The organism is Gimesia chilikensis (assembly GCF_007744075.1).
GTDB classification, from domain to species: domain Bacteria; phylum Planctomycetota; class Planctomycetia; order Planctomycetales; family Planctomycetaceae; genus Gimesia; species Gimesia chilikensis_A.
Genome location: NZ_CP036266.1, coordinates 2,297,844 through 2,355,514 on the forward strand (window position 1 = coordinate 2,297,844; position 57,671 = coordinate 2,355,514).

Genomic DNA, 57,671 nt, shown 5'->3' on the forward strand with positions numbered 1-57,671 from the left:
CAGGGGAGATGAATTTCTGGGACTGAACCCAGGTGGCTCCCTGTTTTACAAACGTATAAACTTTACCGTTGTTGGTGGCGGTATCGGCATCTCGCAGTGAGCTGATTACGAGCAGGTTATTTTTGATTTCTACCCGGTATCCAAAGTAAGCATTCGCATTGCCATCGTCTGGAGTCAAGGTCTGTGTTTCGCTCCAGATTCCGGTGTCTGTATCCAGGGTAAACAGGTATGCCTTACCACTGTAAGGTGCCGTCACGAATGTGGCGGGGTTACCGACCACGAGGTTCTCACCTTCGAGCGATAACGAACTGCCAAAAAATCCATTGGGGACGATTTGAGAGCTTTTCAGCTTCTGGGTCTCGACCCAGTTTCCGCCAAACTTCTGGAAGATGTAGACCGCACCACTCTGAGAGAGGTATTCCGAGTCCCGGTAGGCGCCAATGACAAGCGTGGATCCTTCAATTTCGATGGCATTACCAAACTGCTGGCCCGTGACGGCATCGGAGGCCGTCAGTTTGGTGACTTCCGACCAGACTCCGTTGTCACGCTGGAAGACATAGGCGGCTCCAGTGTAGGAATTGTTGCGTACGGTTCCCACAACAATGGTGTCTCCGTCAATTGCCAGTTTTTCACTAAATGAATCATTGGAAACGGCATCGGAGGCCGTCAATTCCTGCTGCAGGGTCCAGTTCGTACCCGAACGAGTGAAGACATAGACGGAACCGCTGCCAATGACGCCGTCATCTCCTGAAATTGCTCCTACTACGGCCGTGTCGCCGCTGATCGCCACTGTAAAACCAAAACGGGCGAGAAAGGCGGGGTCGGGAGCGAGCAGCGTGGCCTGGTACTCCCAGGTGTCGTCAGACAGGTCGTCATGGGTTCCCTGCCGATTGCGGACATAAATAAAGGCGGCGCCCTGGTTAGTGACATCTTCCCAGAAAGGCGCACCGACAATCATCGTGTCACCGTCGATGGCCATATCATTTCCCAGGTGATCTCCATCGGAGATGGTACCTTGTGCCTGGAATTTCGACTTGAACTCGAAGTTGTAGAGCCGATCGTTATCCTGAATCGTGACCGTACCGGTGTTGTCCAGCAGGCTCGCATTAAAACCGGTGCTTTGTAGATTGCTGAGAATGATATCGAATGAATCCTCCAGCTCAGCCAGAGCGTCCTCAATAATATCAACCGTGATGGTCTGAGACTGCTGGCCTGCAGAAAAACTCAGGGTGCCACTGGTGGCGGAATAGTCGGTACCGGCGATGGCCGTTCCCTGACTGGTGGCATAGTCGATGCTCAGATTTCCTGGAACTGGTTGATCGAGAGTGACTGTGACCGTGGCAGTGCCATCGGCTTCATTGACAACGACATCAGAAATCGAAAGGTTGACGGTGTCGTTATCGTTGATTGTGACAGTTGCAGTTCCCTGGGAGAGATCTGAAGCGACCGAAGGATTTGACAGTGTCACAGCGAATGTTTCCGCCAGTTCGACTTTGGTATCTCCGTTGATCAGAATTGAGATCGTCTGCGACTGGGTGGCCAGGGGGGAGTCTTCATCGAAATACAGCGTGCCTGTCAAAGGCTGATAATCGTTGTCTGCTGTAGTCGCGGAACCGTCTACCGTGCTGAAATCAACCGAGATCGGCTGGTTGTACAGTCCGTCCGGAATGTCGGTGACGGAAACCGTGAGATTCAAAGTCTGAGTGCCGTTATCATTTTCAGTAATGCTGGCATCATCGATGCTGAACGTGGGGGTCTGCTGATTGTAGCTGTAGACTGAGCTGATCGTAGTACTCTCATTATACAGGTTAGCGACTGCCAGACTGTAACTATTCAGAGCGACGACTTCACCCAGTCCGAGATTGTATAATTCTGAAGAAGAATCGTAGTACAACTTTGATACGTTCAGAGGGTCCCAGCCCGAGAGATTTTCATAGAGGTAAGCGCTGTATCTGTCGGTGCCGACGATGAGAGTATTGTTGTCCAGGTCGATACTGGTTCCAAAGTAATTGTAACTGTTTCCATCGGTAGACGATAAAAACGTTTCCGTGAGGTTATCCCACCCATTGCGACTGTCGTATAGATATACAGCTCCTTCGTTAGAAGTGGATCCATCGTATTCGGGCGCTGTGATGGCAACAGTACCTTGATCGATGAGGACGATCGTTCCAAATTTGTCACCCGTCTGTAGTCTCGAACCGGTCAGTCTAGTCTCAATCGCAGAACTCCAGCCGGTGGTTCCCCGCTGGAAAAGATAGGCGGCTCCTCGGTTGTCGGCTTCAGGTGCCCCGACAATGATCCTGTCTCCCTGGATATCAACTGCGCTGCCGAACGCGTCTCCCGTTGTACCATCGGAAGCAGTCAGAATGGTCTCTGTTGGAGCAACGGTCGACCAGTCTGAGCCATTTTGTTCATACACGTAAACGGCACCAGACTGAGTTGCATTCCCCGTGGCATCCTGGTTGCCGATCACGATGGTTTGCTCTTCGATCGCGACGGCAGTCTGGCCATTGAGCGTTCTGCTGACATGAGTCAGCAGGGGAGTTACTGTGGGTGCAACGGTTGTCCAGTCGCTTCCATTTCTTTCGTAAATGTAAACTTCAGCAATTCCCCCTGTGAGGGTAGCGCTGACCAGAAACGTTGATCCATCAATCGCGACAGAGTCTGCAAAACTGACTGTATTGACTGCATCGGGAGCCGTGAAAGACGTTTCGTAGTCCCAGGTGTCATCCACTACAGACGTGGTACCCTGGTCGTTTTTCGCATAAACATATAATACGCCTGCCGGTGCTAGAGTCGAATCCGTACCAGGGGCGACGATCAGCATGTACTGATCGTCCATGGAGATGATCTTTCCAAATTCATCGCCTACATTGTGTGCGGTGTCTGTATCGATCTGGTTAAGTTCACTGGTAATATTCCATGTCCCGGGACTGTCTTCCTGAAACACAAAGACTTCGCCACTGTTGTTTCCATCCAGGCTGAGCGTTGGCGCACCTGCGGCAACGGTAGTGCCAGAGCTGGCAACCGATTTACCAAAATTTGAATATTCCGATGTCGATTTTGTCAGTACCGATTCATCCACGGTGCCCGGATCCCAGGTGGCGCCACTTTTGTTGTATACGTAAGCGGCACCAGATTCACCCACTACCAGTTGATCGTCTCGCAGCAGGAGGGATGTCCCAAAGAAATTCCCTTCCTCCTGATTCGTGAATTTGTATTCATCGGGAGCAATGGTTGACCAGTCTGTGCCGTTTTTCTGATAGAGATAGACGGTACCGGTACCATCTGTATGCCGGGCACTGCGAGCTGCAATTGCGATTTCAGTTCCGTTGGTTGATACGGAACTACCATAATAGGCGTAAGCAGAGCCATCGGAGGCTGTAATCTTGGTTTCAGTCGGAGCGATGGTATGCCAGTCGCTACCGTTTCTGGTGTAGATATACGCCGAACCGCTGTATGTGCCTGAGGAGTGGGTATCATTTAAAGCTCCAACCACCAGGAGCTCACCCTCAACGGAAACTGACGCACCATAATATTTATTCGATGTGGGATCTGCCGGCAGCAATTGAGTGATTACTGGAGCGGACCAGTCGACGCCGCTCTTTTCAAAAATGTAGGCGGCCCCTCCCGAAGAAATGCCTGAGTTGTCGGACCGGGCTCCCACGACAATCGTGTCCTGAGACACTGAGACGGAGACACCAAACAGGTAGGTGCTGTAAGTGCCAGACACATCGAATTTCTCGACCAGGGGGGGCTGGGTCTTCCAGTCGGAACCCACACGTGTGAAGACATAAGCGGCCCCTTTGCCTCCTTCTCTTTGTGAGCCGACTACAATTGTGTCGTCTTCGATATCGACTGAATATCCAAATTCCGTCCCCTGGTAGGAATCGGTCACTATAGAGTCTGAGAACAGAGTGGTTTCCAGTTCCCAGGTATCATCAGTTTCGTCTGCGGGTGTTCCCTGTTGATTCCGTCGGTAGACATAGACGGCCCCTGAGCGATCTGCGTGGGCGGAGTTCTTAGGAACTCCCACGACCATGACATCGCCATCCATGGCAATGGCACTGCCAAACTCGTCATAAGTGAAATTAGCATATTCCTCATCTGCAAACAGTTCGTTCTGGAAGGAGAGTGCAGTATCATCATTCTGGATCGAGACCGTCGCTTCGAGTGTCGCTAAATTTCCTTTCAGGACACTGCCACCAGTCGGATTACTCAGACGAACCTTGAAGGTTTCGGTGGCTTCCTTAAACAGATCGCCATGAATCGGAATAAATACGCTTTTATACTGTAAGGTCGAGGTCGCACTGGCGGAGAAACTCACTGTCGAGTTTACAGATGAATAATCTTCTCCTGCAGTAGCGGTACCATTAATTGTAGAAATATCCACTGTGGTCGCAAAATTTAAATCTCCCGCACTCCCGCCTGTCCGGCCGACTCGAAGTACCAGATTCCTGGAACCGTTATCTCCTTCACTTATATAGTGATCATCGAGAATAAAGACCGATCCAGCCAGATGGTCGTCATTTACAATCGTTCCCGTTGCATAATAGTCAGAAATCAACACCGAGCCGGAAGGAGTGCCTCCTCCAATCCGGGGATCGCTGATCAGTACAGAAAATGCTTCATCTGATTCCTGGTTGGCATCATCATGCACGTAGACCGTGACGTCTGTCGATAAATCGCCGGCTTTGATCGTTACCAGCTGATCGCTCAGAAACGTATAGTCACTGTGGTCTGCGGTACCAGTCTGGGTATTGACGCGAAAGGTGATGTCCGAACCGGCGACTTCGCTCAGGGAGACATTGAAGGTCAATGTCTCATTTTCGGGTGCGGATGCGTCGCTGATGCTGAGAGATGTGGAATCATTGTTGGAGATTGTGATCAGTCCTCTGTTATCTGCAATGGTCGTTAAAGCAGAACTGCTGCCCGTCAATAAGAGCTGGAAGGTTTCATCTGTTTCCGTCAGTGTATCGCCGTTGATCTGAACGGTAATGACCTGTGTCTGTGTCAGTTCTGTTGGATCCGCCGTGAATGCCAGCGTTCCGCTGCTGGCGATATAGTCTCCCTCTGCGGCAGTGGCAGTCCCGTCTTGCGTTGTGAAACTGACCAGGGCCAGGTGATTGAGATCGCCTGCGCTGCTTCCAGTACGAGTAACGGTGATGGAGGCCGTCGAAGTGCCACTGTCTCCTTCGACAATCGAAACATCGTCGATCGTGAGCAACGATGTCAGCAGCGTTCGATCCTCGAGTTGCTCAATGGATTTAACTGACCTTGATTTGAGATGCCTGATTCGCTGTGATTCAGGGCGATGGCGAAGACGTTTCGATCGTTGAGATGTGCGATTGGGGGTATAACGGTGAACGAAAGACTGTAACCAGTTTGTGAGTAACATCAGCTGGTGGCCCTTTGCAGTCTGGTTATTGTTTGTATGGTCAGTATCTGATTTTCAAAAATGTCGTATGAAAGAACAGGGAATGGCGGGTGAAATGAGGAAGAGGAAACAATTGTTATCTGAGAAAATGTGTACGCAGTTCAGGTGTGTAAACGACGATACCAGTAGATCAGATCTTTATCCAGTTAAATTTTAGATAATTTAGAAATTGCGAAAACTGGACCATTCAAGAGGTTTAGAGCTTGTGCTGCAGCCGGGCAGGGAGTAGGACGCACAGCAGAGACCTGTTCATCAGGATTTCTCCTGTTGTGGTCAGGGATTCAGAGGAGATGAGTGGACAATCTCACAATTGTCCCGGGAATCTGGGAGAGGCGTCGCGGATATGCTACGGAGTGATTAAGTCGCTTTAGAGCAGCTCAGGAATCGGTTTGCCGTCAGTCAGGATCGGGATTGGGCGGCCGGTATTGTCGTAGTAGGCCTGGTGCGTATCGATGCCGAACTTTTGATAAATCGTTGCCAGTAGATCATTACTGTTCATGACGCGATCGACGGGATGTTCCCCTTTGGCATTGGTCGCACCGATTGCCTGGCCCATTTTGAGTCCTCCCCCGGCCAGGAAGATACTCATAGCCCGGCACCAGTGGTCGCGACCGGGGCGTTTGCTTTTGTCCTGATTTCGGACCAGCGGGGTGCGGCCGAATTCACCGCAGAAGATGAACAGGACATTCTGATCCAGTCCCCGGCGCTGCAGGTCATTGATCAGGGCGGGAACCGCCTGGTCGAAGACGGGCATGCGTTCCCGGTATGCCTGGAAGATGTCGGCGTTGACAGAATGATCGTCCCAATTACTGGTGCGGCCCGCTTTTTTGGAGAGTCGGAAGCTGGCCTGCAACTGGACCAGCCTGACGCCCGATTCCACCAGCCGACGGGCCAGCAGTAAGCCCTGTCCCCAGGTGGTCCGCCCGTATTCGTCGCGAAGCGCCTCCGGTTCAGCCGAGAGGTCAAAGGCTTTGCTCGTCCGGTCACTGGTCAGCATGGCCAGCGCCCGATTGTTGAACTTGTCCAGCGCGGACATCGAACCGCTCTTATCCAGTTCACGGCGGAACGTATCGAACTGGCTCAGCAACTGATTACGTTTTTTAAGAGCTGCTGCAGCGGAATCGTTGACGGAAAGATTGTCAACTGAGAATTTCGAACTGTTGGGATCACCGCTGAACATGAACGGACTGTAAGCCGGTCCCAGGTAAGCCGGACCTCCGCCGTAAAATTTGGTGTTGGCGATAAACAGGGGAATGTCGCGGACCTGGTGTTCGAGCTGGCTGGCGACGACCGATCCCATTTCGGGATACTCCGCATCACCGGGATTGGCCGCGGTCGGTGTATAGCCTGAGAGAAATCGACAGGTGCCGCCCGAGTGTTCATTCCGGTTGTGGTGCAGACTGCGGACGATCGAAAACTTGTCCGCCATTTGGGCCAGGTTCGGCAGCAGCTGACAGATCTCCATGCCGGGGACGTTGGTTTTGATCGGACTGAATTCCCCCCGGTATTCTGAGGGGGCCAGCGGTTTCATGTCGAAGGTATCGATATGGCTGGGGCCGCCGTTGGCCCAGAGCAGGATGACGGAAAAATCCTTGTTGAGCCCGGCTGGACTCTGTTCTCCCGCCAGCAGACGCGTCAGGTTGGGATCAAAGCCGCCAGAGAGCGCGCCCAGACCGAGTCCGCCAATTTTCAGAAATTCCCGCCGACCCACAGGGCCGGGACAAGGCTGCATCGGTTTGCTGTTCATGGTTCTATCCACAGTTCAAATTGAAGCGTGTCGTGTTGTCTCGTGAGTTAATGGACAAACAGAAATTCTTTGGTGTTGACCAGCGTCCAGATCAGATTGCCGAAGGCGGTCTTCTGATCTTTTTCGCTGGCGATATATTTCAGCGCGTTTTTAGTCTCCTGCGGTGTCGGTTCGCGGGAGAGGGTCTTCAGGAACAGTGCCCGAACTTTGCGTTCTGCCTCGCGTTTGTCTTTCGCCAGGTCGACCGCGTAGGGCCCCGTCGCTTTGGAGAGCACGAAACCATTATTCATCACAAACAAGGATTGCGAGAGGCTCGGTTCCGAAACCCGTTCGCATTCGCAGGCACTTTCGCGTTTGGGGCGACCGAAGAGCGTCAGGAACTGATTGGAGTAATCTTCGTCGGGCAGTTGCAGGGCCCGCGTGGTTTTGGGGAGGCCGCTGAATCGTGTAGGCGAATCGGTAACATCGTCGATCGCGTCCAGCAGGACCTCAGCCGAGATTCGCTGCGGGTAAAAGCGGGCGTAGTTCTGCGTTTCTTCCAGGTTGATCTCGTTGGCGTGTGAGCTCAACTGGTAGGTGCTGCTCGTGCAGATCAGCTCCACGATATGCCGCATGTCATAGCCGGAGCGAGTGAATTCCTCCGCCAGTTCTGCCAGAAGCGGCTCGTTGGCGGCGGGATTGGTGACTCGCAGGTCATCGAGGGGATGCACCAGGCCGCGACCGAAGAAATGGGCCCACATCCGGTTCACGAAAGCCCGGGCAAAGTAGGGGTTATCTGGTTGGGTCATCCAGTCAACCAGGTAGTGCCGGGGATCTTCGAAAGGCGGGATCTCCAGGTCCGGTCCTCCCAGTCCATGGGGTGGTACGACTTCTCCGGTGACAGGATGTTTGACCTGCCCGGTCTGTTTGACGGAGATCATTTCGTTGGCTCGTCGCTCGGCGACGCCTGTGCCACCGGTCCGATTGACCCGGCTGAAGAAAGCCGCCAGCCCGTAGTAATCCTGCTGACTATATTTCTCGAACGGATGATGATGGCAGCGGGCACAGCCGATCCGCAGACCGAGAAAGACCTGGGCCATGTCATCCACGTACCGATCCAGGTAACGGACTTCCGCATACCACTGGGCCGGGGGATTGACTGAAACATCCCCGGTCGCCGTCAATACGCCGCGCACCATTTCATCGTAGGGGACATTAGCGGCGATCTTGTTTCGCAGCCAGCGGTGAAAGGCGATTGTCCCGGGTTGACGCGGTTTCTGGCCCCGGCGTTTGTTCCGTAAAAGGTCGGACCATTTCTGGGCGAAGTGATCGGCGTAGTCCCCGGATCGGACCAGCCGTGCGATCAGCTTATTGCGTTTATCGGGATCAGTGCTGTTCGCATAGGACTCGACCTCATCGGGAGTCGGGATGCGTCCAGCAATCTGCAGCGACGCCCTGCGGATAAATGTCGCGTCATCGGCCAGAGGGGAAGGGGGCACCTGCAGCACTTTGAGCTTGCGCTGGATATGTTCGTCAATGAAGTTCGCTATCGGAAAGTCGGGCCAGGACTCTGGTTGCTCAGTCGAGGGGACCAGGATTTTCGCGACGGAGACTTCACCCTGGTAGAGTGCCAGTACCGAGGTTTCGCCGGTCCGTTCCAGTGAGGTGACCAGGCCTCGTTCATCGACGGTGCCGACGGACGTATCATTGGAGCGGAATTCCACCAGCGGCGTGACATCGCGTCTGGAGCCATCCGAATAATGCGCGGTGCCGGTCAGTTGTTGTTGTTCATTGTGTCCCAGCGATTCGAATTCAGGTTCTACGGTCAGCTTGACCAGCTCGGGGGCATCTGCCGGACCGTGTGGGGTATTGGCTTCAATCCAACGGACCAGGCGGGCATATTCCGGGCTGCTTTCTTCGAGTCGCTTCCCGCCCCCGTGCGGGATTTTCATAGTGGCTTTGCGAAGCAGCAGCGAATCTTCAGGGGAAGCGGGAAAAATCCGCCGACCGCGGATATCACGGGTGACCCATTCGTAATCCTGTTCAGGCTGGAAGCCGAACAGCGAGAGCTGGAATCCACCGCGTCCACCAGATTTACCGTGACAGCCGCCGCCGTTACAACCCTGGCGAGTCAGGATGGGAGCGATATCGTTGGTGAAATCGAGCGGGAGATAGGTTTCCCCCTCTTCAACCTCGATGGGAATGGATTTCGTGTGAGAACCCCATTTGATCTGGAGCTCCGTTTTCCCAGTAGCCCGGGGAGTGAGTACCCCGGCGGCATCGATGGTCGCCAGCTGAGGATCTTTGAAATGGAAGCGGACCGCACGGGTCAGGTCGTGTGTGGTCTCTGCTGCGGTGATGCCTGTGACCAGCAGTTGCTGGCGACTGTCGCGTCCCCGCAGGTGGATGCGTTCCGGCCAGACTTTCATCCGGACAGTGGCTTCGGGAGTGATTTTGACCGGTTTGAATTCCGTTTCCGCAGACAGCAGCATAGGACTGCAACAACAGATCGTGAGCAGGAACGCACCCAGGCTACTGATAACTCTGGTTCCGGTTATATTTGCTTTGAATAATTTCATCGTATCTCAGATTCTAATTCATCGAGTATCACAGGCAAATGCCGATCGGCAGGACTGTGTATACGAGTCTGATGACTATTTCTGCTTTGGTTTTTTCGGGTTCTGTTCTGGTTCCACTTTGAGTGTGATGACGTTGGTCACAATCGAGACGGGAACCGGTTTTGCTTTTTTCTGTTTCTGATCTGCTGCAGGTGAGAACTCCACTTTGGTGGTGGCGGACAGCCAGAGAAGATACTCTCCCGGCTGCAGTTTATCTGACAGGATGGCTGTCAGTTCACTCTTGGTTTGAGTGGGGGGGATCGATTTCGTGGGCTTGAATAAGGGGACGCTCTTCTGTTTGGCATCGACCATTACCGTATGCCACTTCAATTCGATGGGCGATGAAATCGATGAATCACCGGTTTCCAACTTCGCTACCAGTTCCAGTTTACCACCCACGGTCAGCGGTTGTTGTGGTGGTGAGATCGTCAACACAACAGGGGCTGGTTCAGCGATACCTGCTGCGAGTGTGTTTACTTGTGTGAAGTTGCCGGCATCAGTGACAGTCATAGGCTGGACTTTGCGGATCAGCTGCTGATCCTCGGACGTTGCCTGGAGTTTCAGGTTGAGAATATCTGGTTTCAGACTGCGGTCCGTCTGAATCGAAAGCACTGCTGCTGACTGGTGTTTGGGGATGATGACATCGTCGGCAGTCAGCCCCTCGGGGAGATCGACGGCGTGAATGTGGACGGGTTTGTCAAACCCATGCTGTCGGTCAACGTAGAGCGCGACGTGCGTGTGTCCCCCCGGATGTAACGTGGTTCCGTGTTTCCGCTCCAACTCACCCGGGTAAGCGAAGACGCGAAAGTCCGGCACTCTGTTTGTGATACGCACCCGGTACTGTCGCTCAAAGCCGCCCAAGCTCACGCCATACAGGTCACGTACCAGCAGATAGAACGTGCCCGACTGGGGAGCCTTCCAGGTTCCTTCCGGATCCAGAGAAGCAGCCGAGACAGGAGTGGCGTCACCTTTGGCCTGTTTCTGATCTGAGAGATTCAGGAGCAGCTTGCCTTTGTCGTCGAAGAGGGAAAGTTCGAGATCCATGCGTTGTCCCAGCCGTTCACCAAAAGCGGCGAGACTTAACTGTTGTCCCTTCTCAGCGGTGAACCGGTACCAGTCCAGATCGCGCGGTTGGGGAAACTGGCCGGCGATGTCACAGGGAATCTTGATCTCTTGTGCCGTTGTCTGCGAGTGATTCTCCGGATCCTGATCGACGACGATCGGTGTGTCGGTAGTCATCAGCCTCACGGATCCTGCTGTGTGGGGAAGTTGCAACCACAGACCTTGCGAGAGGGGACTTGTGGCAGCGAATGAAACTGACTGTGTTGCATCCGTGTCTGTAGCTGGATCAACAGAGATGGTTTTCTGCTGCAGGAGTTGTGTGGAATCCTCTGCCACGCCGGGCAGGTCGAGTCCTTGAATGCGGAGCTGGCTCGGTTTACTGGCGGGGATCAGTGCGGGAAACGCGGCCAGCAGGCGTGGTCCGGTGTTGACCGAAAGATGGTAGGCACTGTTCGCATCACTGCGGTAAGCGCGTTCGAAGACCTTGATGCGGTAGGTGCCTGTCTCGGGCAGTTTCAGATGTAGAGCTGGTTCCAGTTCTGCTGCGGAAGCGAACGCGATCTCTTCTCCGCTGGGGGCACTGAGTGTGAACAGCGGTTCGGCTGAGCCTCCCAGCGATCGGGAACGGCAGCGAATCGTGATGGTTTGACCTGCAGTGTCGGGGAAGGCGTACCAGTCGATGTCTCCAGTGTGATCGAAACGAGCGTCGACTCCCCCTGGTATTTTCAACGTCTCAGCGGAATCCGGGGTGTCGGCCTGTTCGTCTGCGGTGATCGTGGGCCAGGCGGTGATCTGCACGACGTGAGGCTGGCTCAGTCCCTGGCTGGTCAAGACGCGGAGGTCGTAATCGCCGGGCGGTGTTTCTGCGGGAACGGTGATCTGCAGACTCTGGTCGTTGATGACTTTGATCGAGACGCCGGGGGCAGTCAGTTGGGCGAGACGGATGTCTGTGAGCTGCTTGCCCTTCAGCTTGATGTTCGTGGAGGCACCGGCGGGGCAGCTGAGAGGAAAGACGCCCACCAGGTTCGGAGGCGCGGCACTGACAGTCAGCGGGACGCACGCCAGCCAGAACAGGGCGGTTCCGCTGAGCAGGATTCTGCTGACCGATTGTCGCAGGTTGGTTTGTAACATGGTAAACGCGGAGCTATCTATAAAAATCAGGCAGGAAAAATATGTATTCAGGTTTCGCTTAAGCGATGATCTCTTTGATCGGTTCGCCGAAGTCGATTTCGAGGCGTTTGTGGCCGGGGACTTCCAGGCTGTGGTGATTGAGTCCCAGCTGATGCAGGATGGTGGCGTGCAGGTCGGTCACGTAATGTCGGTGTTCGACCGCGTGGAAGCCGATTTCGTCGGTGGCGCCGTGTGTGACACCTTGTTTGATGCCACCGCCGGCCATCCAGATCGAGAAGCCGTAGGGATGATGATCGCGTCCGTCTGACCGTTCGGAGCCGGGGGTGCGACCGAACTCGGTGGCCCAGACGACCAGGGTTTCATCGAGCAGACCCCGCTGCTTGAGGTCTTTGAGCAGGCCGGCGATCGGTTTGTCGACCTGGCCGATCCGCTGGCTGTGGTTCTGCTTGAGTTTGGAATGTGCGTCCCAGCCACCATCATAGATCTGCACAAAGCGGACCCCCCGTTCCACCAGTCGGCGGGCAATCAAGGACTGCTGGCCGACGCGTTGGGTTTCTTTATTATCGAGGCCATACAGGTTCTGGGTGGCGGGGGTTTCCTCGCTGATGTTGACGACTTCGGGGACGGCCATCTGCATGCGGAAGGCGAGTTCATAGGATTTGATCCGGGCCCGCATTTCGGCATCGTCGGGATAAGCGGCGCCGGCGAGCGTATTCAGTTCGCTTAAGAGTTCCAGCTGACCGCGGCGTTCTTCGCGGGAAACTTTGCTGCCCGGAGTGCCGAAGGGGAGTGGATTGCTCGGATTGACGGACATCTTCACCCCGGAATGTTCCGGGCCCAGGTAGCTGCCATCATGGGCGCCGGTTCCGCCGCAACAGTCGCCGGGGGGCGTGCCCATCACCACGAACTGAGGCAGATTGTCATTCAGTGATCCCAGCCCGTAGTGCACCCACGAGCCGATTGAAGGGAAGAAGCCGTCAAAGATGTGGCGGCCCGTGTGAAACTGGAGCTGAGCCGCGTGATCATTGTCGGTGGTCCACATTGAACGGACGACGGCCAGATCATCGGCGCAGCTTCCGACATGCTCCCACCAGTCGCTGATTTCAATGCCACTCTCACCCCGTTTGCGATAGCCGACCTGGAGGGGATAGAGCTGAGCCATCAGCTTGCGGGGCTTGCCGCCGAAGTCGCGCACGTTTTTGCGATAGTAGGGGGAGTTGGTGACCAGGTCGTTGTATTCAGTATCGCCGATCGTCTTGCCTGCATGCTTGTTGAGGGCGGGCTTGGGGTCGAAACTTTCCATGTGGCTTGTGCCGCCCAGCATGAAATACCAGATCACCGATTTGGCTTTGGGGGCGAAGTGCGGCTGTCCGTTGATGATGGCCGATTCTGCTGCCTGCACCGCGTTACCAGACGAACTTTCACGTTGCAACAGGTCCGCCAGGGCGATGCCCGTCAGTCCCAGGCTGGCGTTGTTCAGAAACGAACGTCGCGAGACACGGCCGCAGGAGTTGAACCAGTTAGAGGGTGTTTGGTCAGACATGGCTGAGTTCCTGAATGTGATTCGTTTCGCTGTGAGTTTCGGGATTAACGGACGGTGACAAAATCGTTATGGCTGTAGAGGACATGGACCAGGTTCTCGCGGGCCCGTTGTCTGGGATCGGCGGCAGGTGGACGTTTCGAAGTCCCTCCGCCGGGAAACTGCTGCTGCTCCTGCTGCTGGAGCAGACTGGTATGTCGCTCTAAAAAATTCGTGCAGGCGGTGATCTCTGCTGCCGTCGCGGGACGGGAGAGAATCTGTTTGAAGGCCGCCTGGATAAACGCGGCATCGGTTTTCGTTGTTTTATCGAGTTGTTCTGCCAGCAGGCGGGCCTGATCGAGTGACAGGGAGCTGTTGGTCAGGGCGAGTGCCTGCTGTGGCACGACGCTTACGAGCCGTTCGTAGCAGGCGTTCGGGTTGGCCAGATCGAAGAGCTCCAGGAATTCCATTTTTTCGTTGGGAGTGTTGCGGAAGTAGAGACTGCGGCGGTGAATGGTCTCTCCCTGCTTTTCATCGAGTTCCGGTCCGCCCCGGGTTTCATCGAGGGTCCCCGCGGTGGCGAGCAGGCTGTCGCGGACCATTTCTGCCTCCATGCGGCGGGAGTTCATCCGCCAGAGATAACGATTGTTGGGATCAGTGGCCCGGTTCGATTCAGATTCTCCGGGAGCCGAACTCATGCGGTAAGCAGTGGAGAGTACGATCTGGCGATGCAGGGGTTTCATCTGCCAGCCCTGTTCCATAAATGTGACCGCCAGCCAGTCGAGCAGTTCCGGATGCGTAGGCAGCCGTCCGTTCAAACCGAAGTTGGCGACGGAGGGAACCAGGGCCTGGTTGAAATGACGCAGCCAGATGTGATTCACGGCGACCCGTGCGGTACGCGGGTTCTGTTCATCGGCAATCCAGCGGGCCAGGGCCAGGCGGCGGCCGGTACTGGTGCGGGGGAACGTTTCTCCCAGTGGCGTGTATTTCGTGTCTTCTTTTTTAACGGCTGCCTGGGCTGTCTGCAGATTTTTCTCAGCAGCCGCGACTTTCTGTTCGGCCGCGGTCCGTTTTTTGTCGGGCTGGTCTCCTGTGGATGCGGGCAGAGTTGCCAGATCCCGCTGTGCCTGTTTGACCGCGAGAGACGCCTGAACGGCTGCGGCTTCCCGTTCACGGAGGCTGGCCGTTTTTGCGAGCGTTTCATAATCAGCGGCCTCTTTGATTTTCGCCTGTTCGGCGGCGATCCGTGCCCGAAGTGATTTCAGCTCGGCCTGTTGCAGTTGCACATTCAGTTCGGCGATCTCGCGTGCTGCCTGAGCGAGCGTGAGATCCTGCTGCAAATTGTCTTTCGAAGGGGCCGCGAAGGGGGAACGCCGGTCTTCTTTCACGGACTGGGCGAGTTGAAAGCCAGGGGCCAGCGGTTCGATCCGCAGCTCGTAAAATTCTGAGTGGGCCGAGTGATTCCAGAGGGCGAACTTACCGGCCTGGCGGGGGATGGGCATCGTGTAAGCCAGTTTCAGTTTGCCGTCGAGCCAGACGTTGAGCTGCTGGCCTTCCACGACAAAATCGAGAACGACCTCTTTGTTGAGTTCAATTTCACAGGGGAAGATGCCGGCCCGGGGATACGACTCGCGGCCTGCTGTGCGGTGGAAGGCCTGCACGGTCGGTTTGTTGTTGCTGATCGCGGTGTAGATCGCCTGGGCATCGCGGAGGTCGACGGCATCAAAGAAGAGACCGACCGAATGGATCTGACCCGGCTCCAGGGTTTTGTAACGCAGCCGCCCCTGGAAATTCAGTGGCAGATCAATCTGGGAAACCATGGTCCGAAAGGCGCCGGTATTGGTCTGTCGCAGACAGCCGTCGATGTACTCCCATTTGCCCGAGACGGTTTGCCAGAGATCGGGGTTCGGCTGCTGGAAACGTTCGTTGATGATCGCGGGACGCGCGTCGGTCTCTATCGCAGATCCCTGTTGCAGGTCGGCCAGTTGTTGCTCGACCTGCTGGATGGTGGTGTCGGACTTGTGCAGTGCTGCTTCTGCGGATTTGATTTCCTGCTCGGCCTGCTGCACTTTTTCTTTGAGGATATCAGGACGCAGCGCCGGGTAATAGCTGGCCAGGGGGAGTTCGACGGGCTTGATGGTTACCGGTTCTTTGGTGAGGTTTACCGGGACCGCGGGGGTGAGGGGATGTTCTTTGTCGGGCTGACGATCATCGCCGCGCTGGAAGAGATAGGTGGGCTGTTCCAGTTCCTTGTCATACACACGTGCGAGGCCGTCTTTAAGAACCATGCCCAGCGTGGCATCTTTTTCCTTGTCGACCGTGCCTGAGAGGGCATCGGTACGAACATTGTGTGGCTCGAAGAAAGCGCGGAAGCGATAGTATTCAACCTGATCCAGGGGATCGTATTTGTGATCGTGGCAGCGGGCGCATTTCATCGTCAGTCCCAGGAAGGCGACGGACGTGTGCTCGACGGTATCGAACATCCAGACGTTGCGGTCGAACTTGTACCAGTTGCGACCCAGGAAGCCGGTGGCCCGGACGACATCGGGATTGTCCGGTTCGAGTTCATCGCCGGCCAGCATCTCGACGATCATCCGGTCATAGGGCTTGTCAGCATTGACGGATTCGACGATCCAGTCGCGCCAGCGCCAGATGTGCCGCTGGCTGTAGCGGATCTCGTTGATTCCGCGGGAGCCGTACCAGTCGCTGTACCGCCAGACGTCCATCCAGTGCCGTCCCCAGCGTTCCCCGTAGCGGGGGCTGGCGAGCAGCTTGTCGACCGTTGCGATGTAGGCTTCTTCGGAAGGATCGGCGAGGAAAGCTTCCAGCTCTGCCGTCGTAGGGGGGAGGCCAGTGAGGTCGAGGTACAGACGTCGGAGCAGGACGGCCGGTTCTGCGGGAGGGCGGGGGACCAGATTGTGTTGTTCGTGATCCGCAGCGAGGAAGGCGTCGATTTCGTTACGCACCCAGGCTTTGTTTTTGACCTTGGGGACCGCTGGTTTGACCGGCGTCTGGTAAGACCAGAACTGTCGCGGATCCTGTTCGGGGACTTCATTTTCCGGAGCGGGGGCACCGGCGTTGATCCACTGGCGGAACAGGGCCAGTTCATCCAGGGTGAGCGGTTTGCCGGCTCCTTCAGGTGGCATCTTGAAGCCGGCGTCACCGGTCAGTACGCCCAGCAGCAGACTGTCATCCGCCTTGCCTGGTTCGAAGCCGGGACCGGAGTCGCCCCCTTTACGGAGGAACTCAGCGGTGTCGACGCGAAAGCTGGAATTCTGTTTTAAGGCACCGTGGCAAGACTGACATTTCGTGCGGAGCAATGGCTTGATCTGCTTGAGATAATCGACCGAATCCGCTGCAGAGAGGGGAGCGGTTCCACAGAGGCTCAGCGCCAGCAGTACAATGCAATCCGTGAGTCGGTTGGCAGTCATGTGGCGGGCTCCGAATGTGTCGGGGAAAATCGCAGGGGAAACTGATTTTCACGTAAGGCAGGCACAATATATTAAGAATCTTAATATAACAGAACCGTAGTGATGATTCAATATATTTAAATCTATCGATGCGTGTGCGCGGCGATTTCAGAGTTTTTTCGGAGGCGGTCCCTGCAGATAGGCGAACAGATCCTGCAGTTCCTGCTCGCTGAGCTGTTTGAGGATTTTTTCCGGCATCAGTGAGACGGGGGAATCGTGGATTTCTTCGATGTCGTCCCGTCGAATGGTGGTCAGTTCGTTTTTGTTGTTGGCGATGCGGATCTGTGCGGGTTCGTCTGATTTAATGATTCCGGTGATGACGCGTCCGTCGCGGGTAATGACGATCGAGGCCACATACTCTTTGCGGACGAATTGATTGGGATCAATGATGCTCTCCAGCAGATAATTTAAATCGCCCCGGTTGGCGGTGGTGAGGTCGGGGCCGAGCTTATTGCCGGTGCCGTGCAGCTGATGACAGGTGCCACATTGTTTCTGGAACAGCTGACTGCCGCGCTGCGCATTTCCTGGATGCTTCAACAGAAAACGGACGCGGCGGATCTCGGTGATCTTGTGCTGCGAATCCCTCTGGTTGATCTGTCCCCAGTGCTTCGCGGTGAGTTCGGTGATGGTTTTGTTCCCCAGGCTGTTGAGTGTTGTCAGTTCCTGCAGATCGAGATCGCCTGCCGGCAGCTTTCCCTCATCGACCTGTCTAAGAAACGCAAGGGCCCAGGGCTGACGGGTGAAGAGGACGCGACGGGCCTGAGTTCGTGAAGAAACATCGTAGTCGGGATACGATTTGAGCAGTGCCTGGCTGATGCGGTCATCGGCATAGCGGGACAGAACGAGCATGGCCTGCTGTCGGAGCGAAGCGGGTTGATCGGGTTGCAGCAGCGGGAGCAGGGGGGCGATGACTGTTTCGTTGCCGAACTGCTGCAGGAATTTGAGCATTGTGGTGCGCTGGGCTAGTGGCAGATCCTCATTGACGACAATTTCGAGTGCCTGCTGCAGGACGGCGGGATTGCCGAGTCGGGCGTTGAGTTGCATGAGCACGAGGTCTTCGGGATGGGCCTGCCATTGCGTGGAGAGTTGCTCCGCGAGTTTGCCTGGCACCTGGTCTGGTTTGAGCTGTCCCTGTCCTGAGAGTGCCAGACCGGCGTCGAGGGCCTGCAGCAGATCAGCCTGTTGTGACTCTGGAGCGGTCGCCAGCAGCCGTTGACAGACCTGGAGTGTGCGCGGTGTGGCAGCGGCAGCGTAGCGTTTCATCAGGCGTGGCTGAATGACCTGACTGACAAAGGGCTGCTGCCAGGCTGCGGATGTCACAAAACGTTGTTCGATTTCATCGATGGCGGAGAGGGCCTGTTTTTCAATGGCCCACCAGAGGAGTAACGGAATAAAGGGATCGGCCTGATCGAGGTTCCGGTTCAGAATGTGCGCTGCGATGGCCAGCGCGGGATCAGCGGGGAGCCGGGCGGCGGTGGAGGCGAGCTGGCTGCGGACCTGGGGACTGGCGTCGGTCCGAGCGAACTGGATCAAATGTTGGGCGATCTCGGGAGAAACGGTGCGTCGATCGCCCAGCAGCCGAATGGTCCAGCTGCGGACGGAGGTATCCTTATGTTGAAGCATGTGCACCGCGGTTGTTTCATCCAGTGCGTCGAGCGACGCGAGCGTCCAGAGCAGTTGCAGTGCCTGGTGGTCGCTGCGTTTTTCTGTCAGCAGACTTTTGAGCTTGTCTGGAACCTGAGGGTCTTTACGGGTGATCAGTTCGCGGCGGGCAGCGCGGACGTACCATTCATTGGGCTGCTGTAAAAGTTCGATCAGGCGTTCGCTGCTTAATTCATGGACCTGCAGTGTCGGTTCCAGTTTGCTGCCTTGGGGTTTGAGACGGTAGATGCGACCGTTACTGCGATCCCAGTCGGCGTCGGGATTGGGATGGGCAGTGCGTTTGTCGTGCCAGTCTGTGAAGTAGACTGCACCCGCGGGGCCGACGGTCAGATCGGTGGGAGCGAACCAGCTGTCGTTCGCCTGGACGAACGTGGCTCCGTGCTCAGTACGAAACGTGGTGCCGTCGGGGATCAGACTGTGATACTGGATTTCATGGCCCAGCAGATTGCCGCTGATGTACTTGCCGTGCAGTGCTTCGGGAAACAGGATCCCCTGATAGATGGTGCCTCCCACGGTAACGTGTCCGCCCTTGAAATTCTTATGAGGGGCATGATCGAAATAACCGAACGTATACGGATTCCGTAACGGGCCGTGCTTGGAGAACTGTTTCCAGTAGTAGCCTTCCTGGACGATGTGCAGCAGGACGAAGCCGCCCAGGTTGGTACTGGCCAGTAGATTGCCCTGACGATCGAAGTCGAGCCCCCACATGTTGCCGCCCCCTTCGGCGAAGAGCTCGAATACTTTCGTGCGGGGGTGATAGCGCCAGATGGCCTGCACGAATTTGACGCCGCGAATCCGGGCGGTGACGGTGCTCCCCTGGCAGCCGTAGAGCCAGCCGTCCGGTCCCCAGGTCAGTGAATTCGCGACGGCGCTCGCGTCATCCATACCGAAGCCTTTGAGCAGCACTTCGGGATTTCCATCAGGCTTGTCATCGCGGTTGCGGTCCGGGTAGAAGAGCAGGTAGGGCGCCTGCAATACGTAGACGCCGCCATTCCCGAGAGCAAACCCGGAGGCGAGATTCAGACCGTCTACAAAGTCGTGTGCCTGGTCGAAGCGTCCGTCGTGATCGGTGTCTTCCAGGATCGTCAGTCGGTCGGCGCCCCGAGGGCCATGTGGCGGAGGCTCGGGAACCCGGTCGTATTGAGAGCGGGTGTGTTGATCGACCTTGACCCGTTTCAGACCTGCGGGGTTGGGGTACTGCAGATACTGAATGACCCAGAGACGGCCCCGGTCGTCAAAGTCAATGGAGACCGGTTGTCTGACCAGTGGTTCAGAGGCGACCAGTTCCACTTCATATCCTGCCGCGACTGTCATCTGTTTCACCGCTTCTGAGGGCGCAAAGCCCTGGGCGAAGAGGCCGGCGGTGCTCAAACTGGCCAGCAAAACAGCGAACAAGCGGGGGCAAAGTCGGGTCGCGCAACGGGATCTCTCTGGAAGCAGCTGATGCATCTCTGAGTCTCCAGAAATGATAAGGACTGGTCACAAGATCGCTTTGTGGTGTTACTTATCCTGCACAATGCAGCACGGCATTACAAGAGCGGAGCTCAAACGAAGAACAGAAGATCATGGATGTGCCTGCTGCGGAGGCTGTTTTTTGCGTGGAAATTCTGATTTCGGGGGTCGGCAATTCACTAGCTGGGACTAAAGTAGAACATCTACAATTGTTCCGGGGAGAAAAACCGTGTTGAAGATTCTGTTTCTGCTGCAACTGGTATCGACGTTTTACATGGTGGGCCTGATCTGGTTCGTGCAGGTGGCCCATTACCCTGTGTTTGCGCTCGTGGGGCAGAATGAATTCATCACTTTCCAGACAGCGCATCAGCTGCGGACCACGCTGGTGGTGGGACCGATGATGCTGATTGAAGCCTTCAGCACGATTGCCCTGGTTTACTGGGCACCCGCCGGTTTCACTCCGCTGGAGGCCTGGAGCGGAGTCGGGCTACTTTTCGTGGTCTGGTTCTCGACCGCCCTGCTGCAGGTCCCCCGGCATCATAAGCTCATTCAGGGTTACGACAGTCACCAGATCCGACTGCTGGTTGCGACGAACTGGGTACGCACGCTGGCCTGGACGGGACGCGGCATCTTGCTGGCCGGCTATCTGCTACGGGTGCTTCCGGGACAGATGGCCGGGTAGGTTCTTCAATCCGGCAGCATGGGTGAGAATGAACTCACCGTAGCAGAGCCCCCAGAGACAGTGAGCAGCGCCGACTCGGGGACCTCTTCCCAGTGACTGGTCAATTCGTCCAAAGGTTCGGAAACGACGATCGTGGCGTCGTCGGGCAGAGGCGCATAAGTTCCGTCGATCTCGTGCAGGGCATGTAGATGCGAACTGTGATAGAGCGTCCGCGACTGATGATTGCTGGAATAGCGGATCGCCCAGAGCTGTTCGCCATTCGTCGCGCAGGCACTGACGAACAGTGGAACTTCGATCCCCGCGGCTTTGCGGACCTGTTCCACATGACCGATCGCACGGGCCAGGGCGGCGGGGGGATCGTCTTTCAGGCCGAACGTCAGCGCGAGAAAGAACAGCGTTTCGGAATCGGTGGAACCTTCAATGAACGGGAACAGTTCAGGGTCGACATCGAACAGCAGTTGTCGCTTGAGCGAGCGGAACGCGGGGATTGAACCGTTGTGCTGAAAGAGCCAGTTATCGAAACTGAAGGGATGCGAGTTCGTATTCTGGACTGCGGTGCCGGTCGAGGCACGGACGTGTGCCATAAAGAGCCGCGAGCGGATGTGATCGGCCAGGTGGCGGAAGTTGGCGTCGTTCCAGGCGGGATGCGTATCGCGGTAGAGACCCGGTGTGGGATCGTCACCATACCAGCCGACCCCGAAGCCGTCGCCGTTGAGGGCTTCGACGTTTTGTGTCGCGTGCCGACTCTGGTCGATGAGTGAATGATTGGGGCGGGTGAGCAGGACACTCAGTTGCAGAGGCGATCCGGTGTAAGCCAGCCAGCGACACATGGGCGACGACTCCTATTCAGAGATCAGGAACGGTTAATGTGCTTTTTCTGATGCTTCTGTTGAAATTCTTCGTCGTTACGACAGCGGTACCAGCAGAAGAAAACTTCCAGGATCGCAATTGTAGCAAAAAAGCCGAGCAGCCAATAGAAGCGGGCCCCATCTTTACTCCAGAGATGGATCACCAGCAGTATGACCGTCGAGAGCATCAGTCCGATTCCGAGCAGAATCAGCCAGAGATTACTGTGGGTGGTGTCACGCAATTTGAAGTTGGCTGCTGAGACCGCGATGGAAACCAGCAGGAAGGTCAGACTGGAAAAGAGCGTGATGGTTTCCAGACTGCCCAGCAGCGTAAATCCGCCGGCGAGCAGCGACATGAAGACAATGGCGACCCAGGGGATGCGGGCGTGGGTGCGTTGGGCAAAGATCTCGGGCATGCGTCGTTCCTGTGCCATATCCGCCATCATACGTGAGGCTCCAAAGATCGTGGCATTCACTGCAGAAGAGGTCGCCAGCAGTGCGGCCAGATCAACCAGTACCGTGCCTGCGTGACCCAGTGCCGGGCGGGCGGCGACCGACATCGTGTATTCTTTCGCGGCTTCGATCTGGTCGGGTGTCAAATTTCCGACGGCGACAATCGCAACGCCAAAGTAAATGAATGAGGTGATTAGAATCGAACCGTAGATGCCACGGGGAATATTGGTGTCGGGTTTCTGGGATTCCAGAACCGCGTTGGTGATCAGCTGAAAGCCCTCAAAGGCAACAAAGATCATCGCACCGGCAATAAAGACTGAGGAGACTCCCTGTTCGAAGACTGGGAAAAGGTGATCCTGCTGAATGGAGAATGTGCCTGCGAGGGCGAACAGGCCCAGCAGCAGAACCTTGGTGAATACAATGATGACTTCCGTTTTTCCGCTGGACTGTACTCCCTTGATGTTGATCAGCAGGAAGAACAGCAGCACCCCAATCGAGAGCAGCATCCGTATGATCGTGGAGCCGGCGAAGCCGACCAGGTGGGAACCGTAGATGCCAAACGTGTAAGCATATAACGCGAGCGTCCCGATGTAACCCACAATCACCGTCCAGCCTGCGATGCCTGCGACATTGGGGTACGCGGAAAAGGCGCGGTCCAGATAGGTGAAGCTGGCACCATCACTTTGAAAACCGAGTGCCAGTTTGACGTATGAGTAGCCCGCGGCCAGGGCGACAAAGCTTCCGATCAGAAAGGCCAACGGAGCGGCGTGACCGGATATTTTGACCGCCATTCCCAGCACGGAGAAAATGCCTCCGCCAATCATGCCGCCGACCCCCATGGCCAGCAGCTCTGCCAGGTTCAGTTTTTGTTCGTCGACGTCAGTGGACTCTGTCTGCTGATTAATCGTGTTGCCTCCGGAATATCAGTGCGAATCGGCGACAGATGTCAAACACTCTGACGGAATCGATTCAGTGAATCAGGCGGGCAGCAGATCGGGTGAACTTCGAGGTTACCTGGCATTGAAAGCACGCGGCGTTGAAGTCGGCTTACTCAACTGAAATCTTAGTGAACCCTCAGCTGAAAACAAGTCGGTCGATGAAAAGCGAAGTCGTCCGGTGGAAAACTGCGGCGACTGTGGCTCCAGATGGATCGTTGAGGAAAGGATTACTGAAACACGCTGGTCAGTGGGGGATCAAGATGTTAATCTTTAAACAGGATCTGATTTAAGATCCTCGACTCCCCCATTCTGAGATTCAATCTATTCTAATCGGTGCAGGACATCGGGACGCACTGTCGACGATGGTCTTAGCTCACGTCTGGCAGACGCCTTTTCTGCGCCGGTTGTTTTTCGAACCAGAAAGGAAGTCCGATGTCTCGCAATGTTTCAGAACAGTTGCTGGAGATTCTCATTGAAGCCGGTGTGACCCAGGTGTTTGGTGTGATTGGTGATGCCTTGAATGCGTTTGCCCAGGCGATTCACAAGCACGATGAAGTTGAATGGATCGGTGTCCGGCACGAGGGGAATGCCAGCTATGCCGCGTTTGCCCAGGCCGAGTTGAGTGGAAACCTGGCAGTCTGCGCGGGGACCGTGGGCCCCGGGGCCCTGCACTTGATCAATGGCCTGTATAATGCGAAGCGGGAACGCAGTCCCGTGCTGGCGGTGACGGGGCAGGTGCCTGTTTCACAGATCGGCACCGGGTTTCACCAGGAAGTCGATCTGACGAAAATTTACGATGATGTCTGTGATTTTCAGGCCGTGATCCGTTCTCCCGAGGAAGCACCCCGCTTGATTCAGCGGGCGATCCGGGAAGCGCTCAGTAATGGTTCGGTGAGCCGCATCGAGTTGCCGGCCGATATCGCCGAGATGGCATGTGAGGGGGATGACTATCTCCAGCCGCTGTTCCGTTCCCGGGCATCGCTTGTTCCCGATGACGCACAGGTGCAGCAACTGGCGGAACTGATTCGCACGCACCAGGGGAAGCGGATCTCTATCCTGGCGGGGGCGGGTTGCCGATTGGCGCGGGACGAAGTGATTGCACTGGCTGACAAGTTGCAGGCACCGATTACCCATTCGTTACGCGCCTGTGATATCTTTGATCATGACTGCCCGCACGTGGCGGGACTGACAGGATTAATTGGAAATCCGTCAGGATATCATGCGGTGATGAATACGGACCTGCTGCTGATGCTGGGAACCGACTTCCCCTATACCGAGTATCTGCCGCACGACTGCACCGTGGTGCAGATCGACAGCAGCCTGCCTCGGATCGGTAATCGAGTGGGGGTGGACCTGGGGATTCATGCAGATGTCAAAGCGTCATTGCAGCAACTGTTGCCCCAGGTCGAATCGCAGGGGGCTTCTGAATTTCATGATAAACTTACAGGCAGCTTCAATGACTGGCGGCGTGAGATGCGACAGGCTGCGGATCCGTCCCGCGATCATGAGCCGCTACATCCGCAGATCTTTACCCGTTTCATCAATGAGCACGCCAGTGACGATGCGATCTTCGTCGTGGATACGGGGACGATTACTGTCTGGGCGTCGCGGTACATCTCGTTTCATTCGGATCGGCGGATGATCGGTTCGTTCAACCATGGTTCAATGGCCGTCGGACTGCCCGCGGCACTGGGAGCCCAGTTACTTTTTCCGCAGCGGGAAGTCTGGGCGCTGGTGGGGGACGGTGCATTCACGATGGCGATGCAGGACTGGCTGACGATTGCGAATCTCGGTTTGCCGATCAAAATGCTGGTGCTGCACAATTCGAGCCTGGATCTGGTCAAACTGGAGATGGAAGTGGCCGGCATCGTCCCCGAGAAAGATGTACTCGCGATCGATGTGCCTGATCTGGCCGATTATTCCCGCTGGTGCGGGGCCGAGGGCGTGCGTGTCGAACACGCCGGGGATATTGAAGCGGCGATTCAGAGGGCGAAACAGTCGTCGGGGCCGTTTCTGATCGATGCGGTGGTTACCAATGGCGAACTGTCGATGCCGCCTAAGATCACGATGGAACAGGCGGTGGGCATGGCCGAGAGCAAAGCCAAGCAGGCCTGGATGGCGCTGAGTGGCGATCAGGAACAGTGGAATAACATCAAGGAAGAACTGGCGGCCTACTTTGACAGCAGCGACGATTGAAAGCGGGAAGTGATTGATAACAGGTCGCTCTGTTTTCGGGGAACGTGTTTGCTTTCAAATGAGGGGACAGTATACTGACCAGTGGCACGCGGGTTGAAAAGCCGGTCTCTTGGGATCGGATGTTAACCTGATTGGGAAGACCGACGGTCTTCAATCAAATTTGTTAACCGCTGATCTGACTCGAGGAGCCTCTCATGCGAGTGCGTGCGTCCCTGCTGTGCCTGTGTTTTCTTATGCTTCTGTCCGGTATTCTCTCTGCGGAGGAACCGGCTCATATTGGTTCGAGGCGTGAACTGTTCATTGACGACTGGATGATCGGTAGTCTCGATGGCGCCCGCCAGGAACTGCATCACCCGGTACCCCAGGAAATTGCGATCACCTATGATGCCCCGGCTGAAGGGAACATCAGTTATTATGTCCGCATTTTGAAAGATGGCGACCTGTACCGCATGTATTATCGCGGCGCGCATCACGACTGGAGCAAAGGCAAGGTCACGCATGAGGTCGTCTGCTATGCCGAGAGTGACGATGCAATCCACTGGCGGAAGCCTGACCTGGGGCTGTTTGAATTCAACGGTTCGAAGAAGAACAACATCGTCTGGACGGGAACTGGTGCGCATAATTTCTCGCCGTTTCTGGATACGAATCCCCAGTGTAAAACCGATGAGAAATTTAAAGCCCTGGGACGGGGTAAGGGGGGCCTGTATGCGTTCGCCTCCGCTGACGGGATTCACTGGCGTCTACTGACAGACAAGCCGGTGATCACGAAGGGGGCCTTTGATTCACAGAACCTGGCGTTCTGGGATGAGCACCGTCAGGAGTATGTCGATTTTCATCGCGGCTTTACCAACAAGGTGCGGGCGATTATGACTTGCACTTCGGATGATTTTGTGAACTGGACGCCGCCGAAGTTCATCGATATTAAAAATTCGCCGCAGCAGCATCTCTATACGAATGCGACGATCGCCTATCCCCGGGCACCGCATCTATTCCTGGCGTTTCCCAAACGGTTCGTACCCAGTCGCAAGGCGGCCTGGCACCCGGATCCGAAAAACAATCACCCCGGCGTGAGTGATGGCGTGTTGATGACGAGCCGGGACGGCATGCACTGGAACCGCTGGGACGAAGCGTTCCTCCGTCCCGGGCAGAACCGCGAACGCTGGTGGCAACGGAATAACCACATCGCCTGGGGGATCACGACGACGCCGAGCCCGCTGCCGGGGCACGTGCCGGAACTGTCGCTGTATGCGATTGAGAATTACTACGTCGGCCCCTGCCGCCTGCGACGGTTCACGCTGCGTCAGGATGGCTTTGTGTCGATCAACGCCCCGTTTACCGGCGGTGAGATGACGACGCGGCTGATTACGTTCGATGGTCCCCAAGGAAAAGAAAAAACACCAGTCGAACTGGAGTTGAACCTGTCTACCTCAGCAGCCGGTAGCGTGAAATGTGAACTGCTGGATGCAGAAGGGCAGCCACTTCCCGGGTTCAGTATAAAGGAGAGCGAAGAATTCTACGGCGACGAACTGGACCACGTGATGACCTGGAAAGGGAAAAGCGATTTGAGCCAGTTTGCCGGAAAGCCGATTCGGGTGCGGTTTGTGTTGAAGGATGCGGATTTGTATTCGCTGCGGTTTCGGAACGGGGAGTGAGTTGGGAGGAGAGGAGTAAGGAACGCTTCTCCCCAAGAATATTTAAAATCAAATTATTTATTAGTTCGAAGGGTAAACATGGAACCAATTTATGGCAGAAATGGTAGAACAATTGCATGGCTCAATGGGGAAGATATCCATCACATCAATGGCCAACATGCTGGAGTTTTGAACGGCTCTAATGTATATGGTCATCATGGGCAGCATCTTGGTGTATTTGAAAACGGTTTATTCCGGGATCATAGGGGAGGAGTAGTAGCATTCATAAGTGGTGGAACGGGAGGTCCAATCCTTCCTGTACCAGATGTCGCACCTGTACCGCCTGTTCCCTCAATCCCTCCAGTTCCATCAGTTCCCACTATACCTCCAATTCCTGCAATTCCGAGTTTAGGGTGGGGGATTGAGTGGGATCTTTTTATAAACGCATAGTAAAACGGATTGTAAATATAATTTTTTATCGTAAAGAGACTACGACTGGGCATACTTCATTTTGAAGTCTAGATGGAACACACTTCTTTCAATAATTCTTACTAATAACTATTTTTGATTAATTTATTGGCCATGCTTTAACTGCTAGTTTGGCCAAATCTTTTTGCCTTTTTGAAATCTGTGCAGGTCCCCATTTTGAGCGAGTCACATAAGAGGATATGGCTTTTGTAAGTTGAAACGAGTTACATCTGTCGTATAACAGTAGTGCTTCTTTAATAGATCCGTTACCTCTTTTTGAGTTTAGATCTGGACTAAGTAAGGCGAGGTTTCCTATCCGTCTGACATTTGCGTTGAGCTCGTTTGTGCTGATATCCCATGAATCGTCGGGATTTTGTGGCAATATGTGTTCAAGGCTTCCATAAGACTCGTCATCTTTTCCAAGATGTGGATCGTTTTGACCAGTTTCTGCACGATCAAGGCATTGTAAATAATACCGAGCTAGATGAGTGGTTCGTACTGATGCTACTTCAAATGCAGCCTGAAAGCTCTTGTCTGTCGGAATGATTCTTTTTAGCGATTTGGCTAAATCATCAGCTGTAGTAATATCACCATTAGTGATTTTGATAGCATTTTGAGAGTATGCAGTCTCAAGATTGCCGGTGGGGCCTCCTGCAATTAGAAATCTGACTGACCAGCAGACCGTTTTGGGTAGTAATTTTTTAACCTCCTTCGTGGAGAATTTACTCAACGCAGCTAACAACAATATGCGGATTTGAGATACTCTGAGATTCGATGTAAGAATCCTCACATGCTGTCGGGATTTAGTACCGTGGTTGGACCAATATGGGCTGTTGGGATTTAGTAGTGCTGCGTACAACTCAGCGTGCTCTGAAAGGTGACGAGTAAACGAAATCGCGTCTGCTCTAGTTGAAGTTTTTTGTCTTATCTGTCCAAATACATCACGACTTTTTGCTACTCCATACTGGGAACAGTAAAGATGGTGTATATAGTCACGTGTAATCTCTTTACGTCCTATGGTCTCAAGTGCACCAACCATGTGATGCCACATTCTTTGAGCTTCATCGATCTTTGCACCTGATGAACGAAATAAATGATTTTTTGTTAAATCAGCTATCGATAGGTCAAGCCCTCGATCGTTCATTGTTTCGAAGATCATATGTGCTTCCTCATGATCTTTTACAATCACTACGATAACACGTGCTTTATATTCTATAAAAGACATCCATTTTTGAAGTGTCTCAGTAGTATCTTTGTTGTTCATTCCTTTTGTAATAGACTCTACGAGTTTCTTTGCGACACTACTCGCTTCCTGTAACCTTTTATGTGACTCACGAAGTTCTGTTGTCTTCTTACGATTTTTCGAGTTCCCTTCCGGTCGAACTATATTTTCCTCAAAAAAAGAACGATCCATTTCACTCAATGTGAGATTAAATTGGTCATCTCCTTCTGTGATAGATCTAGGACGAAAAAGAAATTTCTCTGTGATCAAGGTTACTGCGCGGTCCTCTCCAATTGATTCTGCTAGATCTCTCATTGCGGCAAATAATATAGCCGTTGTAGCTAGCCGTTGCTGGCCATCTACAATTTCTAATTCGCCATAATCGACTTTGCATGCGATGATGGATCCCAAAAAGTATGAATCCGCATGATCGTTTATCGCGCGCCTTAGGTCATCAAATAATTCCTGTACGTGATTTTTTTTCCAAGAATATTCTCGTTGATATGAGGGAACACGCAAAACATGAGTATTTAGTAAGCTACCGAGGGCGGCATCAGGGAGAACATCAGGCATTCTATTCCTCTTTAAGAAATTAGTAAGGATGAGGTATTGTTGTTGCTAGGGGAAAGCAAAAGGTGTCGGATATCTTTCCAGTTCATGGATCTCTCTTTTAATTTCTCACCGCACGCTTATAGACTGCCATTGTTCCCGAGTAGGAGACGAGTTCCCAACCGTCGGCTCCCTGTTGATTTAAAAACTGTTCGAGGGCGGCTTTGATGCCTGCATTCGAGATCTCGCCGGCTGTTTCCAACTCCCCTAATTTCACGCTGGCATCCGCGATTTTGTATTCCCAGGCTGGTGCGGATTTCACAGCCGCTGCCTGTGCGACGGGGGGAGGAGTTTGTGAAAAGAGAATCGCAGCGCAAACGATGAGTGCAAGTGCTGTGAAGAGGATGCGGTGAGACGTCATTGGATTATCTCCTGAAAACAAAGTGAATGCTGATCGTGACTGAAGGACAAAATACGGAATTTCTTTCTGTCTTACACTAGCATTGTTTTGTATAGTGTCAACCAGGCGCTGAATCCGGTTGGCCTGGCAGGCTGACTCAGGGGAGAGATATCGAAGACATTCTGTGTCGGTAGGACACATACTTAATGGCCGGGCCAGGGGGAAACGCGATGGGACTGTTTGATTTTCTGAAACGCGAACCGGAACCGACGCCTGACGATGAAGGGCCCTCGCCGCACTATGTGTTTGCGCATTATGCCTTGCGACAGATTGCGCTGGCGGAACCGCTGCAGTTGCTGGCGATCGCAGCTTCGCCCGATGCCGGTTCCTTTATGGAGGCTTTGCTGAAAGATGTGGTCGAGCAGTGTGGACGTGAGGCGGGGTTTGACGCTGCGGAAATCAAATTACATCCACTGCGGTTGAACGACTATCCCTGCGTGGTGATTGAGATGCCGGAACCTCAGGAAGCCGCGGAAACGTACATGATGGCCGTGCTGGTGACCATCGATCTGGCTGCGGACCCGCCCCCCGATCCGGATCAGGTGACGGCCCATTATTATACGCTGGAAAAAAGCGTCTCCCTGCCTGACGGTCCCCGGACCGTGCTTGCGGGATGGGACAAACAGCGTCATATGAACTTTGGCGAAGGCCCCGAACCCACGGTGGAAGCCTTTGTAGAAGCACTCAGCGAGCGGGACTGAGGTGAGCTGGATTTCTCCTGCAGATGACATACGGGGTATTAAATATGGCACAAGTCGCATTGATCCTGGAAGATTTTGGGACGCTGAAAGTCGAGGTGATTCGCGCGCTTCGTACATTTTGCACCTCAAGTATTTCGGATGTGACCGCTGCTGTAGCAGCTTCAAGCCCGTTGTTTGTAAGTCCTCTTTTCAACCGAGATCATCCGGAATTCCCTGTGCAGCTTCTGTCATTTATAGATTGGCTTGAAACGAACTCGCTGCCTTACAGAGCCTATCAGGTATTGGATGATCAACATTTTGACGCTGATCAGTGCGACAGGTATTACGTCCTGACTGCATCACGGTTGAAGAATATTATTTCGACCCGGGTTGATTCTCTGGAACAGCAACGGAAGCTGGGACGCTTGCAGGAAGGAATTGAGGACTAGATGCGATTCGAAACTGACGGCAAGATATCATTGTGGCTATTCCAAGAGACTGCAGATGAAGATCTCGATGACGATATTTTAAAGACGCAATTCGGTATCACGACCTATGATGAGGACATGCTGGAAGTGGGAGGATCAGATGAATGGAAAATGACTCCGCTCAGAAAAGTTTTTGAGCCAATGTCATATTCCGCATCCTGGGTAGAAGATGCTCTCGCCAGCGCAAAGGAACTGGGAATCAAGAAATGTCGGAGGGCATTCTTGATTCTAAATTTTGCTTACGATCCGCAGAAAGTACAGAATCCCCTTCCTGCTGACCCGGTTTTTCTCGGAGTATTTGATTACGCAGATGACGACTAATTTTAGCAGAGGACTTTAAGCTTAAAGAAGTGCCTGCTGTTTTTCCTGTAATCAATCGAGAGTCCTCAGAATTCAAAATGATCAAGTCTTCCTGAGAGGGTATACTGCTCCATTACTCATTTTCCTGTTTGCTGGGTTCACCTGGTTGATAAGGAAAATGACCTTGTGCGTAACTTTCTGCGAGCTGCTTCACGAAGGGATGATCACTCTGATTTTGCTGTGCGTTGAAAATCAGTTCCAGATCGTCTGCGACGTAGGATGCGATCTCATGCTGATCAGTGGCTTGTGAGACAGCGATGAAAATCTCTTTGAGCTGCGTGGGAGGTGGACCCTCCGGTATTTCCGCTCTGGCAGAGAGCCAGGCAGTGCTGAACGGACTGGCGTCGCGGAGGTCAAGCAAGTCATTCAGGCGTTCGCAGGAGAGTTGATTAAACTCGTTTACCAGCGTCTGGAGATCAACATTCAAGCTATTCTCAATCATGTGTTTTACCTGTTCAGAGAAGGATCCCGGGAATCAGAATGACAGAGCTTACTCCCGTTTCAGAGGTGCAACAAAAGCGTTATCGGGGGTCTGGTTTTCCGGCGGTGCGCTGCCAATAAAGCCTGGTCGTGAGGGGGCAGGAGAGACATTGGGTGGTTTTGCGAATGATTCGACGTTGCCGATTTCCAGCAGCCAACTGTCATTACCTCGGCTCACGTTTAATGAGTATTCATGAAGTTTACCGTCTACTGCTGTGCCATACCAGCTGATTGAGTCAAAGCCCGTCGGTACATTTTCGTAGGGCGTTCCCTTCCAGGTTTCCCCGACGTCGGTGACCAGGTTCTGATACATCGGGTTGTGGCGGCGTTCTGGAATACAAAATGTCTTGATGTCATCCAGCGACCAGCGGGCTTCCAGTGCAGAGGTGACTTCCGCGGGGGAGGTCAACTTCGGCGGCGTCTCCGTTGTCACAGCGGAGGTCTCATTGGTCGGTGGTTCAGGGGGCGCCGGTCTGCAGCCCCAGATCGTGAGCAGTATTGCCAGGTTCAGCATAAGCTGGCACATGTTTCGATCACGGAACATCGGATTGCTTTCTGAATTCGCTTCTTAAAAAATGCTTCCAGCTGAAACTGGCTGATAAATCCCCGTTGAAAACTGATGGAAACCTTGGAAAGTCTGCCTGCTTCATTTAGGATGGGGACTGTATTTCTGTTTATTTTTACACAGGCGTTCTATTATCACAAGCGATCGGATTCAGAAATGTTCTCGTCTATCAATCGTTAAATTCTCAGTCACCTGCTCGCGGTGCGCCCCAAACTGCACTCGGGGTTATCCGTTATTCTGCAGGTCGTCTTCAGACTCATAGAAGAGATCTGCGTGCTCTCTTAAAAAATCTGGATCGATCCAGACTTCTCCCACATCGCCTGGCTCAAGTTTAACATCATCCAGGCTGAATGGTTGAAGGTCGGAAAGGAACTTTTCAAAGCTGTCTGACAATTGAATCAACTCAGCTGTTTCATGATCCCAGAATAATACCGTCTCCCGACCATTCAAATCTAAAATGACGTAGTTGCCGCCTTCAGCAAATGCAAAGGGAAATGCCTGCGGTGAAAGATTCTCGATCAACGCTCTTTCTTTGAGAATCAATTGGGCCAGAATGAATTCATTCACTCCAGAGTTGTTGGTTTCATCAATCTCAAAAAGATTAGATTCCGGTTCAGCACCATCATATTCTTTTAGAAAATCTCTGAAGCTGTCTGGTAATTTAACACCAAGCGTCTTTTCTAATACAAACAGGTCGTTTGCAGAAGCAGCACGAGTTTTCGCTATTTTGATAACCACGAATTGGGTTCTCCATTTCGTAAGGAATTCATGCGGATAGAAACCTGGATTCTCAGATGTTAAACGATGACGAAATACGCGTCGACTGATACAAGCTGTCAGACCAGGGACCAGAATCAGGGGACAGCCACGATTCTCAGTCTCAGCCCCGCGATGATAAAAGGGATGAGTGCAACGACAGTCTGATAGCGATCATTGTGCAGCGAAGGTGAATCAGATTGTGAGTCCGATGGATCTTGCATAGCCGGCGTGGTTTCGATTCTGTGAATCACAGGTGATTTTCCTGACTGGTCTCAGGTGGTACCTCGAACAGAATTTCCTTCAGTTTAACAAGCTTAGTCTGACTGGGTGAGTTTCAATATTCTTAAAGTGCGAGTTTGGTTTCTGGATCTGAGGTGCCGTAGACCGTGATTACGATGCTGGGTAAATATTTGTTTACAGGTTATTGCGGAGCCGGGGTCTGGGGGATATGATGGGAACAGGCAGGATAAGGTTGGGGGATTGCACAGTGTAGCTATGCTTTCCAGATGGCTGGAAGCTGGTGAAGGCGGCCCCATTTACTGATGGCAAAACTGTTACCGACTTTGAGTTCCCTTTTTAAGACCCATCAGGAGGTCCTCACATGTACCGTTGTCTGATTATTGTATTTACATTGGCCGTCTTGTCGGTCGCCTGTATCGCAGAGGCCCAACAGGGAAATCGACCTGTCGCGCGTGAGCAATGGCGGGCGATTTATCTCCGGGGCAAAAACGTAGGCTACGTTCACGATGCGGTTGAAACCGTGGACCGGGACGGAAAACAGGTCGTCGTGAATTCGCATACATCTGTGGTGAGCGCTTCCGGGAATCCTGACGACAGTCGTGCCAGAGTGATGATTCAGACTGATGAAACCGTCGATGGCAAAGTGCTGTCTTATCGTTACCAGGCACAGAATCCGCCGCTGGTCAACGTTCTCAAACAGGGACGTGTGACCGATGGGCAAGTGCGAATTCAGACAGAAACGAATGGCCAGACGTTGACCAAAGTCAGACAGATTCCAGCTGACGTGAAAGGTCCGGCTTATGCAGACCGTTTGATGTTGGATCAGCCTTTAAAAGCGAATGAATCGAGGGTCATCACCACGTTCGATCCGAGGTCTGCCCAGGTCGACACAATCCGTTTTGAAGCACGTCAATTTGAAAACGTGTTGCTGCAGGATGGTAAAGAACGACGCCTGTTGCACGTGGTCGTTTCACACAGCATCACTCCCAGCCTTGTCATTCATGAATTCCTCGATGAAGCGGGTGAGACCTGGAAAACCACGATTCCTGCGCAGGACATGGTCGTCTATACCACGACTCGAGACGCAGCCATCAAGCTGTTCGGCGATGTGGAAAATCGCTGAGCGGCCTGTGATCCATTCTTCTGCGAGCCACGCTTTGAACAGCGTGGCTTTTTTTGTGCCTGTGGTTTGGTGACAACCTTGCGAATGTCATGGTCATTTCCCTGTCTGATATATCAGAGGCGGGCATTCTTCCATTTTCGCATTGCAATCCAATTCCGCTGCGATACAGTAAACTCGAGTAACGTATACGAATGTATTGGCGGTGCGTCTGCAGGATTCGGTTCTGGAAATTAAAGGATGAATACTGATGCAGAGAACATTCTTCTTTCACATGTTGTTTCTGGGTTGCTTATTCCTGGTTGATCCGACGGTTGGGGTTGCTGCTTCCGCTCCGGGCTGGTCTCCTCTGCAGGCCACGGGGGAACCGAACGCGCTTAAGGCCGGTGATCAGAAGACCGCCTGGGCCACACTGGCGCAGGATAAGGGAGACGAGTGGCTTCAGCTGGAGTACAAGACGCCCGTTGAAGTAAAAGCGGTGCGGATCTATGAGAACTTTAATCCCGGTGCAGTCAGTAAAGTGACGGCGTCGGACAAGGCAGGAAAGGAAGTCGTGATCTGGGAAGGGCAGGAAACAGTCAGGCCGGCGCCGACTGTTTTTGAAGTGAGCGCCAATGCGAAAGTGGTTTCCAAGTCGCTCAAGATCTATCTCGACACCCGACGCGTCAAAGGCTGGAATGAAATTGATGCAGTCCAACTGGTAGGCAGCAATGACAGCAAGCAGTGGGCCTCGCAGGCATCGGCCAGCAGTTCGTATGCAGAGCGCGGCGGCTCTCAGGAAATCACATTGGCAGCGCTGCCTCCCTCAGTGGTCAAGACGGTACCCCAGGCTGGCAGTACCGATGTTGATCCGGGGCTGAAAGAAATAGCGGTTACCTTCAGCAAGGACATGATCACCGAACGGATGTGGGCCGTCGTGCAGATCTCGTCGGAACACTTCCCTAAGGTTGGCAAGGGAATTCATTACCTGGATGACAAACGCACGTGCGTGATTCCCGTCGACCTGGAACCGGACAAGACGTACGTGCTGTGGTTCAATCGGGGACGCTTTAACAGTTTTCGCGATACCGAAAATAACCCCGCGATTCCGTATCTGCTCGTGTTCAAAACACGATCTGAATGAGCTGAGACTGAGATTCGTTTTATCGAATGGATCAGTCTGACATGTGTGAACTTTGATGAGTTCATGGCGCGCTGCTAAAGCGGAGAATGGACTCTCTTATCCAGAACGGGGGAACGGGACGGGAGTGCAAAACAGTCCTTAAAGCTCATTTTCTGCGCAGTTGAATCTCAACATTGCAGAATATTTTTTTAATGGGGGAATTTCCCCATTAAACTTTTGAACGAGCAGACAAGTACTATGCAGATCATTTCTTGCGAGTAGGGGGTGGAAATCTATCTGCCCCGTATTTCGTAGTCAAAGTATCACCATTCATTTCGCTCAAAAATTGAAGAACAGTCTGTTCTACCCTGATTCATAATGCACCAGATCCAGCTCATTCTGCATGGAAATTCCTCTCCGGGAAAGAAGCCTTATCTGTTCCCGATACCCGGGGACTATGTGCATTTATTGCGAACCTATCAGATACATCTGGGCGAACACCTGCAGTCTCTGATCCAGGTTGATCAGCAGGAAACTCCGACCATCGCGGTTTTGAATTCGAACAGCACGCGGGACCGGGAATTTTTCCGGGCCCTCAGATCGGATTTGATTGAGCTGACGGATCAGAGCGAGCCGGTACAGGCATCAGAATCTTCATCAGATTCTCAGGTGGCACTGGATCGGTCGAATTTTAGTAGTGATGATCAAGAGACGCTCCAGCAGTTCATTGAGTGGTGTGCAGAAAATCATCGCACCCTGATCACGATCTTATTCGATAACGATTTTTTTAATATTACCTGATTATTTTGTTTTATTGTTTATTCAGCGGAGTTTGATTGTGGATCCCCACTTCCAGGTATTAAGACTGCGTACGCAAGTCTATTTTTCTACGTTAAGAGAGTTGCCCGAACAGCAGAAGCAGGAGCCGGTCGATATTGTGACGGCGTCTAATTTTAATCACCTGGTCGATGATCTCTCGTCATTTGCCCCCTCGATTGAGTTAGCCTTACCCGCAAAAATTGACATCGAATCTTTAAAACAGGAGCCGGTCAGTTACCGCGTGCTGGAAGAACTGGAGCATGAGATTCTCGAACTGATGCCTGAAATGAGATAAGCGGATTCAGATCACTTCAGTTATGGAGGAAGTAGCGGAAGCCGAAAATCGGACCGTTGTCAGATGGGAGGGGACGGCTATAGTCTTTATACCTAAGCACAAGAACCGATTTTCAGGAGCTGGATATGTTTGGCTGGTTGCGACGCGATCCCCGGAAAAAGCTGGAACAGGCTTACGCGAAAAAAATGGAGCAGGCTCGCGATGCGCAGCGGAATGGTGACATTCAGGGATATGCCAGCCTGGTTGCTGAATCAGAAGAGATCCTGCAGGAAATTGATCGCCTGACAGCACAGCAGGTTGGTTGACCAGCCACGCGGGGTGACTGGTCAACGCGTGACTCAAGCGATGATTTCCTGGACGACCTTGCCGTAGATGTTGGTCAGACGAAAGTCGCGGCCGCCGAAACGGTAGACGAGCTTCTTGTGATCCAAGCCGAGCAGGTGCAGCATGGTTGCGTGCAGATCGTGCAGGTGGACTTCTCCCTCGACCGTTTTATATCCCAGGGCATCGGTGGCACCGTGGGTGAGTCCCCCTTTCGTGCCGCCACCGGCGAGCCAGGCGGTATAGCCCGTGGAGTTGTGATCGCGACCCAGGGTCTCTTTACCGGAGAGGATCTGGGTTTCGGGCTGGCGTCCGAATTCACCACTCCAGAGGACCAGCGTTTCATCCAGCAGGCCGCGCTGTTTGAGGTCGGCCAGCAGAGCGGCGATCGGTTTGTCGATCGTCTCGGCTTTCGATTTGAATTTGTCGAGACCGCTGTGGTGATCCCAGCCGGTGGTACTGACTTCGACAAAGCGGACGCCGGCTTCGCTCAGACGACGGGCCAGCAGGCACTGGCGGGCGAAGTCGTCGGTGGATTTCTCGTCGACGCCGTACATGTCGAGCGTGGCTTTCGACTCGCGGCTGAGGTCCATGACCTCGGGAACCGCGTCGCGCATCTGTTCGCTGAGGTTGAGCGAGTCGATCACGCCGCGGACGTCGGCGGTCTGGCCCAGCAGTTCCTCATTCATTTTCTGCGCGAGGGCCAGGGCGGTGCGTTCCGGGTTGGCGGCCAGTCCGTGCTGCGACTGCAGGTTGCTGATGGACGCGGTCTGGATGGATTGACCGGACCAGCCGAGCCGCGTGGCCTGGAAGGTACTGGGGAGAAAGGCGCTGCCGTAATTCGCGGGACCGCCGAAGGTGCGGGTCGGCTTGATGGTGAAGAAGCCAGGCAGGTTCTGGTTTTCGGTGCCCAGTCCGTAGAGCACCCAGGCGCCCATGGAGGGCCGCTGGAATTTGAACTCGCCGGTATGCAGCATGGGGATGGCGATGGGATGGGCGCGACTGGGGCCGGTCATCCCGTTGAGCATACAGAGTTCGTCGGCCTGTTTCGCCAGGTGCGGGAAGGCTTCCGAGATCCACATACCGCTCTCGCCGTGCTGTGCGAAGTCGTACAGCGGGGCCAGCAGTTTCCCCTTGTTCTGGCCCTTCTTGCCGCCGTTGGCTTTGAGCTCGGGCTTAAAGTCGAAGGATTCAAACTGCGAGGGGCCGCCGTTGATGAACAGGAAGATAACCCGCTTCGCTTTGGGGGGGAAGTGAGCGATGCGGGGAGAGAGCAGACCGGCCTGGCTGGTCTGAGCAACGAGTTCGGTCAAAGCGAGTCCACCCACGCTGCAACTGGCTGCCTTGAGCCATTGACGTCGTGACAGTTGTGTATTTGCTGTTTCGTGTTTCATCGGAGCTGATCTCCTCAATGAGTTTGCCAGGAAGGAGTGGGGAGGGAGGATTTAACGGGCATCGACCAGGAACCGGAATTCCGCGGTCATGAACAGGGTCTGGAACCAGGCGGCCCAGGCGTCGACTTCAACGGTTTTACTTTGGGGATCGCTGGACTCACGAACCTGCTGCACGAGTTGCAGGGCTCCGGTGCGTTCTTCGGGTGTGGGAGTGCGACCCAGAGCACGCCGCATGGCGAGGTCGACCCGGGAGGCATCATCTTTCAGCTGCTTGTCAGCCAGCAGTCTCTGGGCGGCGTGTTGGGCCTGATCGGTGATGAACTGCGAATTCCGCAGGTAGAGGGCCTGCGCGGGGACGTTCGTGACGGCCCGGGTTCCGCTCACCAGACTGGGGGAGGGGAAGTCGAACAGGTCAAACAGTTCGGGAACGTAGTCGCGAACGACTGGCAGGTAGACGCTGCGCTGATTGCTGGGCGGCTGCAGTTTTTCCAGGGGAATACTGCGGGCCAGCTTGTCGCCCAGTGGGGTCACGGTTGAGCCATTTGGGCGGTCGATGATGAGTTGGCCGCTGACGGTGAGAATCGCATCGCGGATCGCTTCGGCTTCGAGACGTCGGGGTGTGGCCCGCCAGAGCAGGTGGTTTTCGGGATCGATTTCCAGGTTGGTCGGGTCGGGCGTGCTGCTCAACTGGTAGGTGCGGCTGAGCACGATCTGGCGAATCATGCGTTTGGTGGACCAGCCTTCCTGCATGAACTTAAGGGCCAGGTCGTCGAGCAGTTCCGGATGACTGGGTTGTTTGCCAATCAGGCCGAAGTTGTCGACGGTGGGCACCAGGCCGCGTCCGAAGAGGTGGTACCAGATGCGGTTGACCATCACGCGGGCGGTGAGCGGGTTCTGCTCACTGGTGATCCATTGGGCCAGTTCCAGGCGTCCGCTGTGTCCGGCGGGAATCTGCGGCGTGTTGTCGATCTGGATGGCACTCAGGAAGCCGCGGGGAACGACGTCCCCTTTTTCGCGGAAGTCGCCCCGCACGGCGATGTAAGTGTCGGCGGGTTTCTTGCGGTCCCGGGCGGTCATCGCGTACTGCGGCCGGGGAGCGGGATTCTTTTTGAGCTCCGCGACTTTGGTTTTGAGTGTGGTGACTTCACTGGTCAGCTGAGTCACCTGCGCGTTGGCTTTCTCGAGTTCCGCTTTTTTCTTATCGACATCGGCCTGAGATGGACCCTGGAGGGCATTGGGATTCTTGGGATCGACGACGGTCGTGGCGATCAGTTGTTCGTACTTCTGATGTGCAGACGCGGCCAGTTTCTGGGCATCCTGTGCTTTTTTGAGGGCTGCCGTCTGTGTGGTCAGTTTCTTTTCCGTTTCCTGCAGCTGTTTCTCATACGCTTCGGCAGCGGCGTGCAGGGCCGGTCCGTTCTCGCCGAGGGGGAGCAGATCGGTGGGGGTATTGCTGTATTTCTGCTTGATGGTGCCGTACATCGGTTCGGTGCTGAGGAAGATCCCCGCCAGAGAATAATAGTCGGCGGTGGGAATCGGATCGAACTTGTGGTCGTGACAGCGGGCACAGGAGACAGTCAGCGCCAGCGTGGCCCGGCAGACGGTGTTGATCTGATCGTCGACAATATCCATGCGGAATTCGGTTCCGCTGGAGTTGTGCCGTTTGGGACCGCAGGAGAGGATACTGGGGGCGATGTTGCGGGCTTCGATCGCTGCGGGAGATTCATGGGGTTGGGCCGGCAGCAGGTCTCCGGCGATCTGTTCCCGCAGAAAGACATCGTATGGTTTGTTCTGGTTGAAGGAATCGATGACGTAGTCGCGGTAGGGCCAGGCATGGGGGTAAGTGAAGTTGAACTCCATGCCGCTCGATTCCGCGAAACGGACGACGTCCAGCCAGTGACGTCCCCAGCGTTCACCGAACTGAGGGGACGCGAGCAAGTTGTCAACGAGCTTTGCCAGGGCGTTGGGTGATTTGTCCTGCAGGAAGGCGTCGATCTGCTCGGGGGTGGGAGGCAGGCCGATCAGATCAAAGTAGACGCGGCGGACCAGCGTCAGACGGCTGGCATCTTTTGCCGGCTTAACGCCTTTCTGTTCCATTGCAGAGAGAGTGAAGCCATCGATGACCGCGTCGCGGGGCCATTCGGTCTGATTGACGGCAGGGGGCGCGACTTTGCGGGGTGGTACGAAGGCCCAGTGATTTTGAGCTTCCTGGTAGCGCTGTTCTTTAAGCGTGGGGCCGGTCTCTTGGCGGGTATCGGGGCAGCCGAGTTTGATCCAGGCTTCGAACGCGTTGATGACGTCGTCCGAGAGCTTTTCTTCGGGGGGCATGCCCGAGACGCCGTCCTCATGACGCAGCATGCGTAACAGAGAACTGTGTTCCCTATCGTGGGGTTTGATCATCGGTCCGGTATCACCGCCACGCAGCATGCCGGAAGGGGAGTCGAGTTCCAGGCCGCCTTCGATACTCTCGCCTGTTTTGGAATGGCATTCGTAGCAGTACTTGACGAGCACCGGTTCGATTTTGGATTCGAACAGCTGCTGGCCCTTATCAGAGGGCGTGGCTGCAGAGGCCGGAAAAGCAGACACGGCCAGTGTGAGTGTCGAAACGAGACAAATCAACCAACGGTTCATCATCGCCGCCTTTCGTCATGTCTGTGGTGGGCAGGAAGCGGGCTGCCGACATGGAAGCAGACCACTTTTCAGGTGGGATTTCGCATTGTTATGAGGCTGCCGGTCAGCACCTCCGGCAGTCTCATGAATATTTATTATAAACAATAAGATCTATATGTCCATAATATCGTCACGATTTAGAGGGAAAATCGAAAAAATGACCGCGAAAAGGGGGGTTTTCCGCAAAGTGGAGGCAAGTCAGACTGTATTTTCTACCACGAAATGCACGAAAGACACGAAAATCTGTCTTCAGAAGTCGTTCTTTTGCGAGTCGAATTCCGGGCAGTCTCTGGTTTACTGGTGTTCCAGTTGGAATGGCTCGTTGCGTGCATTGTCGGGATTGGAGTCTTCGATGTATTTTCTGTGTTTGACATCAATGACAGTGAAAGGGGCATTGGGACCTGTGCCCCAGGTAATGCGGTAGACGCCTTCGTCCTCTTTTTCCACAGAGGGTACGGTTTCGACGTCGATATTGAGCGGACCGAGTGTGCGCGATTGATAGCTTTGATAGGGGGCGTCAGCAAAGAGTATGTAGAAATATGTCTCCTCTGGGGCAGGGCCACCATAGAGACGGAGATCGTAGCGTGAATCAGGAATCTCGATTTCGGGCCCCATGGGTATCGCGGCGTCTCCAAGGATGGGGGGACGAAAGATGAGCAGCAGAAACAGCAGCGCCAGGGCAGTGCCTACCATTAGTACGGGGAGTGAAAGAACGACAAAGACGATATAAGCAAAGCGGGTACGAGCCATGGGCGAATTCCTGACAGCGTCGCTGTGGGAGAACCACGAATTGTATGCAGGTCATGAACAAGTCTGTTTACAGGCACTACTCTTTAGAGAGAGCTGCTGTCCGGTTTATTCCGGGGAAATCAGAATTTCCGTGGTTGCTTGTATGACCTATGGTGCGAACCAGACGAGGAGATTGACGAATTCGAAATCGTCGAGGTCTTTCAGGCATTTCACGGAGGTGATGGTGATTTCATTCTCGCCGAGACGCAGCCAGTTCGGATTGCAGGGGAGAACCAGTCGGTCGAAGGAGCCGTCGTCGGGAGACGGTTTCAGTCCTGCGGTCAGCAGGTGACCGTTGATGTGGATCTGAGGTCGGCACTGAATGCCTTTGGCCATGAGGGTGATGGCAGCCCGGGGAATTCCATTCGGATACTGTCGGGCTGAAATTTCGAACCGGGCCCGGTAGGTTGCGCCTGCGGTGGGACGCTGGAACTGGCTGTTGACTTTTCCTTCGAACTGATCATCGCCGAGATGATGGACGACGGGGTTCTCTTCGATGGCAATCACGCGTTCCGTTTTGGCACGCAGCGCAAAATCGAGGCGGCGGGGTTTCCCACTCGATCCGGTCACTCTCAGGTTCTGTGACTGGGGCAGGTAACCGGGTCGGGCGGCGCTGACTGCGACATTATCGGGAGTCTTCGAAAGTTTCAGTTCATAGGTGCCTTGCTGGGAGGTCCGCGCTACGAGGGATCGGCCATCGGGCAGGTCCACGCGAATTGTCGTGGCTGCCAGCGGTCGTCCAGTCTGGGAATCGCGGACAATCCCGCGGAGGAGGTCATCCGGCTGCATCGACGCGGGGCGTTCAACCTGGGGCGCGGATATGGGGGCTGGCGTTGATTTGCGCAGGTTCGTTAACGGAGTCCGCGCCGCCAGATGCTTGCCTGCGGGAAGAGTCAGTTTATCAGATGCTGAACTGAGATCGGTGACGGATGGTGAGGCCGGTCCGGGCTGACCCTGGTCCATATTCAGCGAGGGACGCTGCAGTGGTTGTCGTTCCACAGTTCCTGTTGCGGAGCGGGGACGTGGAGACCGAGCGGTCTCTGCCCGAGAAAATGTTTTCGGCCGCGATTCGGGACGGGCCTCTGCGCTGGGAAGATCTTGCGGGGAAGATGAAACGTCGGGTGCGGGAGTCGAGTGCTGCTTGGAAGATTCGGTTTGTGCCCGCTCGGCCTGGGGCAACTTGCTTACTGCCGAGGTGTGCGGAGAGATCGCCATATTATCTGCGAGCAGACTAGTCTCCTGGTCTGGTTCGATCTGTCGGGGGAGCGAGACGGTGTCCGCGGAGAGGCGGTCCCGCTCGGTTCGATTCCGTTCCGGTTTGAGTGGCGTGATGCTTTCCTGCCAGAGTCGGGCATCGTTCAACGTTGATGAATCGGAGGGCGTTGGTTCCGTGTTGTCGTTGCTGATCTGTCGAATCGCGATTGGATCTGATTTGACAATCGGTTCCGGCTGGGCCGGCGAGTTTTCGACCACGGTGACCCAGCCGAGACCCAGGCAGAAGTGGATCAGCAGGGAAAGGTAAAACGACTTGGACATGGAGTGCCGATTACCCCAGCGGGTGCCCCAGAGAGTCAGCCAGTCGATGGTCACGAAGAGAATGCAGAAAATCAGCGCCCCGCGGAGCACCGTCTCGATAATCGAGGCCTGTGGTCCGCCGCTGATCAGATCCAGGATGTACTGCCACCATTGTGCCATGGAGTATCTCATCCGCGTGATTATTTGCTGCCAGGTGAGCCGCTTACGGGGAGCGCGAAAGCCGCCGACCTGAATTCGACCCACAATCAGAGGCGGCTGCAATTCTGACAGGGGGAAATGGGGGGGCAGGGATTTCAGTTGGAAACAGAGTTCGTTGTGCAGATCTCCCCGGTGTGGGGGAATTATATCCCTCGAAGCCCTGTTTTTCTATGTTATTCTTGCCTGTACTGTCTGACGTCGGTCTATCCCCTTTTAAATTCCCGGGTTCGTGATGACTGGATGCGAGACAAGCCTGTGGTTGTCAGGTATAATCGAGATCTCATGGTTATCCGCCTGACCAGCGGTCGCTCCGGTAGAGATCGTCCGTTTTTCCATGCTTACATTGAAAGGGATCCGTCTGTGAAATCATTCCAATTTGCTGCAGCTGTGTTTGTCCTGTGCTGTTCTTCGCTGGTCTGGGCCGATGAACGGGGGACGTTGATTTTCGAAGATGATTTCGAACGGAGTGAATCACAGGAGCAGAAGGATGAGATCGGCAAGGGCTGGGGGACGAATAGTCGCAGCCGGGCGAAGGGGAACAAACAGGTCGACCTGCGCGACGGTGCGATGTATATCTACATTCATGAGACAGCCGACCACGCCGTTTCGGTGACGCATCCTGCCGAATTCAAGAATGGCGCGGTTGCCCTGCGGTTCATGCTGGAAGATCCCAAAGACAGCCTGGGACTCAATTTTGCTGACCTGAAATACAAACCGGTACACGCCGGTCATCTGTTTGTGGCTAAGATCAGCCCCAAAAATCTGATGATCACCGACCTCAAGACCGGCAACATGGATCTGAAAATTCGCGATCAGCGGAAAGCGGGCACTCTGTCTGAGGAACATAAAGAACTGCTCAAGACCAAAACCAAACGGTTCCCGCTCAAACTGGAGACCGGCAAGTGGTATGACCTGCTGGTGAATGTGGAAGGAGACCGGCTGACTGTTTCCATCGACGGGAAAAAGGTCGGCTCTTTTGCCTCTGAGGGGATGGCCCACCCGACCAAGCGGTTGCTGCGACTGGCAGTGCCCCGCAAGGCAGTGGTAGATGACGTCAAGATTTACTCACGCGGAGAGAAGTCGTAATTCAGCCCGGATGAACCGGTTCCGGTGAGAGGGATTCTCGGGGAACGTCGCCCCTTGTTTTGGGGGTATCCCCGGATTCCGGGCGAGTCCGTTCTTGACCCGCAGTGAGTTTCTGACGATAATTAACAAATCAACCCGCGCTTATGTAAGGTTGATGTTTAGAGTCTCATTCCAGTAATCCCGCGAGTCCCTCCATGAACCAACGACCGTCCCGCATTATGACTGACTGTTCCGGAATCACACGTCGCAATTTCGTGCAGGCGGGCGCATTGGGGGCAGGCGGTTTGTGTCTGGCGGATCTGCTGAAGCTCAAGGCGGAAGGGGCCGTTTCGTCGAAGCAGCAGGATACCAGCGTGATCCTGTTCTGGTTGAGCGGCGGTCCGGGACATATGGAGACCTGGGATCCCAAGCCCGAAGCACCTGCAGAATACCGGGGACCCTTTCAGCCAATCGCGACCAGTCTGTCGGGCGTCCAGTTCAGCGAACTGATGCCGGGACAGGCGAAACTGGCCGAGCACCTGGCTGTGCTGCGAACCGTGAATCACGGGACCGGCGACCATACCAAGGGAAATCACTGGATGCTGACCGGCTTTGAAGGTCCTGCCTTCAACGCACCCGACAATCGGGTGCAGCGACGTCCTTCGATTGGTTCCGCGGCTTCGTTCCTGCGTGGTGCCCGGCAGGAAGGGATGCCCCCTTATGTGGGAGTGCCTCACCTCCGTGGGGGGACCGATAATCTGTTTCATTATTCATCGTACATTGGTGGCGGTTTCGATCCGTTTATTGTCAATTCCGATCCGAATACTTCCAGCTTCAGCGTGCAGAACCTGACGCTGGCCCGCGGCCTGACGGTTGATCGACTGAAGAACCGGCAGGAGCTGTTGAGTTCGCTCGACCAGCTGCCACGGCGACACGAGAAGCTGATTCGCGACCTGGACGAGCACCAGCAGAAAGCCTTTGATCTGCTGTATTCGAAAGGCGTTCGTTCTGCGTTTGATATTGAAGACGAACCGGCGGCGGTTCGCGACAGCTACGGACGGCATACATTCGGACAAAGTGCACTCCTGGCACGGCGTCTGGTGGAGCATGGTTCCACGTTTGTGACCGTCAACTGTGTCCCCTGGGATCATCACGGTTCTGCGGGACGTCTCCGCACCGAAGAAGGGGCCCGCAAACTGATTCCACCTCTGGACGCCGCGATCTCCGGATTGATTCGCGATCTGATCGACCGCGGTCTGTATGAGAAGACACTGGTGGTGGCGATGGGCGAATTTGGACGCACGCCCCGAATTAACCAGCATGCAGGACGCGACCACTGGGGGCGGACCTTCAGTGTGATGATGGGCTGTGGCGGAATGCGGATGGGGCAGATCATCGGCCGTTCCAGCAGCCGCGGTGAAGATGTCGTCGAACGTCCGGTGGGCCCGCAGGATGTTGCAGCGACCATTTATCGGCATCTGGGCATCGATCCCCAGCGGGTTATTCTTCGCGATCGCCTGGATCGCCCGATGCCTCTGCTCGATACCGGGGAACCGGTTTCCGAGCTGTTTGGCTAATCGACGTCCTTCTGAGAGAGCGCTCATGCAAGAATCATTGGGCGGTATAACCCGCATAACCGGACCCCAATTCCCGGCTGAAAATACTCGACATAGCGATAATCGATTATATAATGAACTTATGAATGTCATCCTATGCCGTCCTCCAGGTTCCTGCCTGCTCAGCCTTCTGTGCGTCCTGTGTTTGATGGGATGCGAATCAAATCAACCAGCCCCCACTAAAAAAAACGGGGAGACACTACCGGTCTTGAATGTGGAAACACTGACCGTCGCCGAGCAGACCTGGCCACGCATTGTCCGCAGCCAGGGGAGTCTGTTTCCTGACGAAGAGGCGACGCTGGGGATCAAGGTGGAAGGCCGTGTTTCCGAAGTACACGTTGATCTCGGAGATGTTGTTGAGGTCGGTGATCCATTGATTACGATCGACCAGGAAGATTTCAAACTCCGCGTCAAGCAGGCAGAGGCCCAACTGGCGGCGGTTCGTTCGGCCGTCGGGTTAAAGCCGGGAGATCCGCTTGAAAAACTGGTGCCTGAAAATTCGCCCCCGGCCCGTGAGAAGAAAGCCGAGTGGGATGAGGCGACCGCGAACCTGGAACGGGCCAAGACCCTGTATAAACAGAATGTGATGGGGCAGGCCGAATTCGACCAGGTCGTGTCGTTCGAACAGGTGGCCCAGGCCCGCTATGCCTCCGCTTTGAACGGGGTCCGCGAGAAAATGGCTAATATCACCGTGCAACAGACGCAGTTGGATCTGGCACGGGAAGACTTGAAGAACACCGAACTGAAAGCCACGTACCCGGCTGTCGTGCAGAAACGCCTGGTTGCGCCCGGGAGTTACATTCGCATGGGTGATCCACTGCTGGTGCTCGTGCGAATCGATCAGCTCCGCTACCGGGGAACGGTGCCCGAGCGTCTGTCGACCCAGCTTGAAATCGGACAGCCGATCGAATTGAAAATTGAATCGGTGCCGCAGCGGACTTCCAAAGTGACCCGCATCAGTCCCTTCCTGGACCAGTTGAGCCGGTCATTGCTGTTTGAATCGCTGGTCGAGAATCCGGATCGGGAATTGCGGGCCGGCCTGTTTGCCGAAGGACGGATCATCGTCGATCCCGATCAGAAGGCGATAGTCGTGCCGATCTCGTCAGTCGTGCAGTTTGCGGGGACAGAAAAAGTCTGGAAAGCCGTGGATGGTACCGTGAAGATGCAGGAGGTCCTGCTGGGAGAACGACGCGGTGATCAGATCCGAATTTTAGAAGGACTGCAGCCGGGTGACGTCATTCTGCGCACCGCGAAGGAAGGGCGCCCCGGAACACTGTCTGCCGCGGAGCCACAACCCTCGGCTGCCGAGCAGACCAAAGCCAAAACATAATTGCCGGCGGGTCTGCCTGATCCGTCTTGTGAAGAAAGTCGCCGCAGCCTGATGTAAAGGGAATCGATTTTGTACTGGTTAGCCGAAGTCTGTGTCAAAAGGCCCGTGTTTGCGCTGATGCTGATTACCGCATTAGTGGTCGCCGGTCTTGTGGCCTTTCCGGAGCTGGGCGTCGACCGTTTTCCTAACATGGACATGCCGTCGATTTATATCCGGACGAACTATCCCGGGGCAGCTTCTCAGGAAGTGGAATCCGAAGTCAGCGCGGTGCTGGAAGATGCGGTTGCAACCGTGGCGGGCATCGAGGAACTGCGTTCGATCTCGCGCGACGGTCGTTCGTTTGTGATCATTACTTTCAATTTGAACCGGAATGTCGACGCTGCGACGCAGGACGTGCGGGACGCGGTTTCGGGGGCGATGAATCTGCTGCCTCCTAATATCGATCCGCCGATCGTGCAGAAACGGGATCTGGAATCGTCGCCGATCATGACGCTGGCCGTTTCAGGGCCACGCACTTCGCGGGAGCTGTATCTGTTTGCAGATCGCTACGTGAAGAACGTGATTGAATCGTCTCCCGGAGTGGGTGAGGTTCAGATTGCGGGGGCCGCGGATCGGGCGGTGAAGGTGGATATTGATGCGGACCGCCTGGCGGCTTACCAGATGTCGATCCTGCAGATCCGGGACGCACTGGTGCGACAGAATACCGAAGTTCCCGGAGGACGCCTGGACCAGGGCTTCCGCGAGCGGTCCCTGCGGACGATGGGTCGCATTGCCGACGCGAGCAATTTTCCGAATCTGGTGGTCGATACGATCAATGGCACTCCAGTCCGACTGGCCGATTTGGGAACAGTGAGCGACGATACCAAGGAAGTCCGCACGATTGCGCGACTCAATCAGGCGCCGGCAGTCGTGTTGACGATTCAGAAACAGTCGGGAGAAAATACGGTCGCGGTGGTGGAAGGCATTAAAAAGATGCTGCCCCGCAGCCAGGAACTGCTGCCTGACGACGTGACGGTCAGCGTGGTGCAGGATCAGTCCCGCTATATTGTGACGGCACTGCACGAGCTGGAAAAGCACCTGGTCTCCGGGAGTATTCTGGCCTGTATTACCGTGCTGTTGTTTATGCGATCCTGGCGTTCTACGGTGATTGCTTCGGTGGCGATTCCCGCTTCGATCATTTCCACGTTTGCCTTCATGAAACTGTTTGGCTTCACCTTAAACAATGTGACCATGCTGGCGCTGGTGCTGATGGTGGGGGTGGTGATTGATGATGCGATTGTGGTGCTGGAGAACGTGTTCCACTGCATCGAAGAGCGGGGGATGACTCCCCATGACGCCGCGATTTATGGAACCAAGGAAATCGGCCTGGCGGTGCTGGCGACTACCATTTCACTGGTGATCGTCTTTCTGCCGGTGTCGTTTCTGTCGAGCGTCACAGGGCGACTGCTGTTCCAGTTCGGATTGACGGCGACGGTGGCGATTCTGGTTTCGATGCTCGTCAGCTTCTCCCTGACGCCGATGATGTGCAGCAAGCTGCTCAAGGCAGAGACGCCCAGTCCGAACGGACCGAGTTCCCGTTCGGGATTCTATCACCTGGTGGAAACCTCTTATCTCTGGACGTTGAAACAGTCGCTGCGGTTTCGCTGGCTGGTGCTGGCGGTTTCCATTGCGGTGATCTGCAGTAACTATCCGCTGTATCAACTGGTGAAACAGGATTACATTCCGCTCAACGTGGATGAGTCCGAGTTTGAAATCCGTCTCGAAGCCCGGCAGGGGGCGACGCTGCAGTCGATGAATGATCTGATCGAGCGGGCCGAGACAATCCTGACTGATACGGAGGGAGTGAAAACGATTCTGCTGACGGTGGGAGCCGGAGGCTTTGGCGATGTGAATCGGGCGACGTTCTTTGTGAGGCTGACCGACAGCGAGACGCGTACGTTTTCGTTCGATCGTTTCTTCGCCGGACTCATGCACGCGGACCTGACCGCGGCGTTTCGGGGTAATTTCACCCAGCGCGAGAAGATGTCGGAGATCCGCAAGAAACTGAAACAGATTCCCGATACCCGCATTTCGGTGCGAAACCTGACTTCCCTCCGGCAGGGCGCGCCGGTGGATATCGACTTTTCGATTACCGGACCGGACATCGACGGTCTGCTGGAGTTCAGTAACAAGCTGCGCGAAAAGGTCAAAACGATTCCGGGTATCGTGGACGTCTATTCCACGCTGCAGATCGATAATCCGGAACTGCTGGCCCGCATCGATCGCGAACGGGCGGCTGCTCTGGGCATTGATGTGCGGGAGATTGCCGATACGCTGCGGGTTGCAGTCGGTGGGGATGATCGTGTTTCCCGTTACCGTGACCGGAGTGTGGACGACGCTTATGATGTCGAGCTGCGACTGGTCGGACTGGATCGGGGGGATATCCAGTCGGTTTCACAGTTATACGTGCGGACCAGTCCGCAGGCGACGGGGGACGTGACTTCCTCGTCGGCACAGACCGGATCGCGGCTGGCGCGGATCGATAACGTGGTCAATTTCGAATACAACACGGCAGCCTCTCGTATTGACCGGTTAAATCGACAGAAGATGGTCGCCGTGCGGGCGAACCTGGCGCCGGGCTATGCACTGGGCGACGGAATCGAGGCGATGAAAGCGGCTGCGGAAGAGATCGGAATTCCGGATGGCTACAATACGATGGTGCTGGGGGGCGGCCGCGAACTGGAACGCACACTCTCGGACTTTGGCTGGACGATGGTGCTGTCGTTCGTCTTCATGTATATCGTGCTGGCGGCCCAGTTTGAAAACCTGGTGCATCCGATGGTGATTCTGCTTTCGCTGCCTCTGGCGGTTCCCTTTGGTCTGTTGAGTCTACACTGGGGAGGCGAGACGCTGAACCTGTATTCGGCCCTGGGGATTCTGGTGCTGTTCGGCGTGGTGAAAAAGGCGGCGATTCTGCAGATCGATCATACTAATGCACTGCAGGAGCAGGGCTTCCCCCGTTACCAGGCGATCCTGCAGGCGAACCGCGATCGTCTGCGACCGATTCTGATGACGACCCTCTCTTTCGTGGCGGGACTGATTCCGCTGTTGATTGCCACCGGTCCCGGTGCAGAAGAACGGCGGTCTATCGCAGTGCTGGCGGTGGGGGGGCAGACGCTGTCGCTGCTGCTGACTCTGCTGGCGATCCCCGTGCTGTATACGTTCTTCGATGATCTCTCGGCCCTGTTTATGAAGTGGACCGGCAACGAGAAGAAGAAGCCAGCTGCGCCCGAGTACAGTGTGCCACACGAAGTTCCGCCCGTACATGTTCTGGCAGCGCATATTCCGCCCCCCGAACCCGCACCGACGAGTTCGGATCAGACTTGAAATGGGAATGATGTCTGAGTCGTAATTCGATCAGGGGACGATCATCAGTTCCAGTGGCATGCCAGCAGCACCTACCAGCAGTGCAGCAGACTGGGCGAGTTCATTCACCAGGTCGAGGTGAGCGCGTTGGTTCTGCAGAATACTGGTGCGTGCCTGGATGATGCGAACGACATCGACTTCGCCGATTTCAAACTGTTTTTCGAGGCTCTGAAGTTCCTGTGGCAGTTCGTTCGAAGTCAGTCCTCTTTCCCGTTCATAAAGTTCGTAGGCGACCTGGTAGCGTTCATACGCAGCCTGGGCTTCGAGTTCCGCCCGCAACAGTGTCTGCTGCCAGACCGTGGTTTTCTGGTGAAATTCGGCCATTCTCTGCCGTTCCAGCGGTCTTCCCGAATTGATCACCGGAATGTCCATTTGGGCTCGGAGGCCAAAACGGGTCATACTGTCAGGATCTTTCTGATAGTAGGGGCCGATGATGAGATCGGGAACCTTATTGGCTGAAGCCAGATTCAGGTTGGCAGAGGCGACATCGATGTCTGCGTGTGCGACCTGGACATCGGGACGACAGGCGGCCCAGCTGGCAATCCATGCTTTGTCGTCTGAAAGGTCGGAGATCTGCTGCTGATAGACTTCCGGTTGCCACTGCTGGGCGGTTTCCGCGTTGGGCAATCGCCACCGAATGTCCCGCAGGTCGCCCTGAAAATTCACAGGAGAATCGGGATCCAGTCCCAGTTGGTTTCGCAGATTACGGAGGGCCGTCTGGTAATTGGCTTCGGCCAGTCGCAGTTGCTGACTGGTTGACCGTGTGTCGATGCGGACGGTGGCCAGATCGGCTGCCGAGAGGTCACCCGCCTCATATCGTTTCGTCAGTGCCTTGAGTAAGCGGCTGTTATTGTCCTGGCTGGCCTGGGCGATTTCGAGCAAGCCACGTCGATAGAGGACAGTATAATAGAGCTGTGCCGACATGGATGTGGTCTGCAACTCTGACTGATGGACGTTCCAGCGAATGGAGTTTAACGAAGAGTGTGCTGCATTTTCGCGAAACTGTTGTTGATGGGCGAGCTGAATCTGCTGCATCATCAGAACATAATGGTAAGTTTTGCCTGACGATCTTCCTGCAGGGGCATGCTGATCGGGAGTCGCCTGCACCTGAATCCAGGGGTTGAAGGGATAGGTTTCCGCGACACCGACGGCGGCGAGACCAACGTTTTCTGTTTCGCGGAGTGCGACCAGCGTGGGGTTTCCGACCAGGGACTGTGAGATTGTTTCGTAGACATTCAGAGAGTTGTGATAGCCGGGGGGCGGACTGAGTGGATCATCGTCCGTGTCTGTCTCTGCGACGGTCAAAGAGACTTCCTGAATCTCTGGATCGGATGACCGAGTCGACTCTGCTTGCCGGGGTGATTCCTGCAGTGCGGGAATCTCCAGTGAAGAAGCAGATGAATTCCTTTTGACGACCGCCGTGTCTGACTCCACGGGCACTTTCAGAGTGACCGGGTCAGACTGTACCTGCGCACCTGACTGGCAACCCCAGGAGACCAGCAGCATAAGTATCAGATAAAGTCGAATCGCGCGTGACATGATATCTCAATCCCTGAGTGATTCTGTTTAGAACCGGTCCGTCGGTTCTACATGAAGGCGGGGCTATGTGATCTGCTTTCGTCAAAATACTTAAACCCAAATCAGCTTCAGGCCGGTTTTTAAGTCAGAGTTAATCTTTCTTTTGGGTTCCCCGGTCAGATTCATGTCAGTCTGGGAAGACTACGTTGCGCTTTCTGGAAAACGGGATTGTACGGGGGGGAGATCAGCTGTCTTTGAACCCTCCTCAGCGGTCTGATGTCTGCCCCAGAGCAGGTACAGCGGGGGAAGCAGGAACAGGTTTAAGATTGTTGAAGTGACCAGGCCGCCCATGATCACGATTGCCAGCGGGTATTCGATTTCATGTCCGGGTTTATTACCGGAGATCACCAGCGGCAAGAGAGCCAGCGAGGTGGTCAGGACGGTCATCAGAATGGGGGCCAGACGCTCTTCTGCACCGCGGACGACGAGTTCCAGCCCGAAGGGGACGCCCTCTTCGTCCTGCAGGTGCCGATAGTGGCTGACCAGCATGATGCCATTTCGGGCAGCGATACCGAGCACCGTAATGAACCCGACCAGGGAACCCAGGGAGAGGACACCCCCCGAAATCGACACCGCCACGATCCCCCCGATCAAGGCGAAGGGAATCGTCAGGCAGACCATACTGGTGAGTCGTACGGACTGAAAGTCGATATAAAGAATCAGGATGATTCCGATCAGCGCGATGCCGCCCAGCATCAGCAGACGATTCTGTGATGCCTGCAGGGTCGCATATTCTCCCAGGAATTCAGGGTGGTAGCCTCGATCGAAGGGCATCTGGCTGACGGCGGCTTCAATATCACGGGCTACCGAACCCAGGTCTCGTCCCTGGGCGTCGCAAGTGACATCAATGCGTCGCGAACCGCTCTCGCGTTTGACTTCATTCGGTGCGGGGGCGATCCCGATTTCAGCCACATCTTTCAGGGGAACCTGTCCTCCCGAGGGAAGATCGATTCGTAATTCGCTGAGGGCTGTCAGATCGGTGCGTGATTTTTCCGTGCCCCAGACCATGACGTCCAACTTGACCTGGTTTTCGAAGATCTCTCCCACCTTGGTGCCCCTGAGCAGAGTGGTGACTGCCCGGCGGACCTGTCCGGGAGTCAGACCGAACCGCTCAGCAGCTTCCGGTTTGAGACGCACATCGACCTGGGGAACCAGGACCTGAGGTTCGACTTTGAGATTGTTGACACCATCGATGTCTCCCATGACTTTGGCAACCTGTTTTGCCTGCGTGCGTAATTTGTCCAGATCGGGGCCATAGATTCTTACGACAATACTGGAACTGGTGCCGGTGAGGACTTCTTTCACCCGCTCACGGAGGTAAGTCAGCACATCGCGGTAGAGACCGGGGTAGCTGTCGATGACTTTCTGGATCTCGTCGAGTGTTTTGTCATAGTCGACTGATTCATCGATACTGATCCAGAGTTCGGTAAAGTTCGGCCCGACCACTTCATCGGCAACCTGTGCCCGGCCGATATGGCTGCCAAAGTTGCGAACGCCGGGTATGGCTCGCAGCTCCTTACTGGCTTCGATAGTGATTCGATCCATGGCTTCAATGGAGGTGCCCGGCTTTTCGACGAAATGCATCAGAAAGTCGGTCTCCTGGAAATTGGGCAGCAGTTCCTGCCCCTGGTTCTGGAAGATCAGAAACGAACCGGCGAAAGAGAGAGTCAGGATGCCGATGGCGGTCGCCGGGCGGAGGGCAAACCAGGGTAAAATCCGGCGATACGGAATTTTCAGCCAGCGGGTGAGGGGCGGTTCGTGATCTTTGAGGTGCTTACGCGGCAGGAGCAGGAGTGAAAGCGCGGGCGTGACGATAATCGCAACCAGCAGGGAAGAGAGAATCGCCAGCACATAACCGACGGCAAGTGGCCGGAAAAATGATCCGGGCAAACCTTCCAGAAAATAGATCGGCAGGAAGACCAGAATGATAATCGCGGTGGCATATACAATAGCGCTGCGGACTTCGAGTGACGCTTCCAGAACTACGCGGAAAGCGGGACGCGGCTGTTCCAGTCCCTGGTTGAGTCGCAGTCGACGGACGATATTTTCCACATCGATGACCGCGTCATCGACCACTTCTCCCAGTGCGATGACCAGGCCGGCGATGACCATGGTGTTGATGGTCATGCCCCACCAGTAGATTAACAGCACCGCAGAAATCAGTGAGAGCGGGATGGCCGTCAGGCTGATCACGGCAGTTCGCCAGTCAAACAGAAAAGCGACAAGGATGATGACAACCAGCACACAACCAATGACCAGGGCATGCGTCAGGTTATTGATGGATCGTTCGATGAAGGTCGCCGGACGGAAGATGGTCGAATCAATTTCGACTCCCTGCATCCCCGGTCTGAGCAGGTCGAGTGTTTCTTCCACCTGCCGGGTGACTTCCAGCATATTGGCTGCGGGCTGCTTTTCCACGATGAGCAACAACCCCAGTTGATCGTTAATGATGGCATCACCGATGGCAGGAGGGGAACCGATTCTGACATCAGCCACATCTCCCAGACGCAGGGGAGCACCGGCATTAAAAGAGACAACGGTTTTGGCCAGATCTTCGGGGCCTCGTACGGGAGAAAGCTGACGGACAGCCATGCGCTGATTGGGTGTATCGACAAAGCCGCCGGCATCGAGGACGACGGCATCACCGGCGGAGCGGAGCACGGAGTCCAGGGTGACCTGATGTGCCCGCAGTTGATCCACATCGACCATGACCTGCAACTGACGATCACGCTGTCCCCAGATGGCGACATTCGCGACGCCGGGAATCGCCATCAGTCGGGGACGTACAGACCAGACCGCAAGTTCGGACATTTCCTCCTGGGAGAGGGAGTCGGACCACATGCCGATTTTCAGCATGCGACTCAGCGAGGAGAGCGGTTGCAGAATGACCGGTGAGAGCGCCACGGCGGGCAGACGTGGTGTTTCGACTGCCAGGCGTTCCTGAACCAGTTGACGCGTCTGGTAGAGGTCCGCCTTATCCGTCAGCAGCAGGCGGATGGAAGAGAGCCCCAGTACGGATTTGGAGCGGAGGGTCTCCAGCCCCGGCGTACCGATCAGAGCGTTTTCCAGCGGGAACGTTACCAGGTTTTCGACTTCTTCAGCAGACAGTCCCGGGGCTTCGGTCTGTATTTCGATGTAAGGGGGAGCAAACTCGGGAAACACGTCGAGTGGCATTTCGGGGACCATGCGGAGTCCTCCGACGATCAACAGCAGTGACGCTGCCACTACTGCGACACGTAATTTCAAGGCTGTTTCGACAAGCCACCGCATTGTTCTCTCCGTTCACGCTGTTCAATCAAGGTGCTGACAGTGACGTCCACGCTGTTTTGTATCAATCAGTTATTTGGCAAAGCCGAATTCGGTTCCCATCAGTTCTGCGGCACCAGCGGTGACGATTTTTGTTCCGGCGTCAGGCCCACGCAGGATGGCGATCCGGTCCTGGTCAACCCAGCCTGCTTCTACGCGGCGACGGGCAAACTCGTTGTCCCCCAGTCGCTCGTAAACCCACTGTCCGCCGTAGACGTCGTAAATCAGTGCCGACCAGGGAATCGATTTCACGTTTGTTTTGCCTTTGAGAGGCACCGTGACGGAGACCTTCTGTCCTGGACGATAACGCTGGCTGTGGTTGTCGATTTCATAGTAGAGATCAACGGCGGACGAGAGCGGTAAGGCGGTCGGGGGCAGAGAAACCGGTTTGCCCATCACGTCCTGCTGGGAGAAGTGCCCATCCAGCAGAGTAATGCGAACGGGTTGACCTGCATCGATTTCATCCAGCTCACCTGCATAGACGGGGACTTTCACCCAGAGCTGTTCGGAGTTCATCACCTCAAACAGGGGCGCTCCTGCAGAAATCAGCTGGCCGGGCTGGACGCTGGTGGTGCGCACGATGCCTGCCAGGGGCGAGCGGATGGTCATCGGTTTCAATGTGCCTGCTGCTTCATCGAGCTGAATATGATCGACCAGTTTCTTTCTGCTCCTGGCGGCTGCCAGCACTTCCTCGGCGAGTTTCATTTGCGCCTGGGCATCATCGACGGCTTTCCTGGTGCCGACGTTGTTCTGCAGCAGACGTTGTGATCGCTCTAACTGGATCCGGGCGGCTTCCTGCTGTACCAGAGCCTGTTGCAGTTGTCCCTCTGCATCAATCTGTGACTGGGCGACAGCTGCTTTCGCTTCTGCAAATCGGATGCGTTCGGCTGGAGTCAGCACGGCACGCTCCGGCGAGAGCAGGGGGAGCAGCTCCAGAATCGTTTCGTCTTTGGCGACACGTTGTCCGACCTGGGGAAATGCATGTTCGGGGGGATGATTTAGAGTACCTGCCAGGGGAGCGGAGACAATGACCGCTGCGCCGGTGGGGAGCACCATCTCGGCTCCATACGTACGGGTGCGGGGCATGTCGCGTACTTCAACGGGGGCCGTTTCAATTCCCAGACGTTTGACTGCGATCGGGCTGAGGGTGATGATGTTCAGGTCGGCTTCGTTCAACGTCTTGCTGGTTTGGGAGTGTTTTGATCCATGGTGTGATTTGCCTGAGTGGGAATCTGATTTGTTCTTTTTCTCCGGAGCCCAGAACAGGAAAATCAGTCCGGTCAGCAGACAGCCTATCAGGAACACAGGTGTTTCTTTCAATAACTGCATATCAGATTACTTTCTACCCGCTGTGCGTGGCGATTATATCGCCCTGGATCAGGCGGAATGATTTGATTGAAAGTCGGCTGTGGAATTTCGACCGGGTGAACTCTGTCTGGTAGATTGTGCCTGGCTGGAGACGGGGAGCCGAATCGTGACCCGTGTTCCCTGCCCCGGTTGACTCTGGATTTCGATGCTGCCTCCATGCATCCCGACGGCTGCCCGGGCAATGGAAAGACCCAGCCCGCTACCTCCCCCGGAAGAGGATCGCGATGGATCCACCTGGTAAAAACGATCGAATAAAAAGGGGAGGTCATCAGCGGAGACACCGATGCCTGTGTCGGCAATTTGAATCAGAGCCGTATCCATCTGACAGCTGAGAGCCACGGAGACTTCACCACCAGCTGGCGTGTATTTGATGGCATTTTCCAGCAGATTGAAGAAGACCTGACTCAAGCTGATGTCGTCCCCGAGAACTTCACAGTTTGAGATGAAGTGGGGCTTGAGTGAGATCGACTTTGATTCCGCCAGCGGTTTGATCTGTTCGCAGACATCCAGCAGCAGGGCATCGAGTTGAATCGGATCGTGCTGGCAGGTGATAATACCTGCATCGTGCCGACTCAGGTTGAGCAGCTGGTCAGCGAGTTTACTCAGTCGTGTTATTTCTTCGAGCATCACAGCCAGCGTCTGTTGATACTCTTCAGGGGTACG

The 57,671-nt window shown here is 55.0% G+C and carries 38 protein-coding genes (2 of these 38 cut by a window edge); 16 read left to right on the plus strand and 22 right to left on the minus strand.

What is annotated here, in order from left to right:
* The 7 genes from HG66A1_RS08825 to HG66A1_RS08855 form a co-directional block, all read right to left on the minus strand.
* On the minus strand, positions 1-5,398 hold the beginning of the coding sequence (locus HG66A1_RS08825) for a Calx-beta domain-containing protein (protein ID WP_145182255.1). It extends 12,872 nt beyond the left edge of the window; the window shows 5,398 of its 18,270 coding nt (coding positions 1-5,398); it begins with the start codon at positions 5,396-5,398; the stop codon falls past the left edge of the window.
* A gap of 406 nt (positions 5,399-5,804) precedes the next feature.
* On the minus strand, positions 5,805-7,184 hold the full coding sequence (locus HG66A1_RS08830; RefSeq protein ID WP_145182258.1) for a DUF1501 domain-containing protein: 1,380 nt from the start codon (positions 7,182-7,184) through the stop codon (positions 5,805-5,807).
* A 47-nt stretch (positions 7,185-7,231) separates the two neighbouring features.
* Positions 7,232-9,742 carry a DUF1549 and DUF1553 domain-containing protein gene (locus tag HG66A1_RS08835; protein WP_145182260.1) on the minus strand — a complete coding sequence of 837 codons (2,511 nt, stop codon included), beginning with the start codon at positions 9,740-9,742 and terminating at the stop codon, positions 7,232-7,234.
* A gap of 75 nt (positions 9,743-9,817) precedes the next feature.
* The gene (locus HG66A1_RS08840) at positions 9,818-11,974 is read right to left on the minus strand and encodes a PPC domain-containing protein (RefSeq protein ID WP_145182263.1); all 2,157 of its coding nucleotides are present in this window, start codon (positions 11,972-11,974) and stop codon (positions 9,818-9,820) included.
* A 58-nt stretch (positions 11,975-12,032) separates the two neighbouring features.
* Positions 12,033-13,517: a DUF1501 domain-containing protein gene (locus tag HG66A1_RS08845; RefSeq protein ID WP_145182266.1), complete on the minus strand. Its 1,485-nt coding sequence runs from the start codon at positions 13,515-13,517 to the stop codon at positions 12,033-12,035.
* 44 nt (positions 13,518-13,561) lie between these two features.
* Entirely contained in the window at positions 13,562-16,924 is a 3,363-nt protein-coding gene (locus tag HG66A1_RS08850) for a DUF1553 domain-containing protein (protein ID WP_145182268.1), read from the minus strand.
* A gap of 147 nt (positions 16,925-17,071) precedes the next feature.
* Positions 17,072-20,074: a PVC-type heme-binding CxxCH protein gene (locus HG66A1_RS08855; RefSeq protein WP_145182271.1), complete on the minus strand. Its 3,003-nt coding sequence runs from the start codon at positions 20,072-20,074 to the stop codon at positions 17,072-17,074.
* A gap of 232 nt (positions 20,075-20,306) precedes the next feature.
* On the opposite strand from HG66A1_RS08855, the gene HG66A1_RS08860 reads away from it, so the two are divergent.
* The gene (locus HG66A1_RS08860; protein WP_145182274.1) at positions 20,307-20,759 is read left to right on the plus strand and encodes a hypothetical protein; all 453 of its coding nucleotides are present in this window, start codon (positions 20,307-20,309) and stop codon (positions 20,757-20,759) included.
* A gap of 5 nt (positions 20,760-20,764) precedes the next feature.
* On the opposite strand, the gene HG66A1_RS08865 is transcribed toward HG66A1_RS08860, so the two are convergent.
* Together HG66A1_RS08865 and HG66A1_RS08870 are read right to left on the minus strand one after the other, a co-directional pair.
* Positions 20,765-21,589: a class II glutamine amidotransferase gene (locus tag HG66A1_RS08865; RefSeq protein WP_145182277.1), complete on the minus strand. Its 825-nt coding sequence runs from the start codon at positions 21,587-21,589 to the stop codon at positions 20,765-20,767.
* A 23-nt stretch (positions 21,590-21,612) separates the two neighbouring features.
* On the minus strand, positions 21,613-22,965 hold the full coding sequence (locus HG66A1_RS08870) for an APC family permease (RefSeq protein ID WP_315851642.1): 1,353 nt from the start codon (positions 22,963-22,965) through the stop codon (positions 21,613-21,615).
* 465 nt (positions 22,966-23,430) lie between these two features.
* On the opposite strand from HG66A1_RS08870, the gene HG66A1_RS08875 reads away from it, so the two are divergent.
* The 3 genes from HG66A1_RS08875 to HG66A1_RS32780 all read left to right on the plus strand — a co-directional run bounded on the left by HG66A1_RS08875 (position 23,431) and on the right by HG66A1_RS32780 (position 27,275).
* A complete protein-coding gene (locus tag HG66A1_RS08875) occupies positions 23,431-25,194 on the plus strand; it encodes a thiamine pyrophosphate-dependent enzyme (RefSeq protein ID WP_145182283.1) in 1,764 nt (587 codons plus the stop codon).
* A gap of 194 nt (positions 25,195-25,388) precedes the next feature.
* Positions 25,389-26,846: a hypothetical protein gene (locus HG66A1_RS08880; protein WP_232106781.1), complete on the plus strand. Its 1,458-nt coding sequence runs from the start codon at positions 25,389-25,391 to the stop codon at positions 26,844-26,846.
* A 78-nt stretch (positions 26,847-26,924) separates the two neighbouring features.
* Positions 26,925-27,275, plus strand: coding sequence for a 4-fold beta flower protein (locus HG66A1_RS32780; protein WP_409999466.1), 351 nt, complete (start codon positions 26,925-26,927; stop codon positions 27,273-27,275).
* 118 nt (positions 27,276-27,393) lie between these two features.
* Here the strand turns inward: HG66A1_RS32780 and HG66A1_RS08890 are convergent, their stop codons facing one another.
* Entirely contained in the window at positions 27,394-29,088 is a 1,695-nt protein-coding gene (locus HG66A1_RS08890) for a DUF262 domain-containing protein (protein WP_145182289.1), read from the minus strand.
* Positions 29,089-29,185: 97 nt separating this feature from the next.
* Positions 29,186-29,485, minus strand: a complete 300-nt coding sequence (locus HG66A1_RS31905; protein ID WP_197997052.1) for a DUF4177 domain-containing protein — start codon at positions 29,483-29,485, stop codon at positions 29,186-29,188.
* Between the two features lie 209 nt (positions 29,486-29,694).
* Between HG66A1_RS31905 and HG66A1_RS08900 the strand changes: the two genes are divergently transcribed.
* The 3 genes from HG66A1_RS08900 to HG66A1_RS08910 are packed head-to-tail and all read left to right on the plus strand — an operon-like array spanning position 29,695 to position 31,013.
* The gene (locus HG66A1_RS08900; protein WP_145182295.1) at positions 29,695-30,225 is read left to right on the plus strand and encodes a hypothetical protein; all 531 of its coding nucleotides are present in this window, start codon (positions 29,695-29,697) and stop codon (positions 30,223-30,225) included.
* 44 nt (positions 30,226-30,269) lie between these two features.
* Complete coding sequence (locus HG66A1_RS08905) at positions 30,270-30,653, plus strand: hypothetical protein (RefSeq protein WP_145182298.1); 384 nt, start codon at positions 30,270-30,272, stop codon at positions 30,651-30,653.
* Positions 30,654-31,013 (plus strand): hypothetical protein, encoded by a 360-nt coding sequence (locus HG66A1_RS08910; protein ID WP_145182301.1) that lies wholly within the window; start codon positions 30,654-30,656, stop codon positions 31,011-31,013.
* 112 nt (positions 31,014-31,125) lie between these two features.
* On the opposite strand, the gene HG66A1_RS08915 is transcribed toward HG66A1_RS08910, so the two are convergent.
* The 3 genes from HG66A1_RS08915 to HG66A1_RS08925 form a co-directional block, all read right to left on the minus strand.
* The gene (locus HG66A1_RS08915; RefSeq protein WP_145182304.1) at positions 31,126-31,494 is read right to left on the minus strand and encodes a hypothetical protein; all 369 of its coding nucleotides are present in this window, start codon (positions 31,492-31,494) and stop codon (positions 31,126-31,128) included.
* A gap of 48 nt (positions 31,495-31,542) precedes the next feature.
* On the minus strand, positions 31,543-32,076 hold the full coding sequence (locus tag HG66A1_RS08920) for a hypothetical protein (protein WP_145182306.1): 534 nt from the start codon (positions 32,074-32,076) through the stop codon (positions 31,543-31,545).
* A 246-nt stretch (positions 32,077-32,322) separates the two neighbouring features.
* Entirely contained in the window at positions 32,323-32,835 is a 513-nt protein-coding gene (locus tag HG66A1_RS08925; RefSeq protein ID WP_197997053.1) for an SMI1/KNR4 family protein, read from the minus strand.
* A gap of 622 nt (positions 32,836-33,457) precedes the next feature.
* Here HG66A1_RS08925 and HG66A1_RS08930 point away from each other — a divergent pair.
* The 5 genes from HG66A1_RS08930 (at position 33,458) to HG66A1_RS08950 (ending at position 36,737) form a co-directional block, all read left to right on the plus strand.
* A complete protein-coding gene (locus HG66A1_RS08930) occupies positions 33,458-34,219 on the plus strand; it encodes a hypothetical protein (RefSeq protein WP_145182311.1) in 762 nt (253 codons plus the stop codon).
* 247 nt (positions 34,220-34,466) lie between these two features.
* Positions 34,467-35,339, plus strand: coding sequence for an Ig-like domain-containing protein (locus tag HG66A1_RS08935; protein ID WP_145182312.1), 873 nt, complete (start codon positions 34,467-34,469; stop codon positions 35,337-35,339).
* Positions 35,340-35,696: 357 nt separating this feature from the next.
* Positions 35,697-36,119 carry a hypothetical protein gene (locus tag HG66A1_RS08940; RefSeq protein ID WP_145182314.1) on the plus strand — a complete coding sequence of 141 codons (423 nt, stop codon included), beginning with the start codon at positions 35,697-35,699 and terminating at the stop codon, positions 36,117-36,119.
* 37 nt (positions 36,120-36,156) lie between these two features.
* Positions 36,157-36,432: a hypothetical protein gene (locus HG66A1_RS08945; RefSeq protein WP_145182316.1), complete on the plus strand. Its 276-nt coding sequence runs from the start codon at positions 36,157-36,159 to the stop codon at positions 36,430-36,432.
* A gap of 125 nt (positions 36,433-36,557) precedes the next feature.
* Positions 36,558-36,737 carry a DUF6435 family protein gene (locus HG66A1_RS08950; RefSeq protein WP_145038646.1) on the plus strand — a complete coding sequence of 60 codons (180 nt, stop codon included), beginning with the start codon at positions 36,558-36,560 and terminating at the stop codon, positions 36,735-36,737.
* A 33-nt stretch (positions 36,738-36,770) separates the two neighbouring features.
* On the opposite strand, the gene HG66A1_RS08955 is transcribed toward HG66A1_RS08950, so the two are convergent.
* From HG66A1_RS08955 to HG66A1_RS08970, 4 genes are all read right to left on the minus strand, one after another.
* A complete protein-coding gene (locus tag HG66A1_RS08955; RefSeq protein ID WP_145182318.1) occupies positions 36,771-38,147 on the minus strand; it encodes a DUF1501 domain-containing protein in 1,377 nt (458 codons plus the stop codon).
* 51 nt (positions 38,148-38,198) lie between these two features.
* The gene (locus HG66A1_RS08960) at positions 38,199-40,781 is read right to left on the minus strand and encodes a DUF1553 domain-containing protein (protein ID WP_145182320.1); all 2,583 of its coding nucleotides are present in this window, start codon (positions 40,779-40,781) and stop codon (positions 38,199-38,201) included.
* Positions 40,782-41,111: 330 nt separating this feature from the next.
* Positions 41,112-41,567 carry a hypothetical protein gene (locus HG66A1_RS08965; protein WP_145182323.1) on the minus strand — a complete coding sequence of 152 codons (456 nt, stop codon included), beginning with the start codon at positions 41,565-41,567 and terminating at the stop codon, positions 41,112-41,114.
* Between the two features lie 147 nt (positions 41,568-41,714).
* Positions 41,715-43,301, minus strand: coding sequence for a carboxypeptidase regulatory-like domain-containing protein (locus tag HG66A1_RS08970; protein WP_197997054.1), 1,587 nt, complete (start codon positions 43,299-43,301; stop codon positions 41,715-41,717).
* Between the two features lie 450 nt (positions 43,302-43,751).
* Between HG66A1_RS08970 and HG66A1_RS08975 the strand changes: the two genes are divergently transcribed.
* From HG66A1_RS08975 to HG66A1_RS08990, 4 genes are all read left to right on the plus strand, one after another.
* Positions 43,752-44,426, plus strand: a complete 675-nt coding sequence (locus HG66A1_RS08975; RefSeq protein WP_145193738.1) for a LamG domain-containing protein — start codon at positions 43,752-43,754, stop codon at positions 44,424-44,426.
* 194 nt (positions 44,427-44,620) lie between these two features.
* Positions 44,621-45,982, plus strand: coding sequence for a DUF1501 domain-containing protein (locus HG66A1_RS08980; RefSeq protein WP_145182326.1), 1,362 nt, complete (start codon positions 44,621-44,623; stop codon positions 45,980-45,982).
* Between the two features lie 253 nt (positions 45,983-46,235).
* Positions 46,236-47,351, plus strand: a complete 1,116-nt coding sequence (locus HG66A1_RS08985; RefSeq protein WP_232106858.1) for an efflux RND transporter periplasmic adaptor subunit — start codon at positions 46,236-46,238, stop codon at positions 47,349-47,351.
* Positions 47,352-47,420: 69 nt separating this feature from the next.
* The gene (locus tag HG66A1_RS08990; RefSeq protein ID WP_232106783.1) at positions 47,421-50,717 is read left to right on the plus strand and encodes an efflux RND transporter permease subunit; all 3,297 of its coding nucleotides are present in this window, start codon (positions 47,421-47,423) and stop codon (positions 50,715-50,717) included.
* A 30-nt stretch (positions 50,718-50,747) separates the two neighbouring features.
* Here HG66A1_RS08990 and HG66A1_RS08995 read toward each other — a convergent pair whose 3' ends face one another.
* The 4 genes from HG66A1_RS08995 to HG66A1_RS09010 form a co-directional block, all read right to left on the minus strand.
* A complete protein-coding gene (locus tag HG66A1_RS08995; RefSeq protein WP_145182330.1) occupies positions 50,748-52,295 on the minus strand; it encodes a TolC family protein in 1,548 nt (515 codons plus the stop codon).
* A gap of 180 nt (positions 52,296-52,475) precedes the next feature.
* Positions 52,476-55,604 (minus strand): efflux RND transporter permease subunit, encoded by a 3,129-nt coding sequence (locus tag HG66A1_RS09000; RefSeq protein ID WP_145182333.1) that lies wholly within the window; start codon positions 55,602-55,604, stop codon positions 52,476-52,478.
* Positions 55,605-55,673: 69 nt separating this feature from the next.
* A complete protein-coding gene (locus HG66A1_RS09005; protein ID WP_145182337.1) occupies positions 55,674-56,969 on the minus strand; it encodes an efflux RND transporter periplasmic adaptor subunit in 1,296 nt (431 codons plus the stop codon).
* A gap of 48 nt (positions 56,970-57,017) precedes the next feature.
* Positions 57,018-57,671, minus strand: the 3' end of a protein-coding gene (locus tag HG66A1_RS09010) for a sensor histidine kinase (RefSeq protein WP_145182340.1). Its footprint extends 801 nt past the window's final position; 654 of the gene's 1,455 nt are visible here — the last part of the coding sequence; the start codon falls outside the window, past its right edge; its stop codon occupies positions 57,018-57,020.

Excerpts from the sequence above, each read along its gene's own strand:
- HG66A1_RS08830 (WP_145182258.1), bottom strand. The coding sequence starts at position 7,184 with ATGAACAGCAAACCGATGCAGCCTTGTCCCGGCCCTGTGGGTCGGCGG.
- HG66A1_RS08835 (WP_145182260.1), bottom strand. The coding sequence starts at position 9,742 with ATGAAATTATTCAAAGCAAATATAACCGGAACCAGAGTTATCAGTAGC.
- HG66A1_RS08840 (WP_145182263.1), bottom strand. The coding sequence starts at position 11,974 with ATGTTACAAACCAACCTGCGACAATCGGTCAGCAGAATCCTGCTCAGC.
- HG66A1_RS08845 (WP_145182266.1), bottom strand. The coding sequence starts at position 13,517 with ATGTCTGACCAAACACCCTCTAACTGGTTCAACTCCTGCGGCCGTGTC.
- HG66A1_RS08850 (WP_145182268.1), bottom strand. The coding sequence starts at position 16,924 with ATGACTGCCAACCGACTCACGGATTGCATTGTACTGCTGGCGCTGAGC.
- HG66A1_RS08855 (WP_145182271.1), bottom strand. The coding sequence starts at position 20,074 with ATGCATCAGCTGCTTCCAGAGAGATCCCGTTGCGCGACCCGACTTTGC.
- HG66A1_RS08865 (WP_145182277.1), bottom strand. The coding sequence starts at position 21,589 with ATGTGTCGCTGGCTGGCTTACACCGGATCGCCTCTGCAACTGAGTGTC.
- HG66A1_RS08875 (WP_145182283.1), top strand. The coding sequence starts at position 23,431 with ATGTCTCGCAATGTTTCAGAACAGTTGCTGGAGATTCTCATTGAAGCC.
- HG66A1_RS08880 (WP_232106781.1), top strand. The coding sequence starts at position 25,389 with ATGCGAGTGCGTGCGTCCCTGCTGTGCCTGTGTTTTCTTATGCTTCTG.
- HG66A1_RS32780 (WP_409999466.1), top strand. The coding sequence starts at position 26,925 with ATGGAACCAATTTATGGCAGAAATGGTAGAACAATTGCATGGCTCAAT.
- HG66A1_RS08890 (WP_145182289.1), bottom strand. The coding sequence starts at position 29,088 with ATGCCTGATGTTCTCCCTGATGCCGCCCTCGGTAGCTTACTAAATACT.
- HG66A1_RS31905 (WP_197997052.1), bottom strand. The coding sequence starts at position 29,485 with ATGACGTCTCACCGCATCCTCTTCACAGCACTTGCACTCATCGTTTGC.
- HG66A1_RS08900 (WP_145182295.1), top strand. The coding sequence starts at position 29,695 with ATGGGACTGTTTGATTTTCTGAAACGCGAACCGGAACCGACGCCTGAC.
- HG66A1_RS08905 (WP_145182298.1), top strand. The coding sequence starts at position 30,270 with ATGGCACAAGTCGCATTGATCCTGGAAGATTTTGGGACGCTGAAAGTC.
- HG66A1_RS08910 (WP_145182301.1), top strand. The coding sequence starts at position 30,654 with ATGCGATTCGAAACTGACGGCAAGATATCATTGTGGCTATTCCAAGAG.
- HG66A1_RS08915 (WP_145182304.1), bottom strand. The coding sequence starts at position 31,494 with ATGATTGAGAATAGCTTGAATGTTGATCTCCAGACGCTGGTAAACGAG.
- HG66A1_RS08920 (WP_145182306.1), bottom strand. The coding sequence starts at position 32,076 with ATGTTCCGTGATCGAAACATGTGCCAGCTTATGCTGAACCTGGCAATA.
- HG66A1_RS08930 (WP_145182311.1), top strand. The coding sequence starts at position 33,458 with ATGTACCGTTGTCTGATTATTGTATTTACATTGGCCGTCTTGTCGGTC.
- HG66A1_RS08935 (WP_145182312.1), top strand. The coding sequence starts at position 34,467 with ATGCAGAGAACATTCTTCTTTCACATGTTGTTTCTGGGTTGCTTATTC.
- HG66A1_RS08940 (WP_145182314.1), top strand. The coding sequence starts at position 35,697 with ATGCACCAGATCCAGCTCATTCTGCATGGAAATTCCTCTCCGGGAAAG.
- HG66A1_RS08950 (WP_145038646.1), top strand. The coding sequence starts at position 36,558 with ATGTTTGGCTGGTTGCGACGCGATCCCCGGAAAAAGCTGGAACAGGCT.
- HG66A1_RS08955 (WP_145182318.1), bottom strand. The coding sequence starts at position 38,147 with ATGAAACACGAAACAGCAAATACACAACTGTCACGACGTCAATGGCTC.
- HG66A1_RS08960 (WP_145182320.1), bottom strand. The coding sequence starts at position 40,781 with ATGATGAACCGTTGGTTGATTTGTCTCGTTTCGACACTCACACTGGCC.
- HG66A1_RS08965 (WP_145182323.1), bottom strand. The coding sequence starts at position 41,567 with ATGGCTCGTACCCGCTTTGCTTATATCGTCTTTGTCGTTCTTTCACTC.
- HG66A1_RS08970 (WP_197997054.1), bottom strand. The coding sequence starts at position 43,301 with ATGGCACAATGGTGGCAGTACATCCTGGATCTGATCAGCGGCGGACCA.
- HG66A1_RS08980 (WP_145182326.1), top strand. The coding sequence starts at position 44,621 with ATGAACCAACGACCGTCCCGCATTATGACTGACTGTTCCGGAATCACA.
- HG66A1_RS08995 (WP_145182330.1), bottom strand. The coding sequence starts at position 52,295 with ATGTCACGCGCGATTCGACTTTATCTGATACTTATGCTGCTGGTCTCC.
- HG66A1_RS09000 (WP_145182333.1), bottom strand. The coding sequence starts at position 55,604 with ATGCGGTGGCTTGTCGAAACAGCCTTGAAATTACGTGTCGCAGTAGTG.
- HG66A1_RS09005 (WP_145182337.1), bottom strand. The coding sequence starts at position 56,969 with ATGCAGTTATTGAAAGAAACACCTGTGTTCCTGATAGGCTGTCTGCTG.